General features: G+C 65.5%; 48 protein-coding genes and 1 pseudogene (1 of these 49 cut by a window edge). 34 read left to right on the forward strand and 15 right to left on the reverse strand.

Translation table 11 applies throughout. The features are described from left to right. The 4 genes from QT386_RS15275 to QT386_RS15290 all read left to right on the forward strand — a co-directional run. Positions 1–499, forward strand: the end of a protein-coding gene (locus QT386_RS15275) for an MFS transporter (RefSeq protein ID WP_289274619.1). The gene continues 1,070 nt to the left of window position 1, outside the view; only the last 499 of its 1,569 coding nucleotides appear in the window; its start codon lies beyond the left edge, outside the window; the stop codon is at positions 497–499. 8 nt (positions 500–507) lie between these two features. Then, the gene (locus QT386_RS15280; RefSeq protein ID WP_289274620.1) at positions 508–2,076 is read left to right on the forward strand and encodes an MFS transporter; all 1,569 of its coding nucleotides are present in this window, start codon (positions 508–510) and stop codon (positions 2,074–2,076) included. Positions 2,077–2,166: 90 nt separating this feature from the next. Continuing rightward, on the forward strand, positions 2,167–2,724 hold the full coding sequence (locus QT386_RS15285; protein ID WP_289274621.1) for a helix-turn-helix transcriptional regulator: 558 nt from the start codon (positions 2,167–2,169) through the stop codon (positions 2,722–2,724). 266 nt (positions 2,725–2,990) lie between these two features. Further along, a complete protein-coding gene (locus QT386_RS15290) occupies positions 2,991–3,611 on the forward strand; it encodes a hemerythrin domain-containing protein (protein ID WP_289274622.1) in 621 nt (206 codons plus the stop codon). 147 nt (positions 3,612–3,758) lie between these two features. Here the strand turns inward: QT386_RS15290 and QT386_RS15295 are convergent, their stop codons facing one another. Further along, positions 3,759–4,499 carry a queuosine precursor transporter gene (locus tag QT386_RS15295; protein ID WP_289274623.1) on the reverse strand — a complete coding sequence of 247 codons (741 nt, stop codon included), beginning with the start codon at positions 4,497–4,499 and terminating at the stop codon, positions 3,759–3,761. A 91-nt stretch (positions 4,500–4,590) separates the two neighbouring features. Here QT386_RS15295 and QT386_RS15300 point away from each other — a divergent pair, with 91 nt between their 5' ends. Next, entirely contained in the window at positions 4,591–5,625 is a 1,035-nt protein-coding gene (locus tag QT386_RS15300; protein ID WP_289274624.1) for a DUF5924 family protein, read from the forward strand. Positions 5,626–5,649: 24 nt separating this feature from the next. Here QT386_RS15300 and QT386_RS15305 read toward each other — a convergent pair whose 3' ends face one another. From QT386_RS15305 to QT386_RS15325, 5 genes are all read right to left on the reverse strand, one after another. Beyond that, on the reverse strand, positions 5,650–8,520 hold the full coding sequence (locus QT386_RS15305; protein ID WP_289274625.1) for an Ig-like domain-containing protein: 2,871 nt from the start codon (positions 8,518–8,520) through the stop codon (positions 5,650–5,652). Positions 8,521–8,651: 131 nt separating this feature from the next. Continuing rightward, positions 8,652–10,427 (reverse strand): ATP-binding protein, encoded by a 1,776-nt coding sequence (locus tag QT386_RS15310; protein ID WP_289274626.1) that lies wholly within the window; start codon positions 10,425–10,427, stop codon positions 8,652–8,654. A 3-nt stretch (positions 10,428–10,430) separates the two neighbouring features. After that, the gene (locus QT386_RS15315) at positions 10,431–11,105 is read right to left on the reverse strand and encodes a response regulator transcription factor (RefSeq protein WP_289274627.1); all 675 of its coding nucleotides are present in this window, start codon (positions 11,103–11,105) and stop codon (positions 10,431–10,433) included. Positions 11,106–11,135: 30 nt separating this feature from the next. Then, positions 11,136–11,477, reverse strand: a complete 342-nt coding sequence (locus QT386_RS15320) for a hypothetical protein (protein WP_289274628.1) — start codon at positions 11,475–11,477, stop codon at positions 11,136–11,138. A gap of 49 nt (positions 11,478–11,526) precedes the next feature. After that, positions 11,527–12,159, reverse strand: coding sequence for a TetR family transcriptional regulator (locus QT386_RS15325; RefSeq protein WP_289274629.1), 633 nt, complete (start codon positions 12,157–12,159; stop codon positions 11,527–11,529). A 160-nt stretch (positions 12,160–12,319) separates the two neighbouring features. On the opposite strand from QT386_RS15325, the gene QT386_RS15330 reads away from it, so the two are divergent. From QT386_RS15330 to vapC, 6 genes are all read left to right on the forward strand, one after another. Further along, entirely contained in the window at positions 12,320–13,492 is a 1,173-nt protein-coding gene (locus tag QT386_RS15330) for an efflux RND transporter periplasmic adaptor subunit (RefSeq protein ID WP_289274630.1), read from the forward strand. A gap of 3 nt (positions 13,493–13,495) precedes the next feature. Further along, positions 13,496–16,618 carry an efflux RND transporter permease subunit gene (locus QT386_RS15335; protein WP_289274631.1) on the forward strand — a complete coding sequence of 1,041 codons (3,123 nt, stop codon included), beginning with the start codon at positions 13,496–13,498 and terminating at the stop codon, positions 16,616–16,618. Next, entirely contained in the window at positions 16,611–18,023 is a 1,413-nt protein-coding gene (locus QT386_RS15340) for an efflux transporter outer membrane subunit (RefSeq protein ID WP_289274632.1), read from the forward strand. Before QT386_RS15335 ends, QT386_RS15340 begins: the two co-directional genes overlap by 8 nt. A 108-nt stretch (positions 18,024–18,131) precedes the next feature. Continuing rightward, the gene (locus QT386_RS15345; RefSeq protein WP_367401449.1) at positions 18,132–19,847 is read left to right on the forward strand and encodes a cation:proton antiporter; all 1,716 of its coding nucleotides are present in this window, start codon (positions 18,132–18,134) and stop codon (positions 19,845–19,847) included. 97 nt (positions 19,848–19,944) lie between these two features. Next, complete coding sequence (gene vapB / locus QT386_RS15355) at positions 19,945–20,175, forward strand: type II toxin-antitoxin system VapB family antitoxin (protein ID WP_289274633.1); 231 nt, start codon at positions 19,945–19,947, stop codon at positions 20,173–20,175. Then, positions 20,175–20,576, forward strand: coding sequence for a tRNA(fMet)-specific endonuclease VapC (gene vapC / locus QT386_RS15360; protein WP_289274634.1), 402 nt, complete (start codon positions 20,175–20,177; stop codon positions 20,574–20,576). Before vapB ends, vapC begins: the two co-directional genes overlap by 1 nt. Positions 20,577–20,642: 66 nt before the next feature. On the opposite strand, the gene QT386_RS15365 is transcribed toward vapC, so the two are convergent. The 6 genes from QT386_RS15365 to QT386_RS15390 form a co-directional block, all read right to left on the reverse strand. Further along, a complete protein-coding gene (locus tag QT386_RS15365; protein WP_289274635.1) occupies positions 20,643–22,079 on the reverse strand; it encodes an NAD(P)(+) transhydrogenase (Re/Si-specific) subunit beta in 1,437 nt (478 codons plus the stop codon). A 15-nt stretch (positions 22,080–22,094) separates the two neighbouring features. Further along, positions 22,095–22,412 (reverse strand): NAD(P) transhydrogenase subunit alpha, encoded by a 318-nt coding sequence (locus QT386_RS15370; protein ID WP_104229431.1) that lies wholly within the window; start codon positions 22,410–22,412, stop codon positions 22,095–22,097. Between the two features lie 11 nt (positions 22,413–22,423). Further along, the gene (locus tag QT386_RS15375) at positions 22,424–23,548 is read right to left on the reverse strand and encodes an NAD(P) transhydrogenase subunit alpha (RefSeq protein ID WP_289274636.1); all 1,125 of its coding nucleotides are present in this window, start codon (positions 23,546–23,548) and stop codon (positions 22,424–22,426) included. A 249-nt stretch (positions 23,549–23,797) separates the two neighbouring features. Further along, the gene (locus QT386_RS15380) at positions 23,798–24,109 is read right to left on the reverse strand and encodes a pyrimidine/purine nucleoside phosphorylase (protein ID WP_289274637.1); all 312 of its coding nucleotides are present in this window, start codon (positions 24,107–24,109) and stop codon (positions 23,798–23,800) included. Between the two features lie 23 nt (positions 24,110–24,132). Next, entirely contained in the window at positions 24,133–25,284 is a 1,152-nt protein-coding gene (locus QT386_RS15385; protein WP_289274638.1) for an FAD-dependent oxidoreductase, read from the reverse strand. Then, the gene (locus QT386_RS15390) at positions 25,281–25,445 is read right to left on the reverse strand and encodes a rubredoxin (RefSeq protein ID WP_289274639.1); all 165 of its coding nucleotides are present in this window, start codon (positions 25,443–25,445) and stop codon (positions 25,281–25,283) included. Before QT386_RS15390 ends, QT386_RS15385 begins: the two co-directional genes overlap by 4 nt. Before the next feature lie 164 nt (positions 25,446–25,609). Here QT386_RS15390 and QT386_RS15395 point away from each other — a divergent pair, with 164 nt between their 5' ends. Genes QT386_RS15395 through QT386_RS15405 form a run of 3 tightly spaced genes read left to right on the forward strand, consistent with a single transcriptional unit; the run spans position 25,610 to position 28,094 of the window. Continuing rightward, the gene (locus QT386_RS15395) at positions 25,610–26,425 is read left to right on the forward strand and encodes an SDR family oxidoreductase (RefSeq protein ID WP_289274640.1); all 816 of its coding nucleotides are present in this window, start codon (positions 25,610–25,612) and stop codon (positions 26,423–26,425) included. Beyond that, positions 26,425–27,321: an alpha/beta hydrolase gene (locus QT386_RS15400; protein WP_289274641.1), complete on the forward strand. Its 897-nt coding sequence runs from the start codon at positions 26,425–26,427 to the stop codon at positions 27,319–27,321. Before QT386_RS15395 ends, QT386_RS15400 begins: the two co-directional genes overlap by 1 nt. Further along, on the forward strand, positions 27,318–28,094 hold the full coding sequence (locus QT386_RS15405; protein WP_289274673.1) for an SDR family oxidoreductase: 777 nt from the start codon (positions 27,318–27,320) through the stop codon (positions 28,092–28,094). Before QT386_RS15400 ends, QT386_RS15405 begins: the two co-directional genes overlap by 4 nt. Positions 28,095–28,504: 410 nt before the next feature. On the opposite strand, the gene QT386_RS15410 is transcribed toward QT386_RS15405, so the two are convergent. Next, a complete protein-coding gene (locus tag QT386_RS15410) occupies positions 28,505–30,832 on the reverse strand; it encodes a DUF1631 family protein (protein WP_289274642.1) in 2,328 nt (775 codons plus the stop codon). Between the two features lie 243 nt (positions 30,833–31,075). Here QT386_RS15410 and metH point away from each other — a divergent pair, with 243 nt between their 5' ends. The 3 genes from metH to QT386_RS15425 all read left to right on the forward strand — a co-directional run bounded on the left by metH (position 31,076) and on the right by QT386_RS15425 (position 36,278). Next, positions 31,076–34,852 (forward strand): methionine synthase, encoded by a 3,777-nt coding sequence (gene metH, locus QT386_RS15415; RefSeq protein ID WP_289274643.1) that lies wholly within the window; start codon positions 31,076–31,078, stop codon positions 34,850–34,852. A gap of 12 nt (positions 34,853–34,864) precedes the next feature. Further along, positions 34,865–35,320 carry a DUF2721 domain-containing protein gene (locus tag QT386_RS15420; protein WP_289274644.1) on the forward strand — a complete coding sequence of 152 codons (456 nt, stop codon included), beginning with the start codon at positions 34,865–34,867 and terminating at the stop codon, positions 35,318–35,320. 88 nt (positions 35,321–35,408) lie between these two features. Then, a complete protein-coding gene (locus QT386_RS15425) occupies positions 35,409–36,278 on the forward strand; it encodes a hypothetical protein (protein WP_289274645.1) in 870 nt (289 codons plus the stop codon). Between the two features lie 53 nt (positions 36,279–36,331). Here the strand turns inward: QT386_RS15425 and QT386_RS15430 are convergent, their stop codons facing one another. Then, positions 36,332–36,814 carry a peptidylprolyl isomerase gene (locus QT386_RS15430; RefSeq protein ID WP_289274646.1) on the reverse strand — a complete coding sequence of 161 codons (483 nt, stop codon included), beginning with the start codon at positions 36,812–36,814 and terminating at the stop codon, positions 36,332–36,334. A 55-nt stretch (positions 36,815–36,869) separates the two neighbouring features. Here QT386_RS15430 and QT386_RS15435 point away from each other — a divergent pair, with 55 nt between their 5' ends. The 16 genes and pseudogenes from QT386_RS15435 to QT386_RS15510 all read left to right on the forward strand — a co-directional run bounded on the left by QT386_RS15435 (position 36,870) and on the right by QT386_RS15510 (position 56,084). Then, on the forward strand, positions 36,870–37,139 hold the full coding sequence (locus QT386_RS15435; RefSeq protein ID WP_289274647.1) for a DUF167 domain-containing protein: 270 nt from the start codon (positions 36,870–36,872) through the stop codon (positions 37,137–37,139). A gap of 72 nt (positions 37,140–37,211) precedes the next feature. Next, positions 37,212–37,373 (forward strand): annotated as a pseudogene (locus tag QT386_RS15440) (tRNA 2-thiocytidine(32) synthetase TtcA); the annotation flags it as partial. Between the two features lie 70 nt (positions 37,374–37,443). After that, on the forward strand, positions 37,444–38,727 hold the full coding sequence (locus tag QT386_RS15445; RefSeq protein WP_104229444.1) for a site-specific integrase: 1,284 nt from the start codon (positions 37,444–37,446) through the stop codon (positions 38,725–38,727). After that, a complete protein-coding gene (locus tag QT386_RS15450) occupies positions 38,724–40,577 on the forward strand; it encodes a hypothetical protein (RefSeq protein WP_289274649.1) in 1,854 nt (617 codons plus the stop codon). Before QT386_RS15445 ends, QT386_RS15450 begins: the two co-directional genes overlap by 4 nt. Further along, on the forward strand, positions 40,577–42,688 hold the full coding sequence (locus QT386_RS15455; protein WP_133164242.1) for a hypothetical protein: 2,112 nt from the start codon (positions 40,577–40,579) through the stop codon (positions 42,686–42,688). Before QT386_RS15450 ends, QT386_RS15455 begins: the two co-directional genes overlap by 1 nt. After that, positions 42,688–43,167 carry a hypothetical protein gene (locus QT386_RS15460; RefSeq protein WP_104229447.1) on the forward strand — a complete coding sequence of 160 codons (480 nt, stop codon included), beginning with the start codon at positions 42,688–42,690 and terminating at the stop codon, positions 43,165–43,167. The genes QT386_RS15455 and QT386_RS15460 overlap by 1 nt, the downstream gene beginning before the upstream one ends. 7 nt (positions 43,168–43,174) lie before the next feature. Continuing rightward, positions 43,175–44,032, forward strand: a complete 858-nt coding sequence (gene ttcA / locus QT386_RS15465) for a tRNA 2-thiocytidine(32) synthetase TtcA (RefSeq protein ID WP_104229448.1) — start codon at positions 43,175–43,177, stop codon at positions 44,030–44,032. Positions 44,033–44,521: 489 nt separating this feature from the next. Then, positions 44,522–45,520: a ferredoxin--NADP reductase gene (locus QT386_RS15470; protein ID WP_165797346.1), complete on the forward strand. Its 999-nt coding sequence runs from the start codon at positions 44,522–44,524 to the stop codon at positions 45,518–45,520. Then, positions 45,517–46,278 carry a MerR family transcriptional regulator gene (locus QT386_RS15475; protein ID WP_207765984.1) on the forward strand — a complete coding sequence of 254 codons (762 nt, stop codon included), beginning with the start codon at positions 45,517–45,519 and terminating at the stop codon, positions 46,276–46,278. The genes QT386_RS15470 and QT386_RS15475 overlap by 4 nt, the downstream gene beginning before the upstream one ends. Then, positions 46,275–47,522 (forward strand): ferritin-like domain-containing protein, encoded by a 1,248-nt coding sequence (locus QT386_RS15480; RefSeq protein WP_104229450.1) that lies wholly within the window; start codon positions 46,275–46,277, stop codon positions 47,520–47,522. Before QT386_RS15475 ends, QT386_RS15480 begins: the two co-directional genes overlap by 4 nt. 90 nt (positions 47,523–47,612) lie before the next feature. Next, positions 47,613–48,332, forward strand: a complete 720-nt coding sequence (locus tag QT386_RS15485; protein WP_104229451.1) for a transglutaminase family protein — start codon at positions 47,613–47,615, stop codon at positions 48,330–48,332. 23 nt (positions 48,333–48,355) lie between these two features. Next, on the forward strand, positions 48,356–49,303 hold the full coding sequence (locus QT386_RS15490) for a PaaI family thioesterase (protein ID WP_165797347.1): 948 nt from the start codon (positions 48,356–48,358) through the stop codon (positions 49,301–49,303). A 50-nt stretch (positions 49,304–49,353) separates the two neighbouring features. Further along, entirely contained in the window at positions 49,354–50,265 is a 912-nt protein-coding gene (locus QT386_RS15495; RefSeq protein WP_104229452.1) for an alpha/beta fold hydrolase, read from the forward strand. After that, on the forward strand, positions 50,262–51,413 hold the full coding sequence (locus QT386_RS15500; RefSeq protein WP_207765986.1) for an efflux RND transporter periplasmic adaptor subunit: 1,152 nt from the start codon (positions 50,262–50,264) through the stop codon (positions 51,411–51,413). The genes QT386_RS15495 and QT386_RS15500 overlap by 4 nt, the downstream gene beginning before the upstream one ends. Next, positions 51,410–54,484, forward strand: a complete 3,075-nt coding sequence (locus QT386_RS15505; RefSeq protein ID WP_104229454.1) for an efflux RND transporter permease subunit — start codon at positions 51,410–51,412, stop codon at positions 54,482–54,484. The genes QT386_RS15500 and QT386_RS15505 overlap by 4 nt, the downstream gene beginning before the upstream one ends. Before the next feature lie 649 nt (positions 54,485–55,133). Next, positions 55,134–56,084, forward strand: coding sequence for a metallophosphoesterase (locus QT386_RS15510; protein WP_165797348.1), 951 nt, complete (start codon positions 55,134–55,136; stop codon positions 56,082–56,084). 46 nt (positions 56,085–56,130) lie between these two features. On the opposite strand, the gene QT386_RS15515 is transcribed toward QT386_RS15510, so the two are convergent. Next, a complete protein-coding gene (locus tag QT386_RS15515; protein WP_104229456.1) occupies positions 56,131–56,484 on the reverse strand; it encodes a helix-turn-helix domain-containing protein in 354 nt (117 codons plus the stop codon). A 117-nt stretch (positions 56,485–56,601) separates the two neighbouring features. Here QT386_RS15515 and QT386_RS15520 point away from each other — a divergent pair, with 117 nt between their 5' ends. Beyond that, a complete protein-coding gene (locus QT386_RS15520) occupies positions 56,602–56,997 on the forward strand; it encodes a hypothetical protein (RefSeq protein ID WP_289274650.1) in 396 nt (131 codons plus the stop codon). Positions 56,998–57,231 lie beyond the last annotated feature (234 nt).

Below are 57,231 nucleotides of genomic sequence, written 5' to 3' on the forward strand. Positions count from 1 at the left end.
CAGCTACAAGCAGGCGCCGCTGCGCATCAAGAGCTTCATCATGGCGCTGTACCTGCTGTCGCTGAGCGTCGGCAACCTACTGACCGCCGGTGTCGCCAGCAACATGGTCGAGCCGCTGCAGGGTGTGGAGGTCCGAACCGGAGCGCAGACCGTGCTGACGCTGCCGGCCGGATCGAAGTTCGTGCCCGGCCAGAAGATCGACTTCCGTGGCGACAACGGCGTGACGGTGCAGCAAGCCGGCGGCAAGGCCGCGCCGCTGGGCGGCACCTACATCGTCGGCGAAATCCGGGAGGGGCAGGCGCTGCTGCTGGACGTGGTGAACCGCCAGCCCGTGGCGGCCAGCGGTGACTTCAAGGCCGGCTCCAGTGTGTCGACCTACAAGCTGGTAGGCCCGCAGTTCTTCATGTTCTTCTGCTACCTCATGCTAGGCACCGGCATTCTGTGGATCTTCGTGGCGACGCGCGTGAAGGAGCAGACGTTCGTGCGCCAGGACGCCTGAGGCCCCACATGAGTACTGCCACGGCCGCCGGTGGCGGCCGCATGCCGGCTGGTGTCCCCTACATCATCAGCAGCGAGTTCGGGGAGCGCTTCTGCAACAACGGGATCAACGCGATCCTGGCGGTGTACATGGTGCAGTTCCTGCAAGTGGGCGAGGCCCAGGCTACCACCTGGCAGGCACTGTTCAAGTCCGGCGCCTTCTTGCTCCCGCTGCTGGGTGCGGTGCTGTCCGACGTACTGTGGGGCAAGTTCCGCACCATCCTCGGGTTCTCGGTGGCCTACGTCGCGGGCTGTGCGGTGCTGGCGCTGTCGAGCGGCACGCAGGGCCTGGCCATCGGCCTGTTCCTGATCGCCTTCGGCACCGGCGGCATCAAGCCCTGCGTCTCCACCAACATGGGAGACCAGTTCGCCGACAGAAACCAGCATCTCATCGGGCGCGCATTCTCGTGGTTGTATCTCACCGCCAACGCAGGCGCGTTGCTCTCGATGCTGCTCTGCCCCTGGCTACTCGCACACAGCGGCCCGCGCTGGGCCTTCGGAATTCCCGCCATCGTCATGGCCGCGGCCACGCTGCGGCTGTGGCTGGGGCGTGCCCGCTTCGTCGTGTTGCCACCCGCGGGCCGGCAATGGCTGCGCGACGTGTTCAGCGCGGAAGGCGCGCGACTGGTCGGGCGCTTGGCGGTGGTCTATTGCTTCACCGCGATCTTCTGGTCGCTGCTGGACCAGTCCATCGGTGTTACCTGGGCGCTGCAGGCGCAGTCGGTGCTGATGGACAAGGAACTGGGCCTGGGCATCACGCTGCTGCCCGGCCAGATCTCCTTCGTCAACGCGCTGTTCATCCTGCTGCTGGTGCCACTGTTCACCTACGTGGTCTATCCGCGGCTGGGCCGGTACGTCGAGGTGACAGCCCCGCGCAAGATCGGCGTGGGCCTGCTGTTCGCCGCCGCCTCCTACATGGTCGTCGCCTGGATCGAGGGCCGTATCCAGCAGGGCATCGTCACCAGCGTGTGGTGGCAGATACTGGCTTACGCGATCCTCACCGCAGGCGAGGTGCTGGTATCGATCACGGCGCTGGAGTACAGCTACCGCCAGGCCCCGCTGCGCATGAAGAGTTTCGTCATGGCGCTCTACCTGCTGTCGATCAGCACCGGCAACCTGATCACCGCCGCGGTCTCGCACAGCATGGTGGAGCCGGTGCGGGGCGTGCAGGTTCGCGCAGGCCAGCAGACCACGCTGGTTCTGCCGGCAGATGGTGGCTTCGTGCCGGGCCAGAAGATCGACTTCAGCGGCGACACCGGCATCACGCAGCAACTGCCCACCGGCAAGAGCCGGCCCCTGGGTGGTACCTACATCGTCGGCGCCATCCACAACGGCCAAGCGCCGCTGCTCGACGTCGTCGCGCGCCAGCCGGTGACCGCGGCGGGTCAACTCAGACCCTTGGCGCGGGTCTCGACCTATCGGCTGGTCGGGCCGGAGTTCTTCCTGTTCTTCAGCTACCTGATGCTGGGGGCCGCGGTGTTGTGGGTGTTCGTAGCGATGCGGATCAGGGAACAGACTTTCGTGAGGCAGGATGCCTGAGATGCTTGCCAACCAGAGGAGCCGTTGCCGCGGGATGCGCGTTACCCGGCCCCAGGAGTGTGTCCGTTGCAACTAGGTAGCTCATCCGCAGTGGCCAATCTGCGGGGCCATGGACCCGCGGCGTTCGAGTGCAACATCAAGACGATCCTGCAGGGCTACCTGTGGAACTCGCCGGAGGCCCTGGTGTTCTTCGACCACCGTGGGGCGTTGCTCTACCAGAGCGCCCAGGGAGAGCTGCAGTTCAAGCGCTGGAATCGCACGCTGGCCCACGGACAGGAATCCATGAGCCTGCCGGCGGCGCTGTTTCCGGTCCTGAAGGATGGCAAGGGACCGACGCAACTACAGCATCCGGCGCTGTCCGGCCTGAGCGCAAACCTGGAACCCACGCCGGGAGGATTCGTGCTGCGCATCCTGAGCGATCAGCTGCAGGACGGGCCCGAGCCGCTGTCGGCTCAGGCCCTGGCCGCGCTGCAGAAGCTGTCCCGATCCGAGCAGCGTGTGGCGCGCCTGGTGGTCAAGGGCCTGCGCAACGACCAGATCGCCGAGCGGCTGTGCCGCTCCACGCGCACCGTGGAGTACCAGCTGAACAGCGCGTTCCGGAAGCTGGGCGTACGCAACCGCGTGCAGTTGTCGCTGCTGATCAGTTAAGAGGAGCGGGTTACGCGCCGCGCACCTCCTGCGAGCCCTATGCGTCCGACAACAAGGCACGCATCTTGCGGTCAACCTGTCCAGGCGCGGAGCCCAGCCTTGCAAGGGGTCGGCTCTCCCTGCAATGAAAGAGAAATGGCTCAAGCGTCATTGCAGAGTGCATGTGGACAGGGCCGGCAACGGCTATTCCGTCATCACGGCCTGGAGCTTCGGGCCTGCATCGCGGAGACGCGGTGTCCGTCAAGGAAGACTTAAGGAGCATACACATGACCGCGAAAACCAAGACCTCGTCCAAGCCACGCTCGACCCGCCGCGCCGCCTCATCCACCCGCCGCCCCGTTCGCGCCATATCCCACCGTCGCGCGCCCATGGACGCCATCCAGCTTCTGAAGAGCGACCATGCCAAGGTCGATGCCCTGTTCAAGCAGTATGAGAAGGCAAGAGCCCCCCAAAAGGAAAAGCTGGTTCAGACCATCTGCCAGGAGCTGAAGGTGCACACGCAGATCGAAGAGGAGATCTTCTATCCTGCGCTCCGCTCCGCTGCCACGCAGAGGGACGATGCCGGCGACCTGCTGGACGAGGCCTCGGTGGAGCACAACAGCGCCAAGCAGCTGATCTCCGAACTGGAGGCCGGCTCGCCGGGCGATGAACTGTTCGACGCCAAGGTGAAGGTACTGGGCGAGTACATCCGCCACCATGTGAAAGAGGAGCATCGCGACATCTTCCCGCTGGCGCGCAAGCGCCTGGACGTCAAGGCTCTGGGAGCGCAGTTGGCTCAGCGCAAGACCGAGCTCATGGAGACCATGGACAGCGGGGTCGCCATCGGCGGCAAGGGCCTGCTGAAGTCCCTGGGCGATCGCCTGTCGCCTAGCGCTCTACACCATTAACCGCGGGGGAGCGCTGGCTCCATCACCTCGCCGATGACGATGGACTCAAGGACCCGCGAAAGCGGGTCCCTTTTTGGATAGAGGGTAGCGTGCCTACCGGATCGCCATCCGCTGCGGTACCCGGAGAGGGTCAATCCCTGACGTCCTTCAGCGCTTGTTCACGCCCTCATCCCTGAGCGAGAACGGCGTGAAGTCTGTGTTGGTGTCGAAGGTATCCACGCCCTCGGCCTTCTTCAGCCGGTTGACGACGAAGTAGGTCAACGGCGTCATCGCCACCTCCACGCCGAGCTTGAACACGAAGTTGAAACCGATGACCGCCAGCAGGGCGTCGTTGGTCCAGACGCCGTAGAACGCCAGCGGGTAGAAGATCAGGGAGTCCACGCCCTGACCGCAGAAAGTGCTGCCGATGGTGCGCATCCACAGGTGGCGGCCGCCAGTCATGACCTTCATGCGTGCCATGACGTAGGAGTTGACGAAGTCACCGGCCCAGTAGGCCAGCATGCTCGCGCAGACGATGCGCCAGGTATTGCCGAAGACCACTTCCAGCGCCGGCTGCAAGGTGGCGTTCCAGGGCTCGTTAGGGCTCGGTGTCATGCCGACGACGATGGCGGCCATCAGCGTGGCGAACAGCATGGCACCGAAACCGGCCCAGATGGCGCGGCGCGCGCGGGCGTAGCCATAGACCTCGGTGAGCACGTCGCCGAAGATGTAGCCGATGGGGAAGAACAGGTTGCCGGCGCCAAAGGCGAACTCGCCGAAGTAGGGCAGCGTCACCGTGCAGACCTTGCCGGGGCCGATCAGGTTGGAGCACAGCAGCACCGCTACCATGCCGCCGAGCAGGAAGTCGTAGTACTTGAAGCCCTGTCCCGGCGCGGCCTGCGTGTTCATCGTCGTCCCTTGAGTCAGTCAGGGTTCAGCTTACACCGGGATGCTATGAGACCCCAGAAGGCGCGGCGCCGTTGCCCGCTACACTCCGCCGATGACCGACGCCTCCCCATCTGCCGCCCCGTTGCCGACCGCCCCCTGGCTGGAGCGCTGGCTGTGGCGCTGCCGGCGCTGGTGGGCTCCGGCGAACTTCGCCCTGGGTGTGGGCAGCTTCTTCCTGATCAACCGCCAGGAGGTCATGGGCCTGTGGCTGGCCGGCTTCCTGGTGGTGGGCTGGCTGATGATCCTGGCGGAGGGCACGCTGGGTCAGTGGCTGGGCCGGCTGCGGCCGCAATGGGCCAGTGCCTCGCCCTGGCTGCTGCGCTTCGTCACCCAGGGCATCCACCAGGAAACCTTCTTCTTCTCCCTGCCCTTCCTGCTGCACACCACCACCTGGGCTTCGGCGCAGGCGCTGTTCACGGTGGCGGTGGGCCTGGCGGCGCTGGCGTCCTGCTGGGACCCGGTCTACCACCGGCAGATGACCGGGCGCCCGGCGATGTTCCTGGCCTACCACGCGCTGTCGGTCTACGTAGCCACGCTGATCCTGCTGCCGACCTTCGTGCACCTGACCACCACCGAGACGCTGGCCTGGGCGGCGCTGGCGGTGGCGGTGCTGGCGGTCCCCAGCCTGGCCCAGCTCGCGCAGCAGCGTAAGCTGCGTCACTGGTTCGCATCCTTCGCCGGTGCGGCCGGACTGGGCGTGCTGGCCTGGCTCTACGGCCCATGGGTGCCGCCGGTGACCTTGTGGATCAACCAGGGCGTGATCAGCCAGCAGGTGGACGAGGCGGCGCGGACTCCCGGCACCAACCTGCGCGAGATTAGCTCGGCCGATCTCAGCGCGCGTGGTCTCTACGCCTACAGCGCCATCCGCGCACCACGCGGCCTGCGCGAGCAGGTGTTCCACCGCTGGACGCACGAGGGCAAGGAAGTGGACCGCATCCCGCTGCACATCGAGGGCGGGCGCGATCAGGGCTATCGCGCCTGGACGCGTAAGACCGGCTTCCCGGCGGACAGCCGCGGCGACTGGAAGGTGCAGGTCATCACCGACGGCGGCCAGCTGATCGGCGAGATGCGCTTCCGGGTGAAGTGACCGGAGGCGCATCCTGCCGACGGGTCAGGGGCTGAGCCGCAGCTCCACCTGTAGCGCATGGCTGAAACTGCCGCCGCCGGCGTAACCGCTGTCGGGGCCGTCGCGCCCGCTGCTGCCGCAGATCATCGACAGAACGTGTTTGCCTGGCCCGAGGCGGCCACTGCGGGGGCCGCGTTCCTCTCCCCCGAGGCTGGAACGCACGAATTCGAACAGGCTGCGTGCCGGGCCGCCGAACTGGATGCTGACGGTGGAGCCGGCCAGCACCGGCAGGCCGGGGGCCTCCGCGGTCACGCCGGACACGGCCAGCGTATAGGCCATGCCGGCCTCGCCCTCGATCGTGAAATCCACGCTGGCGGTGCTGCGGGCGCTGGCTTCGCCGACGTGCCGGGCCGTGTCTTCACGCCCCGCGCCGAAGCTCCCGCTGCCATTGCAGCGCAGCACCATCCCCTGTGCGGTACCGTCGGAGCGGTCCAGCAACACGCGCGCGCCGCCGCTGGCGCTGCCCTGGGCCTCGCCGGCGGACTGCTGCGCGCTGGCGTCGGTCTGCAGGTTGCTGTTGAAACCGGTGTCGCGCGAGTTCACCCGCTCGTCCTGTCGCGAGGAGCCCCGGAATATGCATTCGGGATCCGGCGTGGTGGCGCAGGCCGTGGCGCCAGCCGCGGTCCGGTTGCTGACCACATCCAGGCGAGCCACCGAGGCCGCGCGCGGCTGCACCTCCACCGTGACCGTCGCGCTGGCGCTGCCGCCCTTGCCATCCACCACCGTGTACTCGAAGCGATCCGTGCCGATGAAGCCTACGCGCGGGCGATAGCTCACCTGCCGCTCGTCCGCCGTAATGCGGGCCTGGCCGTTGGCCGGCTGGGTGACGGCGCTGACGCGCAGGGTGTCGCCGTCGGCATCGCTGTCGTTGGCCAGCACGGCGGCGTTGTCGCCGCTGCTGCCCTCGGGCACGCTGAGCTGGTCGTCCACCGCCACCGGCAGAGCATTGCTGGCGCGCGCGGTGTCCAGCTCCAGTGACAGCAGGTCGAACGGCAGCAGAGTCGTCACGACGAAGGCGGTGAACTCGTTGGTCTGGCCGGCGTTGGGCGAGACGAAGCTGAAGTCGAACGTGGTCTGCCCGCTGGACGCGGTGGCGCGTGCCACCTCGCGCTGCCCGCCGGAGTTGCGGATCAGCACGATCTCCTTGACGTTGTAGATGCTCAGGAACTCGGCGGTAGCGGCATCCAGCTTGAGCTGGAAGCGCGAGGTCTCGCCAGTGACGAAGCGGTCGCGGTCCACGGTCAGCACGCCAGTGGGCGAGGTGCCCAGGTCCGTGGTCAGTTCCAGCACCTCGCCGCCCACCTCGACGATGCCGAGGATGTTCAGCACCGCCTCGATGTCGTCGCCGAAACCGGCGGCGACGCCCAGTGACAGCTTGTAGCTGGACTTGAAGTCGGTGGCGGCGACCTGCGTGGCCACGGGGGCGAATTTGCCCTCCAACTTCGGCCCGGCCTTGAGCTCGAAGGCCTCGAAGCGCAGCGAGTTCAGGAAGGGGTTCCCGATCACGGCCTCGGCGTAGCCGAAGGCGGAGAACTCCGGCGCCACGCGGAAATCCTCGACGCCCGGCAGGCTCACCTTCGGCGTGTGCATGGAGCGGAAGTTGCTGGTCTCGGCGACGAACTCGCAATCGCCGTTGCAGCGCAGGCCGATCTCCAGGTTGTTGCTGACGGTGCTGTTCAGGCCGAGCTGGACGTCCGCCACCGTGATCTTGCCGGCAACCTCGAAGCCGACGCCCACCGGTACCAGGATACTGACCACCGCCGACAGCGCGCCGCCCACGGGCACGCGGAACAGCAGCAGCTCCGCCTTGCACTCCACCTTGCCCTCGAAGGCCAGCGTGGCGCGGACGGTAGCGTCGAAGCGGAAGGTGGGCTCGCCCGTAAGCAACAGGCGTTCCAGGCCGCGGGCCTCGGTATAGAGCAGGTCCAGTGCCGGCGACAGCGTGAAGCTCAGCACCGGCAGCGAGTTGAACACGAAGGGCGGCGCGGTGCCGTCGCCGAAGCCGGCACCGTTGAGGCTGGTCTCGCAGCCCTTGTCGAACAGCGCGCGGGTGCCGGCCGGCGGGCCCAGGGCCTTGGTGGCGGAGCGGGCGACCGAGCTGCGCGGCGTGAAGCGGTAGGTGTCGCCCTCGCGCTCCACCGTGTAGGACTCGGAGACACCGGCTGGGACGATGACCTCGGCTTTCGACAGGTCGAAACGCTGCTGGATTTCCAGGCCTGGGAACAGCTCGCGCAGCGGCGCCAGCCGCAGCGTCACCTCGGTGCCGCCTTCGACGGCGCGCGTGGAGACCACGCGCCCGGCGATTGGCTGCGAGCCGGTGCCGATCACTGCCGTGCCGGCGGCCGGCGGCTCGATGCCGGACAGCACCACGGAGTAGGTGTTGTCGAGGCTTGGTGCCGCCGCGGGATCGGTTTCGACCACGCCGCGTCGCACCTGTGAGTCATCCACCAGCACGGCGCCCGCGGCCACCGTGGTGACCACCGCCAGCAGCGGCAGCGAGCGGATGTCGCCTGCGGCGGCGACGATCTGGGTGGAGCCGCTGCGGCTCTCGGCGCGGGCCAGGCCGCTGCCGCCGACACTGATGTCGGAAGGATCGCTGGAACTCCAGGTCACCGGCGTATCCAGGCGGGTGCCGTCGGCGTCGAATACGCGGGCCTCGAGTTGGCGCGTCTGGCCACGCTCGCTGAACAGCAGGCCGGTCTGCACGATCTCCACCCGCGCCGGTGTTGCGGCGGCCGGCGCGGCAGTGCCGCCGCCCCCCGATCCGCAGGCGCCGAGCAGCACGGCGGCGGCCAGCACGACCAGGCAACGGAGCCCGGAGGCAGGGCGGGACGGGGACGGCGTAAGGAAGCTCATGGCGATCTCGCGGCATGCGGGGGTACCCGGCCGGGTCGCAGGAACGCTGCGTCACGGAGGGCTGGCGGTCGTTATAGCCAGCCCTCGCGAGGGCAGATATCACATGAACTGGTGACTGCGTGCGCCAGGTCTCAGGCCGCGCCGTCCAGTGCAAAACGCAGGAGCACGCGTGTGCCCGGCTGCAGCGGCTGCCACTCGATGTGGCCGCCGAGCTGTGCGGCGCGGCGGCGCAGGTTGGCCAGGCCGTAGTGGCCGGGGCGCTCCGCGTTCGCGGGCAGGCCGATGCCGTCGTCGTCTACCTGCGCTTCCAGCAGGCCGTCGGCCACCGCAAGGCTCAAGCTCAGCCGGCGCGCCTGCGCGTGGCGCACCGCGTTCATGCCGGCCTCCTGCAGGATGCGCAGCAACTGCAGCGTCTGGGCATGCGGCAACTCCAGCGAATCCGCCAGACCGCGCAGCTCGAAGCGCACCTCCAGGCCGGCATCCTCGCCGGCCGCGGTGAGCCGCTCGCGCAGTGGTGCCAGTGCCGCGCGCAGCGAGCGCTCCTCGGGATGCAGCGAGGTCAGTGCCAGCCGCAGGTCGTCCAGCGCGGACTGCACGCCGCGCGCCGCAGCGCTGTCGGCCGCGCCATCGTTGGACAGGCGCGAGAGCGTGGCCATCAGCGTACCGCCGAGTCCGTCGTGCAGGTCGCCGAACAGGCGCTCGCGTTCCGTGCTGACGGCGCGCTCGCGGTCTGCGCGCTGCAGGGCGCGATAGTCCTCGGCGATGCGGGCCTCGCGCGCGGCCACGCGCTGCTCCAGCTCGCGGTTCAGCGACTCCGACTCCGACAGCGCCTGCACGAAGTGTCGCAGCAGGATCGCGGTGAAGACGATCATCGGCGGCGGCGCGGCATAGGCCAACCAGAACCCGTCGCCGGGGCCGATCAGGCCCAGCAGCAGGGCGCCGTCGTGCAGCGAGGCCATGCAGATGCACATCACCGCGCCCAGCATCCAGGTGGATGTGGCGTCCCCGCGCGCGAGGTATTGGCGCCAGAACACGGTCAGCGTTGTGTAGGTGCCGAGCCCGATGATCGCCATGTAGACCAATGGCAGCGCCCGGCGGAAGCCCGAGGCACCCAGGACCAGCGCGGCGAGCAGGATCAGCGCGGAGCCGCCCCAGGATGCAATGCCGATGATGCGCCGGGTCCGGGGCTGGTCGCGCCCCGACAGGCACAGCCCCAACCAGGCGGCGGAGACCACGAACCACAGGTACAGCACCATCATCGCCGCATCGACGGCCTGCGATGGCAAGGCGAGCGTGGCCAGCGGTAGCGCGCTGTAGGCGGCGCCGGTGAAGCAGGCCGCCGCATCCCAGGCATAGATGCGCTCCTGCCGGCGGCGTAGCCACAGCGCGAGGCTGACGCAGGCCAGCACGAAGGCGCAGACGATCAGCGCGACCAATGCGGTGTGCTTGAGGAACTGGCGCTGCGCATGGCGCGGCGCCAGCTGCTGTTCCGGGCCCAGCCAGGCCTCGCCGACGAAGCCGCTATCCGCAGGCCGGCCGTGCAGGCGGATCTCGATGCGGTTATCGCCCGCCTTCAGCAGTCCTGCCGGCAGCGGCAACAGCAGCGGCTGCGCGCCACCGACTGCCGGAGCGGGGCTGGCGATGCGCCCGCTGCGCAGCGGGATGTCGTTGAACAGCACCAGCGCTTCGCCGCTGTAGCTTTCCAGGTACAGCGCCCAGGTTTCCGCCAGCGGCGGCAGGCGGACGTCGGCCTGGTAATGCTGGGCCTCGTCCTGCGGCAGGATTCGCCAATCGATTCGCTGGCCGTCATCCGCGTCCGGCCCCTGCGCATGCCAGAGGGCGATGGCCTTCATCACCAGGATGACGCCGGCGGTGAGTGCAAACAGCGAGAGCAGCCGGCGCTTCATGTCCTAGGGCCTGCCGGACAGATCACCGATCAGCCCGCGCTGGATCGCCTCGAACACGGCCTCGCCGCGCGAGCGCACGGCGAGCTTGCGGTAGATCTGTTTCACATGCGAGCCGACGGTGTTGACCGAGATATCCAGCGCCGCGCCGATCTCGGCGTAGGCATAGCCCTTGGCCACCAGGTTGAGCACGTCGCTCTCGCGGGCCGACAGCCGCGTGGCCGGGTCGGGCTCCTGTGCCTTCGGAGCGGCCGGAGCCTGCAGGCGCTGCAGCAGGTAGCGCGCCACGCCGGGGCTGATCGGCGAGCCGCCGGCCAGCATCTCGCGGATGGCACGCGCCACCTGCGGCGCGCTGGCGTCCTTCAGCAGGTAGGAGCTGGCACCGGCGGCAATGGCCTCGATCACATGGGCCTCGTCGCCGAACACGGTGATAACCATGAACAGCACACTGGAATCCTGACCCGACAGCTCACGGATCAGCGCGGCGCCGTGGCCGTCGGGCAGGCCGAGGTCGATCAACACCACCTGTGGTTGCTGTGCGGCAAAGGCCAGGCGCGCCTCGGCACAGCTACCGGCCTGCCCACAGAGCTCCAGGTCCGGATCAGCCGCGACCGCTCGCGACAGCCGCTCGCGCGTGTCGGCGTCGTCCTCTACCACCAGTACGCGGCGCTTGCCGCTCATGTCGTGCCGATGCGGGAGGGCGCGAGAGCTTTAGCGCACGTCCAGCTTGCCCAGCTTCATCAGCCGCGAGCGGACCGCCCCATTGGTGCGGTCGTGCGCGGCGGCGAGCTGCTTGGGGGTGCTGCCGGATTCGAAGGCGGCGACCAGGGCCTGGTCTTCCTCGGCCGTCCAGGGCTTGCCGGTGGCGGAGGGCAGCTTCTGGTTCTTGCGGGCGGCGTTGGCGGCCTGCTGCAGCGCATTCACGGCCAGCGCCAGCGCGCCGAGCACGTCCGGCTGCTGGTAGGGACTGTCGGGAGGGAAGACCTCGCCGGTGGCGGGGTCGGTGCCGGCGGCGAGCGCGCGGAGGAGTTCGAGGGCTTGGTTGGGTTCCATGGCGCGGATGCTGCCGCGAGCCGCGCCGCGCTGCAACGTTGCGCTGCTTTCAGTCCGGCTTCTGCAGGGCCTTGTTGTGGCGCAGGGTTTCGATCACCACGTCGACGCAGCGCTCCATGTGGGCGGCCAGGTCGAAGGACTGCGGGGCCAGCAGCCAGTTGCTGAGCAGGCCGGCGAGGGTGCCGTGGGCCATGACCGCGGCCAGCGGGATGTCGAGCCGCGGGGACAACTGGCCCTGGGCCACGGCCCGGGTCAGCAGGCCGGAGATCTGCTCGGCGGCCTCGGCGTGGCCCACCAGCAGGCGCTCGCGGATACGGCCGTTGTCCTCCACGATCTCGCAGCGGTGGAAGATGATGTCCAGAATCAGCTGCCAGTCGCCCACGGCGTTGTAGAGCACCACCAACCAGGTGATGCGCAGCTCGCCCAGGGGGTCGTCCTCGGAGATCATCTGGCGGCCTTCGCAGACCACCTCGGTGGGCAGCCGGACGCGCTCACAGAGGGCGTCGAACAGGTCGCTCTTGTTCTTGAAGTGGCCGTAGACCGCGCCGCGGGTCACGCCGGCCAGTTCGGCCACGTCGGACAGCGAGGGGCGGGACACCCCGCGGGCGTGAAAGACCTGGACCGCGGCATCCAGGATGCTTTCGCGGGTTTCCAGTGCATCTTCCTTACTGCGCTTGGCCATCGACCTCTGATCCTCACAAGCAATCCGCCACAGGGGCCTCACCCCCGGCTGGCAGGCGGCCCTGTTCCTGTTGCAACGCACAACGGGCAGGCACGATCATTTTACATTCATTCATGAATGAATATAATACCCCTGTCCCCGCCGACATCAAGTGCGCATCATGAAAGGTCCCCGTCTTCTCCGCAGCACCCCGTTTGCAGTAGTTCTGGTCGCCGCAGGCATCAGTGCCCTGGCTGGCTGCTCCGGGGCGGAGGCGCCGCCGGCCCCGGCCGCGCCCGAAGTGGGCGTGGTGACGGTGGCGGCCAGTGCCATCCCCCTGGTGGCCGAGTTGCCGGGCCGGGTCGAGGCCTCCCGCGTGGCGGAGGTCCGGGCCCGGGCGGCTGGCATCGTGCTGAAGCGCGAGTTCGAGGAAGGCAGCGAGGTGAAGGCCGGCGATCGCCTGTTCCAGATCGATCCGGCGCCGCTGCGCGCGGCCCAGGCCAGCGCCCGAGCCAGCCTGTCCCGCGCCCAGGCGGCGCTGAACGTGGCCCGGCTCAAGGCCGAGCGCTACAGCTCCCTGGTGGAGACCCGCGCCATCAGCCAGCAGGAATATGACGACGCCGTGGCCACCCGCGACCTGGCCCAGGCCGACGTGGACCTGGCCAAGGCCGCGCTGGAGACCGCCAGCCTGAACCTGGGCTACGCCACCGTCACCGCGCCGATCCGCGGCCGCATCGGCCGCGCCGCCGTCACCGAGGGCGCGCTGGTGGGCCAGAACGAGGCCACCCCGCTGGCCACGGTACAGCAGATCGACCCGGTCTACGTGAACCTGACCCAGTCCAGCAGCGACGCGCTGCGCCTGAAGCGCGCGCTGGAAAGCGGCAGCGCCGCCAACGGGACCGCGCAGGTGGTGATCCTGACTGAGGACGGTCGCGAGCATCCGCTGCCGGGCCGCCTGCTGTTCAGCGAGGTCAGCGTGGACGAGAGCACCGGCACCATCGCGTTGCGCGCCGAGGTGCCCAACCCCGACCGCAGCCTGCTGCCGGGCATGTACGTGCGTGCCCGCCTGCAGCAGGCGGTGGCGCGCGACGCCATCACCGTGCCGCAGCAGGCGGTGGTGCGCGCCGGCGACGCGGCCAGCGTCTGGGTGGTGAAGAACGGCAAGGCCGAGCGCCGCGAGGTGAAGGTGAGCTCGGCGCACGGCGACCAGTGGGTGATCGCCTCGGGCCTGTCCGCCGGTGAGCACGTCGTGGTGGACGGCCTGCAGCGCGTGCAGCCGGGCGCGGACGTGAAGCCGGTGGCCTGGCCGGGCTCGCAGGTCGCGACGACCGCGGAACAGACCCAGAAGAATTAAGCCATGGCACGTTTCTTCATCGATCGCCCGATCTTTGCCTGGGTGATCTCGCTGTTCATCCTGATCGCCGGCGCGCTGGCGATCACGCAGCTACCGATCTCGCAGTACCCCACCATCGCGCCGCCGGCGGTCGTCATCACGGCGACCTACCCCGGCGCCTCGGCCAAGATCCTGGACGAGAGCGTCACCAGCCTGATCGAGCAGGAGCTAAACGGTGCCGAAGGCCTGGAGTACGTCGAGTCCAAGAGCCAGAGCAACGGCCAGGCCACGATCACCGCGTCCTTCCGCGTCGGCACCGATCCCGAGATCGCCGCGGTGGACGTGCAGAACCGCCTGAAGCGCGTCGAGGCACGCTTGCCGCAGGCGGTGCGCCAGCAGGGCGTGCAGGTCAACAAGGCCACCAACAACTTCCTGCTGTTCATCACCCTGTCCTCCAGCGATCCGAAGATCGACCCGGTGGTGCTGGGCGACTACATCTCGCGCAACGTGATCGAGAGCATCCGCCGCCTGCCCGGCGTCGGCCAGGCGCTGCTGTTCGGCACCGAGCGCGCCATGCGCGTTTGGATCGACCCGGCCAAGCTGGTGGGCCTCAACCTGACGCCGGCCGACGTCGTCGCCGCCATCGAGAAGCAGAACGCCCAGGTCGCCGCCGGCATGGTCGGCGGGCAGCCCTCGCCGGACACGCAGCAGATCGCCCACAGCGTGGTCGTCACCGGACAGCTGACCACGCCGGAGGCCTTCGGCAACATCCTGCTGCGGGCCAACGCCGACGGCTCGGTGCTGCGCCTGCGCGACGTCGCGCGCGTCGAGCTCGGCGGCCAGGAATACGCCGCCACCGCGCGCCTCAACGGCCGCCCGCTGGCCGCCATCGGCGTGCAGCTCACGCCCACCGGCAACGCCCTGGCCACGGCCGATGCGGTGCGCGAGAAAATGGAAGAGCTGAAGACCTACTTCCCCGAGGGCTTCAGCTACGACATCCCCTACGACAGCTCCAGCTTCGTGCGCATCTCCATCAAGGAGGTGGTGAAGACCCTGCTCGAGGCGGTGCTGCTGGTGTTCCTGGTGATGTACCTGTTCCTGCAGAACTTCCGCGCCACGCTGATTCCCACCATCGTCGTGCCGGTGGCGCTGACCGGCGCCTTCGTCACCATGCTGGCGCTGGGCTTCTCGATCAACGTGCTGACCATGTTCGGCCTGGTGCTGGCCATCGGCATCCTGGTGGACGACGCCATCGTGGTGGTGGAGAACGTCGAGCGCATCATGCGCGAGGAAGGCCTGTCGCCGCGCGACGCCACGGTCAAGGCCATGGGCCAGATCACCGGCGCCATCGTCGGCATCACCCTGGTGCTCACCGCCGTATTCATCCCCATGGCCTTCTTCGGCGGCTCGGTGGGCGCGATCTACAAGCAGTTCTCGCTGTCCATGGCCTCGTCGATGCTGTTCTCCGCGCTGATGGCGCTGACGCTGACGCCGGCGCTCTGCGCCACCATGCTCAAGCCGATCCCGAAGGGACATCATGAAAGCCGCGGCGGATTCTTCGGCTGGTTCAACCGTCGCTTCGAGCGCACCACCGAGCAGTACCATGGCTCGGTGGCGCGCATCCTGCGCCGCACCGGCCGCTACATGATGGTCTACGCCGCGCTGCTGGTGGCGCTGGGCCTGCTGTTCGTGCGCCTGCCCAGCTCCTTCCTGCCGACCGAGGATCAGGGCTACACCCTGACCCTGGTGCAGCTGCCGCCGGGCGCCAGCATCCACCGCACCGAGCAGGTGGTGGAGCAGGTGGAGAAGTTCTTCGGCGAAGAATCCGCGGTGTCGCGCCTGGTCACGGTGGTGGGCTTCAGCTTCGCCGGCGCCGGCCAGAACGCCGCGCTGGGCTTTGCCAATCTCAAGGACTGGAGCGAGCGCAGCGACGAGGAATCGGCGATGGCGCTGTCCGGCAAGGCCAACGGCACGCTGTCGCACGTGCGCGATGCCGAGATCCTGACCATCGTGCCGCCGCCGATTCCGGAACTGGGCAGCGCCACCGGCTTTGCGCTGCGCCTGCAGGACCGCGGCAGCCTGGGCCGCGACAAGCTGATCGAGGCGCGCAACCAGCTGATGACCATGGCGCGGCAGAATCCGAAGCTGATGAACGTCATCGTCGAAGGCCTGGAGGATGCGCCGCAACTGCAGCTCGACGTGGATCGCGAGAAGGCCAGCGCCCTGGGAGTGTCCTTCGAGGATGTCAACGCGGTGTTGTCCACCGCATTGGGCTCGGCCTACGTCAACGACTTCCCCAGCCAGGGCCGCCAGCAGCGCGTGATCGTGCAGGCGGTAGCCGAGGCGCGCATGCAGCCGGAAGACCTAACGGCGCTATACGTTCGCAACGGCCGCGGCGAGATGGTGGCGCTGTCGTCCTTCGTGCAGTCGCGCTGGGTGCCGGGCTCGGTGCAGCTGATGCGCTACAACGGCTTCCCCACCATCGGCATCACCGGCGACGCCGCGCCCGGCTACAGCACCGGCGAGGCCATGACCGAGATGGAGAACATGGTCGCCCAGCTGCCCAAGGGTGTCGGCTACGAGTGGTCCGGCCAGTCGCGCGAGGAAAAGCTCTCCGGTGCGCAGGCTCCGGCGCTGTTCGTGCTGTCCTTCCTCGCCGTGTTCCTGTGCCTGGCGGCGCTCTACGAGAGCTGGTCGATCCCCTTCGCGGTGATGCTGGTGGTGCCGCTGGGCATCCTCGGCGCGGTGCTGGGCGTGCTGCTGCGCGACATGCCGGACGACGTCTACTTCAAGGTGGGCCTGATCGCGATCATCGGCCTGTCGGCCAAGAACGCGATCCTGATCATCGAGTTCGCCAAGGACCTGCATGAGCAGGGCAAGGGCCTGGTCGAGGCGACGCTGGAGGCGGTGAAGCTGCGCTTCCGTCCCATCGTGATGACCTCGCTGGCCTTCATCCTTGGTGTGCTGCCGCTGGTGATCGCCGACGGCGCAGGCTCCGCCAGCCAGCGCGCCATCGGCACCGCCGTGATGGGCGGCATGATCGCCGCCACCGTGCTCGCGGTGTTCCTGGTGCCGGTGTTCTTCGTCGTGGTGAAGCGCCTGGTGGCGCGGCGCCCGGCGTCCGCGCAGGAGATGGCCCATGAGTAAGACGATCTTCCGCCTCGGCGCCTGGCCCCTGGCCCTGGCGATGGCCGGCTGCACGCTGGTGCCGCGCTACGAGCGCCCGGCACTACCGGTGGACGCGCAGTATCCCGCCGGCGACAGCACCGCAGCCAAGGATGCGGTGGAACTGGGCTGGCGCGAGATGTTCACCGACGCGCGCCTGCAGGCATTGATCGCCACGGCCCTGGAAAACAACCGCGACCTGCGCACGGCGGTGCTCAATGCCGAGCGCGCACAGGCGCTGTACCGTGTGCAGCGCGCGGACCTGCTGCCGCAGATCGTCGCACAAGGCAGCCTCAGCCGCGGCCGCACGCCGGCGGCGCTGAGCCCGCCCGGTAGCGCCGTCACCGGCAGCGAATACCAGGTGGGCCTGGGCATCACCGCCTTCGAGCTGGACCTGTTCGGCCGCGTGCGTAGCCTGAAGGACGCCGCGCTGGCGCAATACCTGGCCACTGCCGAGGCACGCGATGCCGCGCGCATCGCGCTGATCGCCGAGGTGGCCAAGGCCTGGCTCGCCGACCTGGCGCTGCGTGAGCAGTTGGACCTGGCGCGCAAGACCCTGGAAGCCCGCAGCGTGGCGCTGACCCTTGCGCGGCAGCGCTACGAAGCCGGCGCCTCGTCGGCGCTGGACCTCAAGCAGGTGGAGACGCTGGTGGAATCCGCCCGCGTGGCCACCGTCACGCTGACGCGCCGCAGCGCCCAGGCAGGCAACGCCCTGCGCCTGGTGGTGGGCGCGCCGGTGGCGCCGGGCGCGGACACATCCCTGCTGTCGGACCAGCCCTTTGTCGCCAACCTGCCGGCCGGCCTGCCCTCGCAGCTGCTGGCGCAGCGCCCGGACCTGCGTGCCGCCGAGCAGCGCCTGCTGTCGGCCAACGCCAGCATCGGTGCCGCGCGCGCCGCCTTCTTCCCGCGCATCTCGCTGACCGCCGCCATCGGCAGCGCCTCGCCGGAGCTGTCGGACCTGTTCGAGGCCGGCAGCCGTAACTGGTCCTTCGTGCCGCAGGTCACGCTGCCGATCTTCGACGCCGGCCGCAACCGCGCCAACCTGCGCGTCTCGCAGGTGGACCGCGACCTGGCCGTGGCCGACTACGAGCGCAGCATCCAGGTCGCCTTCCGCGAGGTGGCGGATGCGCTGGTGGCGCGTGGCAGCTTCGAGGAGCAGGTGGAGGCGCAGGAGCGCCTGCGCCAGGGCCAGGCCGACCGACTGCAGCTCGCTGAGCAGCGCTACAAGGCCGGCATCGCCAGCTACCTCGACGTGCTGGACGCGCAGCGCGAGCTGTTCGATGCCGAACAGGACCTGGTGGAGGCGCGGCAGCAGCGCCTGCTGAACCTGGTGGACCTGTATCGCGCCCTGGGCGGTGGGCTGAGGGAGCAAAGCGGAGGCGCGTAGTGCGTCTCCGCGCGCCGGCCCGCGCGCGCGGCGCCATGCGCATGCGTTACCCTTGGGAGTGTCACGGGCCCTGGCCCCTGGCGTGCCACTTCCGCGGGAATCCCCTCCATGCCGCACGACGTCACGCTCATCGCCACCATCGCCGTCGGCTTCGTCCTGGCCTTTGTCCTCGGCCTGGTCGCCAATCGTCTGCGCCTGCCGCCCCTGGTTGGTTACCTGGTGGCCGGTGTCCTGGTAGGCCCCAACACTCCCGGCTTCGTCGCCGACGCCGCACTGGCGGCACAGCTCGCCGAAATCGGCGTGATCCTGCTGATGTTCGGCGTGGGCCTGCATTTCTCGCTGGCCGACCTGATGGCCGTGCGGCGCATCGCCATCCCCGGCGCCATCGGACAGATCGTGTTGGCCAGTGCCATCGGCGTGGGCATGGCGATGTTCTGGGGCTGGAGCTTCGGCAGTGGCCTGGTGCTGGGCCTGAGCCTGTCGGTGGCCAGTACCGTGGTGCTGCTCAAGGCACTGGAGGAGCGCAACGCGGTGGCCTCCACCAACGGTCGCATCGCCGTGGGCTGGCTGATCGTGGAAGACCTGGCGATGGTGCTGGCCCTGGTGCTGCTGCCGGCGCTGGCCGGCGTGCTCGGCGGCAAGCCCGACGAGGGCGCGGCGGCGGCCGGCCCGCTGTGGCAGCAACTGCTGATGACGCTGCTGAAGGTCTCCGCCTTCGGCGCCGTGGTATTGCTGGTGGGGCCGCGCGTGCTGCCCTGGCTGCTCAAGCAGGTAGCGCGCACCGGCTCGCGCGAGCTGTTCACGCTGGCGGTGCTGTCCATGGCCATCGGCATCGCCTTCGGCTCCGCCGCGCTGTTCGGCGTGTCCTTCGCGCTCGGCGCGTTCTTCGCCGGCATGGTGCTCAACGAGTCCGACCTCAGCCACAAGGCCGCCGCCAACTCGCTGCCGCTGCAGGACGCCTTCGCCGTGCTGTTCTTCGTCTCGGTGGGCATGCTGTTCGACCCCATGATCCTGGTCCGCGAGCCGCTGCTGGTCGCCTCGGTGCTGCTGCTGGTGGTGATCGGCAAGTCCCTGGTGGCCGCCGCCATCGTGCTGCTGCTGGGCTACCCGCTGTCCACCGCGCTGACCGTTTCCGCCGCGCTGGCGCAGATCGGCGAGTTCTCCTTCATCCTGGCCGGCATCGGCCTCAGCTACCAGCTGCTGCCGCCGGAGGGTTACAGCCTGGTGCTGGCCGCGGCGCTGTTGTCGATCACGCTGAATCCGCTGGCCTTCGCCGCCGCCAACTGGCTGGGCCGCCGCGCTCAGGCGAATCCGCGCCTGCGCCGCTCGCTGGAAACCTCGCGTGCCCCGCGCTTCGCCGCGCTGGAGGCTGAGCTGGACCAGGCCCGCGAACTCGCCGAGCAGCGCGCCGCCGCCCACCACAGCTTCTCACCGGAGGAACTGGTGGAGCGCTTCCCGCTGTTCGCCGAGCTGTCGCCGGAGCAGCGCGAGGTCGTGGCCCTGCACTTCCACGCGCAGGACGCCCAGCCAGGCGAGCGGGTGATCCGCATCGGCGATCCGCCGGACGCGGTGTACTTCATCTCCTCCGGCCTGGTTGAGGTAGCGGTGGGCGACAAGCGCGTGCGCCTGCAGTCCGGCGACTTCTTCGGCGAGATGGCCCTGCTGGGCGACCGCCCGCGCTCGGCCGACGTGACCGCGCTGGACTACTGCCGCTTCGTGACCCTCAACCGCCGTGACTTCCGCGAGGTGCTGCGCCGCTATCCGGCGATCCGCGGCCAGTTCGACGAGGCGGCGGCGCGGCGTGGGCAGATGAACCAGCAGTAGCAGGGTACGGCGGAGCGGCTGGAGCGAATGTATATCCTATTGACATATCCTTTGCTTGGCGTATCATCATTCGGTATATCCCAGGCGGACATGGCAAATGGAACAAGGTGCGGTCTTCAAGAGCAATCGCAGTCAGGCCATCCGCTTGCCCAAGGCCGCGGCCTTGCCGGAAGACGTGAAGCGGGTGGACGTAGTGGCCATCGGCCGCACCCGCGTTATCACCCCTGCCGGAGAAGCCTGGGACAGCTGGTTCGATAGCACGGGTGTCAGCGCCGACTTCATGGTCGAGCGGGAGCAACCCGCGGAGCAGGAGCGCGAGGCGTTCTGATGCTGCGCTACATGCTGGATACCAATCTCTGCATCGCCACCATCCGGGAAAAGCCGGTCGCGGTGCGGGCCGCCTTCAATCTCCATCACTCGCAGATGTGCATCAGTTCCGTCACTGTGATGGAGTTGCTGTACGGCGTGGAGTTGTCCGCGCAATCTCAGCGAAACCTTGCGCAGGTGGAGGGCTTCATCGCGCGCCTGGATGTGCTGGACTACGATCCTGCGGCGGCGGCCCATACCGCCCAGATACGAGCCGAACTGAAAAAGGCCGGCACGCAGATCGGGCCGTACGATCAGATGATCGCGGGTCATGCGCGCTCGCGCGGATTGGTGGTGGTCACCAACAACACCAAGGAATTCCAGCGCGTGGCCGGTCTTCGCTTCGAAGACTGGATCGCCTGATCGCTCTCGACATTGGAAGCGAAAAGGCCGCCCGAAGGCGGCCTTTTCGTTATGCAGTGATACCGCTTAGTGACCGCCGCCATCCAGCGACTTCACGGCCTGGATCATGGCGACCATGACCTTCTGCGCGTCGCCGTACACCAGGTTGGTGTTGTCGGCGAAGAACAGCTCGTTCTCCACGCCCGAGTAGCCCTTGCCCTGGCCGCGCTTGACCACGAAGACCTGCTTGGCCTGGTCGACGTTGAGGATCGGCATGCCGTAGATCGGCGAGGACTTGTTGGTGCGGGCGGCCGGGTTCACGGTGTCGTTGGCGCCGATGACGATGGCGAAATCGGCTTCCTTGAACTCGCCGTTGATGTCTTCCATGTCGTAGATGATGTCGTACGGCACGCCGGCTTCGGCGAGCAGCACGTTCATGTGGCCGGGCATGCGGCCCGCCACCGGGTGGATGGCGAACTTCACTTCCACGCCCGCCGCCTGCAGCAGCTTCACGAACTCGTAGAGCTTGTGCTGCGCCTGGGCCACGGCCAGGCCGTAGCCCGGGGCGATGATGACCTTGGAGGCGTAGCGCATCTGGATGCCGGCATCGCCCGCGTCCACCGGCTTCATGCTGCCCTTGATCTCGCCCTGCTGTTCGTCGCCGGAGGCGCCGAAGTTGGAGAAGATCACGTTGCTCACCGAGCGGTTCATGGCCTTGGCCATCAGCAGCGTCAGCAGCGTACCGGCGGAGCCCACCACCATACCGGCAATCATCAGCGCCGGGTTGTTGAGCACGTAGCCTTCCAGGCCCACGGCGAGGCCGGTGAAGGCGTTGTACAGGGAGATCACCACCGGCATGTCGGCGCCACCGATGGGCATGGTCATCATCACGCCGAAGATCAGGGCCAGCGCGAAGAAGGCCACCGTGACGCTGGCCGGGGCATGGCCGCCAGCGCCGAACACGATGTACAGGCCCAGGGCGATCGTGGCCAGCATGATCGTGCCGTTGATGGCCTGGATGCCGGTCATGCGTAGCGTCTTGTTGATGCGGCCGTCGAGCTTGGCCCAGGCGATCAGCGAGCCGGACAGCGACACCGCACCGATCAGGCCGCCGAACACGGTGACCAGGTAGTGCAGCGAGCCGTGGCTGGCGCCTTCGGTCGGGGTGGCCAGCAGCACCATCGCGGCGATGGCGGCAGCGGAACCGCCACCCATGCCGTTATAGAGCGCCACCATCTGCGGCATGGCGGTCATCTCGACCTTCTTGCCGCTCCACCAGGCCCAGCCCACGCCGATCAGCAGCGCGGAGATCGCGACGATGGCATTGGTGGTCAGGTGCGGCTTGGCTGCCTCGGCGACGCCGAAGGTGTAGAGGAAGCTAGCCAGCACCGCCACCAGCATGCCGTAGCCGGCAACGACGATGCCCGAACGCGCCGTGACCGGCGAGGACATGCGCTTGAGGCCGTAGATGAACAGGAAGGAGGCCGCCAGGGCGCTCACTTCGATCAGGAGTTGTGCATTCATTGGTCTGGCGTCCCTTTACTTGCCTGCGGGCTTCTTGTCGGAGGACTTGAACATCTCGAGCATGCGCTCGGTCACGACGTAGCCGCCGGCGGCGTTACCCGCGCCCAGCAGTACGCCGAAGAAGCCGATGGCCTGCTCCAGCACCGAGGTGGCGTTGAGCGTGGCGTAGATGGCGCCGACCACGACGATGCCGTGCACGAAGTTGGAGCCCGACATCAGCGGCGTGTGCAGGATCGACGGCACGCGGCCGATGATCTCGTAGCCGGTGAACGCGGCGAGCATGAAGATGTAGAGGGCGACGAAGCCCGTCAGTACGGTTCCTGCGTGTTCCATGTTTGTTCCCCTTAGCCTTCCACCGCTTTCTTGGCGGCTTCGTTCTTGATCTCACCGGCGTGCGTCAGCGCGGACTTGGCCAGCACCTCGTCGTTCCAGTCGATGGCGATCGCCTTGTCCTTCACGAACAGCTCCATCAGGTTGTACTGGTTCTTCGCGTAGAGCTCGGAGGCGTGCTCGGCCAGCAGCGAGGGCACGTTAATCGGCGCGTTGATGGTGACCTGGCCGACCTGGATGGACTCGCCCGGCTGCGTGTACTCGGTGTTGCCGCCGCCTTCCGCCGCGAGGTCGATGATCACGGAGCCGTTCTTCATGCCGTCGATCTGCGCCTTGCTGATCAGCTTCGGCGAGGGGCGGCCCGGGATGGCGGCGGTGGTGATGATGATGTCGGCCGCCTGGATGTGCTTGGTGACGACCGCGGCGATCTTGTCCTTCTCTTCCTGCGTCAGCTCGCGAGCATAGCCGCCGGTGCCGCGGGCATCCACGCCGGTGTCGATGAACTTGGCGCCCAGCGACTCGACCTGCTCCTTCACTTCCGGACGCACGTCGTAGCCTTCCACCTTGGCGCCGATGCGGCGGGCGGTGGCGATGGCCGAGAGGCCGGCCACGCCCACGCCCATCACCAGGATGGTGCCCGGACGGATCGAGCCGGTGGCGAAGGTGGTCATCGGCATCATGCGCGAGATGCTGGTGGCGCCGAGCAGGGCGCCGTAGTAGCCCGCCAGTGCGGCCTGCGAGGACAGGGCGTCCATCGACTGGGCACGCGTGATGCGCGGCACCAGCTCCATCGCGAAGCTGGTGATCTTCTTGTCGCGCAGCAGCTTGGTCAGCTCCGGCTCGCGGTGCGCGTAGACGAAGGACAGCAGGATGCTGCCTTCCTTCATCGCGTTGACGATGTCGGCCGTTGGCGGCTGCACGGACACCACGATGTCGGCGTCCGACACCAGACCCTGCGGGTTGGCGGCGAAGTTGACGTTCTTGAACGCCGTGTCGGGGATCTTGCTGGCCAGGCCTGCGCCCGACTGCATATGGATTTCGCAACCCAGCTTGGCCAGCTTGTCGGCCACGGCGGGCACCATCGCCACGCGCTTTTCGCGGGCGGCGGTCTCTTTCAGCACGGCAATTTTGACCGGCATGATCACTCCCAAGGTACGTTTTTTGAGCTACTGGACGATGCGCACGCCGAATCGTCGCCCGGCGTTTGCGACAGGGCGACGAGTTTAGCGGAAGCGCAACCCGTTTACAGCAAGAGGTTTTTCGGCCCGGATCAATGCCTTGGCCCGATCCGGGGGTGCTTCGTATCACGGCGGACTGGCGGAGACGCCACTCTTTCGGGTGAACCCCGCCGGGCCCCTGGGCCGCCATCCGTGGCGGCCCGCGGTGTATCAGCCGAAATGGCAGACGTAGTGCACCGGCTCCAGGGCCTCGATGTCGAAGCCGCTGTCGCCCGGCACCGAGAAGGACTGGCCGCCGGCGTAGTCCTTCCAGTCGGGCTCGCCCTTCAGGCGCACGCGGCAGCGGCCGTCGATCAGTTCCATGATCTCAGGGGCGGCGGTGCCGAAATGGAGCGTGGCCGGCAGGATCACGCCCACCGATTTGCGGGTGCCGTCGGCCAGCAGCACGGTGTGGCTGACGCACTTGCCGTCGAAATAGACGTTGGCCTTCTTGAGAACGCTGACTTGGTCGAACTGGGACATGGGGCAATCCTTGGTTTTTCTTGTCAGGCCGGCTCGTGGATGGCCGGCATCAGGGGGACGTACTGGCTGCGCTTGGACGTGGCCGCGCCGGTCAGGGCGAAGCCCAGCGGCTTGCCGCTCTCGTCCTTGTAGACCGCTTCCAGGTCCGGGGCGGTGCCGGTCACTTCCCAGCTGCCGGCGACCGGCGGCGGGGGATTGACCAGGGTCGGGCAGGCCGGGGTCTTTACGATCACCGGCATGGCCGGGAACCTGGCCTTGGTCGGCGTGCCGGCCAGGGTGGCCGCCAGGGCGCGCGAGGCATTGGCGATCGGCAGGATGTAGGGCAGCAGGCGGCCGTTGACCTCGATGCAGTCACCCAGGGCGTAGACGTCCACCGCCGAGGTCTGCAGGTGGTCGTCCACCACGATGCCGGCCTTGCAGGCGATGCCGGCGTCCGCGGCCAGGCGGGTGCGCGGCCGCAGGCCCACCGCCGACAGCACCACGTCCACCGTGGCGCGGCTGTCGTCGCTGAAACGCGCCTCGACCGAACCGCCGACGCGGTCCAGGCTGGCGACGCTGGCGCCGAGCTGCCAGGTCACGCCCAGCTTGCCGAGGCCCTCCTGCAGCGCGCGGCCCTGGGCCTCCGGCAGCAGGCGGCTGAGCGGCCAGGCGGCGATGTCGACCACGCGCACGGCATGGCCGCTGGCGGCGAGGTCGTTGGCGAACTCGCAGCCGATCAGGCCGGCGCCGATGATCAGCACGCGGGCGCCCGGCTTGAGCAGGGCGCGGAAACGGCCGTAGTCCTCGCGGTCGTTGACCGACAGCACCTCGGCCGCGGCGTCGCCGGCGATCGGCAGGCGCACCACGTCGGCGCCGGTGGCCAGCACCAGCTTGGAGTAGGGCAGCCACTCGCCGTCCACCTGCACGGCATGCGCCGCGGGGTCGATGGCGGTGACGTCCTTGCGCACCAGGACCTCCGCCTTGAGCTGCTCGACGAGCTGCTCCAGCGGATTCTTGATCAGGCCGTCCGCGTCCTTGCCGGCCGCGAAGGCCTTGGACAGGTCCGGCTTGTAGTAGTAGTGACCGTCCTCGCGCGTAATCAGCCGCAGGGGCAGGTCAGGAGCCAGTTTTCGAAGGTCGCGGGCCAGCGTGATGCCGGCGTGCCCGCTGCCGAGGATCGTGAGCGGAGCGCTCACGCCGGGACCATGTCGAAATCCGCCTTGGAGGCGCCGCAGTCCGGGCAGGTCCAGCTGTCCGGGATGTCTTCCCAGCGCGTGCCCGGGGCAATGCCCTCTTCCGGGAGACCCTTGGCCTCGTCGTATTCGAAATCACAAATCAGACAGCGCCACTTGCGCATTGCTGGTTCCAACCGTCGTTAATGGAAAAAAGGGCGGCGAATCTTAGCAGACCCGGCATCGGGGCAAGGTTTGCCGAGGTGACACCGGTCGACGGCGGCCGGCCCAGGCCCGGAAGCTGAAACCGTGCCAAGATCGGCGCCAAATTTCATGGAGCGGCAGAAAAATGAAACATTTGAAAGGAAAGGTCGCCGTCATCACCGGCGCGGGCAGCGGCATCGGCCGCGCCCTGGCGCTGGAATTGGGCCGCGCCGGCTGCCGCCTGGCCCTGTCCGACGTCAGCGAGACCGGCCTGCGCGGCAGCGTCGCGGCCTGCGAGGCGATCGGCGTGGAGGCGCGCGGCTACCTGCTGGACGTGTCGAAGCGCGAGGCGGTCTACGCCCACGCCGAGGAGGTGAAGCGCGACTTCGGCAACGCCAACCTGGTCATCAACAATGCCGGCGTCGCCGTGGCAGCCCTGGCCTCGGAGACCTCCTGGGCCGACTTCGAGTGGCTGATGGGCATCAACTTCTGGGGCGTCACCTACGGCTCCCAGGCCTTCCTGCCGCAGCTGATCGAGTCCGGCGAGGGCCACCTGGTGAACATTTCCAGCGTCTTCGGCCTGATCGCCGCGCCGGGCAACAGCGCCTACAACGCCGCCAAGTTCGGTGTGCGCGGCTACACCGAGTGCTTGCGCCTGGAGCTGATGATGCAGGGCCACCCAGTGCAGGTCAGCTGCGTGCACCCCGGTGGCATCCGCACCAACATCGCACGCACGGCCCGCAAGGGCGAGTCCAATCAGGATCGCGACCTCGGTCGCGAGTTCGAGAAGCTGGCCCGCACCACCCCGGAGCAGGCCGCCGCGATCATCGTCAAGGGAATCCGGGCCGACAACCCGCGCATCCTGGTGGGCGGCGACGCGGTGGTGATCGGCGGCCTGGCTCGCCTGCTCGGCATCGGCTACCAGCCGCTGATCGCGCGCTTCATGAAGGGCAAGGTCTGATGGGCCCGATGCAGCGGGTGCTGCCGCAGGTACTGCGCCGCGCCATCAAGCCGGCCTTCAACCCGCGCCTGCCGATCGGCCTGCGCAGGCGCTGGCTGGAACTGGCCTCCCAGGCCAATCTTGCGCCGCGCGACTGCCGCTACGAGTCCGCCACCCTGGGCGGCCGCCCGGCCGAGCGTGTGCGCGGCCCCGGCCCGCTGAGCCGCAACGTGCTGCTGTACCTGCACGGCGGCGGCTACTTCATGGGGTCGCCGCGCACGCACCGCGCCATCAGCGGGCGCCTGGCACGGCTCACCGGCGCCACGGTCTACCTGCCGGAGTATCGCCTGTCGCCGGAGCATCCCTACCCGGCCCAGCTGCAGGACGCGCTGGCCGCCTACCGCGCCCTACTGGACCACGGCGTGACGCCGCAGCGCATCGCCGTGGCGGGTGATTCCGCCGGCGGACACTTGACGCTGTCGCTGCTGCTGGCGCTGCGCGACAACGGCTTGCCGCTGCCGGCCGCGGCGGCGCTGCTGTCGCCCTGGACCGACACGCGCCTGGACAGCGACAGCATCGGCGGCGTGGGGACGAGCGACCCCATGCTGACGCCGGCCTGGGCGCGCCTCAGCGCGGCCGAGTTCCGGGGTGACGTCGTGGAGGATGATCCGCGGGTGCAGCTGCTGGCGGCGGACCTTTCGGGCCTGCCGCCGCTGCGCATCGAGGTCGGCAGCAACGAGATCCTGCGCTCGGACGCCGAGGGCCTGGCCGCCGCCGCCGAGGCGGCGGGTGTCGAGGTCGAGTTCCGCTGCTGGGACGGCATGTGGCACGTCTTCCAGGTCCACGGCGGCCTGCTGCGCGCGGCGGATGAGTCGCTGGCGGGTATCGCGGGCTGGTTGAGAGCGCGTTGGCAGTGAACCGGCCGGCCATCCTCGTCACCGGCGCCGCGGCCGGCATCGGGCGGGCCTGCGCCGAGCGCTTTGCCCGCGAGGGCTGGTTCGTCGGTGTCTGCGACATCGACGAGGCCGGCGCCCGGGCGCTGGCGGCGCGCTTCGGGGCGCAGGGCTGGGCGGCGAAACTCGACGTCACCGACCCGCAAGGCTGGCGCGACACGCTGGCGGCCTTCGCCGCCGCCAGCGACGGGCGGCTCGACGTGCTGCTGAACAACGCCGGCATCCTGTCCAGTGGCCCCTTCGGCGAAATTCCGCTGGAGAAGCAGCACGCCATGGTCGACGTGAACTTCAAGGGCGTGATCAACGGCGCCCATGCGGCGCTGCCGTACCTGAAGCAGACCCCCGGCGCCCGCCTGGTCAATATGGCCTCGGCCTCGGCGATCTACGGCGCGCCGTCGCTGGCGGTGTATTCCGCCACCAAGTTCGCGGTGCGCGGCTTCACCGAGGCGCTGCAGGTGGAGTGGAAGCCGCTGGGCATCGCGGTGATGGATATCTGGCCGCTGTTCGTGCGCACCGCGATGATCGACGCCGTGGGCGCCGGCAGTGCGCAGAGCCTGGATTCGATGGGCGTGCGGCTGACGCCGCAGGACGTGGCGAACACCGTCTGGCGGGCCGCGCGGCGGCCGGGGCGCACACACTGGGTCGTGGGCCTGCAGGCCAAGCTGATGGCGCTGGCGATCCAGCTGACGCCGGGGTCGATCACCCGGCGGGTGGTGGCGAAGCTCTCCGGGTATTGATTTTATATAAATCAAGACACCAGATTCATACAAATTAAAACATAAAGGCCAAAAAAAGCGGCCCGGTTTGCACCGAGCCGTTCAAGAACCCGGTGGTTGGGGATCCGGGTTGGGGGAGAGGTAGGCGGTCGAAGAGGCCGGGGCCGGGGGGCGCTTGCGGGGCTCTTCGTTTGCCGTGAGACAAAGCCTACGCCCTGGAATCGTGCAGAACGCCCGTGGCCGACAACGGGGCATCGGCGACGGACGAACGGACCAAACGGTCAATTCCCGCGAAATAAACGGTAGCGGGACCCGGATGAGCGGCGCGCTTCGCGCAGGGGTAGCCGCTCATCCGCGCCGGTCGAGGCCCGGCAGGCGGCCAGACCCGGTCCCGCAGCGGGATCAGGGTTCCAGGCCTGCCGAAGGGCCGGCTAGACGGCGGGGGTATCCAGGGAGGTGTCGGCGGCGGCCGGCGGCTGGTTCTGCTCGCGCAGGGTCTTGAGCAGGTTCAGCGTGGTCGGCGCGCTGTCGATGGGCTCGGAGCGGCCGGTGAGCAGATCCTCGAAGAGGTCCTTGGTGTGCAGGGTCAGGGCGTTCTTGCCGTCGAACTCAGCAAAGGACACGCGCTGTGTCTGCGGGTACCAAGAGGTGACCTTGAGCCAGCGGGTGTCGTGGTTACTGCGGTCGTAGACGCGGAACCAGCTGCCGATCTGCAGCAGCTGCTCCAGCAGGCGCTCACTCGAGGGTGCCGGCTCGGGCGCCGGTTCCGGTGCGGGCTCGGCCGCCTTGGCGGACGCCGTAATCTCCGCGCTCGCATCCGGATCCTTGGTCTTGCCCTTGGCTTTGGCCCTGGCCTTCTTCACCGCGGCCTCGGCGGCCTCGGCTTCCTCGCGGGCCTGGTTCTTGAGGGCTTCCTCGGCGTCGTGGTTGACGTCGTCGAGGGCCTGCTCAAGGCCATTGAGCAGCGGATCGATACGGTCCTCGGCCATGCCGACCTCGGCCAGGGCCACGCCGATGTCGCGGCGCAGCGCTTCGCGCTGGGCCGAGGTACGGGCATTCGGGGACTTGGGGTTCAGCGCGAACAGCACACGGTGCAGCAGCTCCATGCCGGCGCGCCACAGCTCGCTGTCGTGGCCGTGGCGCAGCAGGCGCATGGCCATCATCGGGCCCCAGCCGGAGCGCAGCAGCGGCTCCAGCGTCTCGGGTACCGGCTGGGTCAGGGTGTTCAGTTCCAGTTCCTGCGAGACGACCTTGCGGACCTTCTCGACGATGGCCTGGCGGCGCTCGCGACCCTGGGCGATCTGCTGGTCGAGGAAGCGCTCGATGTCGCTTTCCTCCAGCGGCGCGGCCTCGCGCGCCTTGGGGCGCACGGTCTCGGCATTCAGGTCGAACTGCTGCTTGACCTTGCGGGCCAGTTCCTCGAAGCGCTGCACCGCGGGGGCGCCGCCGGCGCGGGTCGATGCGGCCATGGAGGCCAGGTCGTTGATCAGCGAGCGCACCGGATGCTGCGGATCGGAGAAGAAGCTGACGTCGGACAGCGCGGTCTTGATCACCGGGAAACGCAGGTCTTCCATGGCGCCGGTAACGCCGCGCGGCAGGTTCGGGTCGGAGACGATCTCGTTGAACATGCGCCCGACCAGGCCGGCGCGCTGGGTCATGGCCCAGGCATGGCCGGCATCCAGGCCCTGCACGCTCTGGCCGCGCGCGGCAGACATCAGTTCGGAGGCCAGCATGGCGTCGGCGTAGGCATTGCCCAGCACCGCGCCAGCGTAGGACTGGCCGCCGCCGGCCACACCGTAACCGGCCGCGCTGCCGAAGCCGCCGGCTCCCGCCATGGGGGGGGCGGCCATCGCCGCGCCCATGGCTCCGCCCATGCCCGCGCCGGGGAGTCCGCCGCCCATGGTGCCGCCCAGCCCGGGGAACTGCGCGCCGAACTGCTGCAGCAGGCCCAGCGTCTGGTCGTCCAGCGAGGGCAGCGGGCCCGCCTGGGCAACCGGGGGCAGGCCTGGGGCAGAAGGCATCGCGCCGGCACCACCGACCCCGGCCATCGCCGGGTTCGGCTTGCGCGAAGCCGCCTTCTTCTCGGGGTGGATGCCGAAGCGGTCGAACAGCGCCAGGATCTCGCCATACAGGGGGCCGAGATCGCCGATGACCAGGCGCTCGTAGAGCTTGTAGAGCACCAGCTTGATGCTGAAGTCGATCTCCAGCACCTTCAGCGCCGCGCGGAAGGCGTCGCAGAAGCTGGTGGGGCCGATCGCCGTCAGCGGCAGTTGCAAGGGGCTGTGCTTGCCCAGCCACTCCAGGCGCTTTTCCAGTTCGAAGAGGGCATTCTGGTAGGCAGATTCGGCACGGCCCGACATGTTGGACAGGGTGATCGACTCTTCCAGGTCCTCGCTTTCCAGCAGGGCCAGGTTCTCGAAGTCGATCTCGCCGGGGTCGGCCTGCTCGCCGACGACCTGGGCGTGCAGGGTGTCGAAGGACTCGCGGATCCGGGTTTCGTAATGCTCGGCGATGCGCGCGCGGCCCAGGCGGATGGCGCGCATGGTGTCGAAGTAGACGCGTTGCTGGTCATTGTTGGCGGCGCGCTCGCTCATGTCGAAGAGCAGGTCGTCGGCACCGTTGAACATGCGACCCAGACGTTCGCCCAGGCCGCGCATCACCAGGCCGCGCAGTTCGCGCAGCAGCTCCGCGGAGGCCTCGGGCGTCAGGCTGTTGGTGCCCTGCTGCCCGGGGTACAGTGAATGGACCTGAGCACTCATGCCGCCTCGTACCCCGTCTGGGGAGCCCCGTTCCATCGTCTGGCGAAAACGCCCATGTTGCGATCGAAAAAACCGATTGAAAATCATACGCTACGTCGTCCGGGCGACGTCCCACGCCTATCGGCCGGACACATACGTTCGCCAACCTGAACTATGCATCACGTATGGAATCGTGAAAAGAGCGCAATCATCCGCTCATCCGCATTAACGGATATAATCTCCCTTTCAGTTCCAGCAACCGCCATGTCCCAGAACGCCCGCCAAGACCGCCTCGCAGACCTGCTCGGGCGCCGCATCCTGATCCTGGACGGCGCCATGGGCACCATGATCCAGCGGCACAAGCTGGAGGAGGCCCATTATCGGGGCGAACGATTCCGCGACTGGCATCGCGACGTCAAGGGTAATAACGACCTGCTGGTACTGACCCAGCCGGAGATCATCCTCGGCATCCACCGCCAGTACCTGGAGGCGGGCGCCGACATCATCGAGACGAACACCTTCAACTCCACCACGGTCGCGTTGCACGACTATGGCATGGAGGCGCTGGCCTACGAGCTGAACCTGGAGGCGGCCAGGCTGGCCCGCCGGGCTGCGGACGAGCTGTCCACTCCGGACAAGCCGCGCTTCGTCGCCGGCGCCATCGGGCCGACCAACCGCACCGCCAGCATCTCGCCGGACGTCAACGACCCGGCCTTCCGCAACGTCAGCTACGACGAGCTGGTGACCGCCTACCTGGAGCAGGCCAATGGCCTGGTCGACGGCGGCTCCGACATCCTGCTGATCGAGACCATCTTCGACACGCTGAACGCCAAGGCGGCGATCTTCGCCTGCGAGACGCTGTTCGAGCAGCGCGGCGAGCGCTGGCCGGTGATCCTGTCCGGCACCATCACCGACGCCTCGGGCCGCACCCTGTCGGGCCAGACCACCGAGGCCTTCTGGAACGCGATCCGCCACGCCAAGCCGCTGGCGGTGGGCCTGAACTGCGCGCTGGGCGGCAAGGACATGCGCCCCTACATCGCCGAACTGTCGCGCCTGGCCGACTGCCACGTGTCCTGCTACCCCAACGCCGGCCTGCCCAATGCCTTCGGCGAGTACGACGAGAAGCCGGAGGACACCGCCGGGATCGTCGCCGAGTTCGCCACGTCCGGCCTGGTCAATATCGTCGGCGGCTGCTGCGGCACTACGCCCGACCACATCGGCGCCATGGCCCGCGCGGTGGCCAGCGTCAAGCCGCGCGAGCTTGCGAAGCCGCCGGTGGAATGCCGCCTGTCGGGCCTGGAGCCCTTCAACATCGGTGCAAGCACGTTGTTCGTGAACGTCGGCGAGCGCACCAACGTCACCGGCTCGGCCAAGTTCCGCGACCTGATCAAGGCCGGCGACTACGGCACCGCCATCGCCATCGCGCGCCAGCAGGTGGAAGCCGGCGCGCAGGTGATCGACGTCAACATGGACGAGGGCATGCTCGACGGCAAGGCCGCCATGGTGCGCTTCCTCAACCTGATCGCCAGCGAGCCGGACATCGCGCGCGTGCCGATCATGATCGATTCCTCCAAGTGGGAGATCATCGAGGCCGGCCTGCAGTGCGTGCAGGGCAAGCCTATCGTCAACTCCATCTCGATGAAGGAAGGCGAGGAGAAGTTCATCGAGCAGGCCCGCCTGTGCCGCAAGTATGGCGCCGCCGCGGTGGTGATGGCCTTCGACGAGGAGGGCCAGGCCGACACGCTGGAGCGTCGCAAGACCATCTGCTCGCGTGCCTACCGGATCCTGGTGGATCAGGTAGGCTTCCCGCCCGAAGACATCATCTTCGATCCCAACATCTTCGCCGTGGCCACCGGCATCGAGGCGCATAACCTCTACGGCCTGGATTTCATCCAGGCGGTGACCTGGATCAAGCAGAACCTGCCGCACGCCAAGATCAGCGGTGGCGTGTCCAACGTGTCGTTCTCGTTCCGCGGCAACAACCACGTGCGCGAGGCGATCCACTCGGTGTTCCTTTACCACGCCATCCGCGAGGGCATGGACATGGGTATCGTCAACGCCGGCGCATTGATGGTCTACGACCAGCTCGAGCCGGAACTGCGCGAGCGCATCGAGGACGTGATCCTGTTCCGCCGCGAGGATGCCACCGAGCGCCTGCTGGAGATCGCCGGCCGCTTCAAGGGTGAGAAGCAGGAGGCCAAGGCGGAAGACCTGGCCTGGCGCGAGCAGTCACCGCGCGAGCGCATCAAGTACGCGCTGATCAAGGGCCTGGACCAGTATGTCGAGGCCGACACCGAGGAGCTGCGCGCTTCGCTGGTAGCGGAGGGCAAGCGCACCATCGAGGTTATCGAAGGCCCGCTGATGGACGGCATGAACGTGGTCGGCGACCTGTTCGGCGCCGGCAAGATGTTCCTGCCGCAGGTGGTGAAGTCTGCCCGCGTGATGAAGAAGGCGGTGGCCTACCTGATCCCCTTCATCGAGGCCGAGAAGAAGCCCGGCGAGGCATCACGCGCCAACGGCAAGATCATCATGGCCACGGTCAAGGGCGACGTCCACGACATCGGCAAGAACATCGTCGGTGTGGTGCTCCAGTGCAACAACTACGACGTCGTGGACCTCGGCGTGATGGTGCCGGCGCAGAAGATCCTCGACGCGGCCAAGGCCGAGAAGGCCGACATCATCGGCCTGTCGGGCCTGATCACGCCCTCGCTGGACGAGATGGTGAACCTGGCCAAGGAGATGGAGCGCCAGGGCCTCGACATCCCGCTGCTGATCGGCGGTGCCACCACCTCGCGTGCGCACACCTCGGTCAAGATCGACCCGGCCTACCATGGCCCGGTGGTATGGGTGAAGGACGCCTCGCGCTCGGTGCCGGTGGCGGCAGCCCTGCTGTCCGCCGAGCAGAAGCCCAGGCTGCTGGCCGAGCTGAAGAAGGAATACGACCAGATCCGCGAGCGCCACGCCGCCAAGGACCGGCAGGAGAAGTTCCTGTCGCTGGACCAGGCCCGCGCCAACCGCACGCCGATCGACTGGAGCGGCTACCGCCCGCCGCGTCCGCGCATGCTGCTGCAGCAGGCCAAGGACGTGTGCGAGGGACCGGCCTGCGACCATCACCACGAGCACGCCACGCAGTTCGTGAAGGTGTTCGGGGACTACCCGCTGGCCGAGCTGCGCGAGTACATTGACTGGCAGCCGTTCTTCATCGCCTGGGAGATGAAGGGCAAGTTCCCCGAGCTGCTCAACAACCCCGCCACCAGCGAGCCGGCGCGCAAGCTGTTCGCCGACGCGCAGGCCATGCTGGACCGCATCGTCGACGAGAAGTGGCTGCGCGCCGCGGGCGTGTTCGGCCTGTTCCCAGCAGCCCAGGTGGACCATGACGACGTCGAGGTCTATACCGACGAGACGCGCCAGGCCGTGGCTGCCCGCCTGTTCAACCTGCGCCAGCAGGGCGAGCACCGAGAGGGCGTGCCCAACCGCTGCCTGGCCGACTTCGTGGCGCCCCGAGAGACTGGGCTGCACGACTACGTCGGTGGCTTTGCCGTGACCACCGGCATCGGCTGCGCCGAACGCGTGGCCGAGTTCCGCAAGCAGCACGACGACTACAGCGCGATCATGCTGGAGGCCCTGGCCGACCGCCTGGCGGAGGCTTTCGCCGAGCGTCTGCACCAGCGCGTGCGCAAGGAGTTCTGGGGCTACGCGCCTGACGAGCATCTCGACAACGAGGCGTTGATCCAGGAGAAGTACGCCGGCATCCGCCCGGCCCCGGGCTATGCCGCCTGCCCCGAGCACACGGAGAAGGGCAAGATCTGGCAACTGCTGGATGTGGAGAAGAACTGCGGCATCGAGCTGACCGAAAGCTACGCCATGTGGCCGGGTGCGGCGGTGAGCGGCTGGTACTACTCCCACCCCGAGTCGCAGTACTTCGTGCTGGGCCGTGTCAACCGCGAGCAGGTTGCCGACTACGCCCGCCGCAAGGGCTGGACGCTGGCCGAGGCCGAGAAGTGGCTGGCGCCGAACCTGGGCTACGAGCCCGAGGACTGAGGAGGCCGCGGCATGGTGGATGAAGGCCAGGTCCTGTCGATCGCGCACACCATTCAATTGGCGGTGGCGCCGGTATTCCTGCTGGCCGGCATCGGCTCCATGCTGGGGGTGCTGACCAACCGGCTGGCGCGCGTGATCGACAAGGCGCGCAAGCTGGAAGAGCAGACCCCTGCCCCGGCCGACCCGGCCATGCCCGACATTGCCTACGAGGCCCAGTTGCGCGTGCTGGCACGCCGCGCGCGTTACCTGCAGGTGGCCATCGGCTCCTGTGTCAGCTGCGCCCTGCTGGTGGCCTTGGTGGTGGTCACCCTGTTCATCTCGGCGGTGCTGGACCTCAATGCCTTTGCCGTGGTGGCCTTCCTGTTCATCGCCGCCATGCTGGCTTTCATCACCGGCCTGCTGTTCTTCATGCGCGAGATCCACCTGGGCCTGATACACCTGCGTATCGGGCCGCGTCCGCGCGTATAGGCGGTTTCGCACAGGCCTGCCGGAGATTGGCGCGTCGTCAGGCACGCCAGTTGCCGCCTGCGGGCCGACAGGCTCTAATCGCGGGGCCATGGAAAAAACCCTCCGCAAGCCGCAGCAAAAGGACCGTTTCTCCCCGCCGGACTGGTGGCGCAAGTGGCGTCCCCTGCGCTGGCTGGCCGGCGGCGCGGTGCTGGTCTCGCTGGCGATGTGGGGTCGCAACCTGCTGGAGGGCGATGCCGGAAAGCCGGCCCCGGCTCCGGTCGAGGTTGCGGCGGATAGCGCGGCGCCCGAGGAGGCTCCCGCCCCGGTGACCGAGGTGGTGGTGGCCGAGCCCGAACCCGAGCCGGCACCCGCACCCGCGGCGGCTCCGCCCCCTGCCGCTCCTCCGGCGGCCAAGCCGGCCCCGGCCCCGGTCGAGGTGATCGAGGAGCTGCCGACCCACCAGGTTTCCGACTACAAGGCCTATACGCGCGTGGAGACCTCGGTGATCGACCTGATGGCCTTCCGCAGCTATGCCAGCGTGGACAGCGTCGCCGCTGCGCTGGAGAAGGCGGGCTACAGCCCGCAGTTGGCCTCCAACCACCGCAAGGTGCCGGAGGAGTACCCGCCCTACGACATCGACCGGATCACCCTGGAGGAGTACAGCCATCTCGGCCAGACCGGCGGGCTGACCCTGCAGTTCTTCAACGACCGGTTGTTCGAGGTCGAATTCCGCCCGGTGAATGCGCAGGCCTACCTGAAGGCCTTCCGCGGGCAGTACGGGCCGCCTCCGCGCAGCAAGACCGGGCGCACGGAGTGGAACAACGGGCAGTTGCGCATGGCCAGCAGCCTGGACCTGGCGGTGAGCGACGTCGGCAAGGCCCTGCGCACCAAGGCCTACGTCATGTGGCAGGACCGCCGCCTGGTGGGCCAGCGCGACAACTGGGACGCCCGATACGCGCCGGAACTGGCACGCTGAACGAAAAAGGGGGCGCCGCCGGCGCCCCCTTCTTTACTTACGGGGCCTCTGCCTCAGTGGTGGTGGCCGCCGGGGCCGTGCACGTGGCCGTGCGCAATCTCTTCCAGCGTTGCGGCGCGCACTTCGGTGATCTCCACGTCGAAGTTCAGCGTCTCGCCGGCCAGCGGGTGATTGCCGTCGACGGTGACCATGTCACCCTGCACCGCCGTCACCGTGACCCGCATCGGGCCCTGGCTGCTCTGGGCGTGGAAGGTCATCCCAGGCTCGATGTTGGGCACGCCCTGGAAGGCGCGCTTCGGCACCTGCTGCACCAGGGCCGGGTCGTGCACGCCGTAGCCCTCGGCGGGCTCCACCGTGACCTGCAGCTTGTCGCCGATCTGCTTGCCGGTCAGGGCCTTCTCCAGGCCCGGGATGATGTTGCCGGAGCCATGCAGGTAGGTCAGCGGATCGCCGCCCTGGGAGCTGTCCAGCACCTCGCCCTTGTTGTTGGTGAGCGTGTAATGCATGGAAACGACGGAGTTTTCTGCGGCTTGCATGGTGCGGCCCTGGCGCGTAAATAAGGGCGGCCATGCTAACAGAAGCCCGCTGAACGTGGCCCGACTCCAGGTCCAGGTCGGCCCCAAGGCCTCCCGGGACGCCGTGACCGGCTGGATGGGGGACACCCTCAAGCTCAGCGTCACCGCCGTCCCCGAGCGGGGGAAGGCCAACGAAGCCGTCATCGAGCTGCTGGCCGGGACGCTGGGTGTTCCGAAGTCCCGCGTCCGGGTCCTGCGGGGCGAGACCCAGCCCAACAAGCTGCTGGAGATCGATGGCCTGGACGAGGCCGGGCTGCGGCGGCGCCTGGGCCGGCCCGAGGCCTGACGGGCCGGCCAAGGCCTTGCCCGGGGCAACATGCCACAATAAGGCCGTTATCCCTCGAACAAGGCTGTACCGATGTCCGCCGTCGCCCGCGAGGTCCAGCAGGACGCCCGCACGCTCCAGCTGGAGCAGAACAAGCTCAACAAGCGCCTGCGCCGCCAGGTGGGACAGGCGATCATGGACTACAACATGATCGTCGACGGCGACCGCGTGATGGTCTGCCTCTCCGGCGGCAAGTTCTACGCGATCTAAATTGTTCACCAGTTGTGCTAGCCTTCACCCCTGAGCAGTCTCAGGGCGTGGGGTAATGGTGTTGCCAGAGAACCAGGAAACCGAGGTAGTAAAGGCGGTCAGGCTCTCCAAAGGGACAACTGAGCGCATCGGGGACGGCCTGACCCTGCCCCCCGGGTTTCCCATCCTAGTGTTCCGTCAGTCGCGCATACCTGTGGAACCGGTGCTGCGTTATGTACACGACAAGTATCGGAAGCGGCCTGCCAGCGCGCTGAGCGTCGCAAATGATCTCAAGGATTGGTGGACCTACCTGCGAGCCCACGAAACGCCATGGGATGCCATCGATGAAACTGACATTCGATACTACGCAGACATCATGGAGCAGACTGTATCGCCGCTCACGCATGAGCGATACAAGAGAAAGACGATCAGGAAGCGCATCGGCTCAGTTCGCAACTTCTACGCGTGGGCAAGTGCCAAAGGCATCCTTGACTGCTCCGTGGACCTCTCCACTACAGACTACTCAAGTAATTCTGAGCAGCCTGGTGTGCGTGCGAAAGTAAGGGACGCTGGCACTCTGATGCCTGGCGCAACGTCAGGCGAAGACGATCACGTCTTAGCCCTTTCACATCAAGATGTCTTTGCTGTCTTTGCAGAGCTTGGACCGTTGCCAAGTGAGAAGACGTGGTCAAGCGATAGTTCCCGAGACCGGCTAATTGCGGAGCTCGCGTTAAACACCGGAATGCGTAGGGATGAGATTTCTCATCTCACCCTACTTCAGATACTGAACCTCCACCCAGATCACGCAATCGAGCATGGAGCCTGCCTGCTGCCAATCTCCAAGACCAAAGGCCTCCGCGCACGGAAGGTCGAGGTGCCGAATTGGCTGATCAGAGAACTTAGGACATACGTTGATACGGAAAGAGTGGAAGCCATAGCCCGGCTTGCGGATGCAGGTGTTAACGATGCCAAGCGACTGTTCGTGAACGGCGTGTCGGCAAAGCACAATGCTGGCCGATCCATTAGCAACGACACGATTGACAGGGCGTTCAGGCTGGCAGTGCTTCGGTCTGGCAGAGTGATCGAAGCCCCGCGCTTTGATCCCGAAACCGGCACGGCCTATTCTGCGCAAGCGCCTCAGTTCACCTTCCATGCTCTGCGGCACACTTTCGCAATCTGGCGTTACTACGCCGAGTATGCCGCTGGAATTCATGAGCCCTGGAAAATCGTTCAAGTGCTATTAGGGCATAAGAGCCTAGCCACGACTCTGGCCATTTATCTGCGCCCCTGCGCAGTCTTCGAGGGCCAGGTGTCGGATGCCGTAGTTCGGCACTTCAATGCGATCCGATCTGCTGCATGAAGCCGACCCGCTACGACCAAGTACGAGCTAAAGAGCCGACACTGGCGTCCGCCTACAAGGATAAATTCCCAGAGCTGGCGATGCATCCGAGTGGACTCGTGCTGACGGCCACTTTTCCCACGCCGTTGGAATCCAAAGGTGAACAGCGGATCGATCTAAGTTTTCTAGCGGCTGTTCCTCAATTGCAGGAGGCTCTTTCGCAGGGGTTTGTGCTGATAGGGCGTCGAAGTGAAGTAAAGACGAGGTCAGTCCTCGGGACTTCGCTGCGCACCGGTTTCATCGAGTTCTTGAAGCACACCTCTAGAGAATCGATATCCGTGGAAGGGATCACGACCGAACTCCTTCAGGAGTTTCTCGCGTGGTGCGGCCGTGAAGAAAACGGAAAGCCAGTTTGGGAGAAGGGCACCCAGAAAGGTAAGTACCGCGCCCTCACGGGGATTATCCGTACGATGCGCAGACATGAGCTGTGGAAAGGCTCATTCCCACCGGGCCTTCGAATTCCGGTGATGGCGGATCCCAAGAAGTTCTACGAGCCCACGAGAGTTCTGGATAACGAATTCTGGGAAAAGGTATACATCGCCGCAGTGGAGGAAGTGGTGTCACGGCGGATGGCGTTCGCCGAATTCGAACGCATGAGCGCTGACGCGGTTCGAGAATATGCACTCTTCAAGGTGTCCGCGAAAGCGGAAACGCCGGCCGTCTTCTCCGAAAGCATGACGCTAGCACTCGGGGCTTTGCTGACAGCTTACGGCACCGGTGCCATCTGCACCCGGGAGGAGCTGTCGCTTCGAAACAAGGCTTTGTACGACTACCTGTTTGGCGGAGCAGCAAACGCGTCTGTGGTGAAACAGTTTGCTGAGAGCCTCTATCCTTCGCGAACTCGCCAGCTCGTGCCCTACCTGCTGTTGTACGCGATGTACTTTTCGTACAACCCTTCTACCGCGATAAACGCAAAGGTGAGCAACTTCAGGACGGTGTCGGTGCTCGGCAGTGAACGATTCTGGGCCAATCCCTACAAGACCAAATCCAGGCGGTCCCAAATCCGAACATGCGGCATCTCGGAAGATGCTGCGAATCCGCATGCGATGTACGGTCAGCTGATCAGGTGGACGGCGCGACTACGTATGAGCGCCAAGCCTTGGTGTAAGGACCGACTGTTTCTGTTCAGCGACAAGCTCCTTGACGGACAAGAGGCCGGAGTCCGTGCTGTCACAGGTTTTTCTGTAGGGGCCGCCATCCGGGAGTTCTGCGACGACCATGGACTTGACCAGTTCGTCTTCAAGCAACTGAGGCCCAGCTCGCTGGAACAGGTACGCGTCCTCTTTGATGGAGACATTCGTGCCTCGCAGGTGGCCGCTAATCACCGAAGCCGAGACACGACCGATCGATCCTACACCTCCGACGCGGAGCGACAGCGACAATGGGAGCGCCTCGGGGCCGGCATTGCGCTGCGCAGCCGGTGGGTTGAATCCGACGGCCTTATCGACGCTCGATCGAGTCAAGATGATGCACACGACGTAGGCGCTGCAACGCCTGGCTGGGGGTGTCTCTATCCATTCCACTCCCCGATGGTGGGGCAGGTGGCCGGCAAGCTATGCACGGAATATGGCGGATGCCCCGTATGCCCCCACGCTCAACTCGACATTGATTCCCCTGCATCCGCTAAGAGGGTTACCCAGCTCCGCGAGCTCATTCTCAATGCTCAGACAAAAATTCCAGCTCAACGATGGCTGAGTACTTGGGCGCCGAGATTGAAGCGGATTGATCAATTCTGGCTGCCCCAGTTTCGTCCGGAAACCCTCGCAAAGAGCGAAATTCTCATTCTTACACCGTTGCCGCCGATCGACTAATGAACAGCACTGCCGCAAGAGACACGCTTCAGCAGCGGAATGAAGCTGATGCCAGACACAGTCGTAGGGTCTCAAGACGGTCGGAATGGGCAGACAAGGTCTGGTTTCTGGACTCCGAGCTGAAGAACCTGCACGCCAGCTTCTGCAGCGTAAAGTGGGACTTCGATATGCCTGATGGGTCTGCATTTGTCGACAGCCGATGGGAGCTGTTGCGCGAGGAACTACGATGCTTTGTGTGGAGCCTTCTCAAGGCTCCACAGGAGGGACTTCCGAAGAAGGCGCAAACGCTTCATCGACATAGCTTCATCTGGCGGCCGTTAGTTCGATGGATGGCGGAGCACGACTTCACCGATCTCTGTCAGCTTACCAACTCAGCGTCATGGAACTTCCTTTCGGACTATGTAATCGAGATTGAGAAGGACGGGCGCGAGTTATCAGTTTCTGCCGTCAGGACTGCAGTATCGGTTCTACAACTACTCTGGACCCAGAAGCCCTACATGGAGAAGGAAGGCTATGGCTCACTTCCAGAGGCCCCTCTCGATGGCTTATCCGGCAGCGAGTTGGCTCGACGGCTCAATGCGAAGATCGATGAACGCGTCCAGCCGGTCCCCGAGGAGGTCGCCCTTTCCATTCTCAATGCGGCACATCGCTGGATCGGACCGATGGCAAATGACGTGATTCGGCTGGCCGAGGATCATTTCTCCTGGAGATACTCGGACCGATCAAGGAACGCCCAGAGTCGAATACGATCCACCCGATTGTCGATGTTGAAATGGAAGTCGTCCATCTTGATCGGCGACACCAAGCCTTGGCTAACCATAAAAGAACGGCAGGAAGAGCTTTCATGGGACGGCAACCTCTTCAAACCGCGAGTTCGGAATCTCAATGTCGGGAGAAAGGTATCAGCTACCATCGATGATCTGCGAGATGCCTGCATACACGTCATTCAAAGCGAATCCGGGGTCCGGATCAGTGAGATGGGAAGCTTCCAGTCCGGGATTGGTGAAGCATCCCAGCTTCCCTCCTGCATAAGCATCAGAACGTCCCAGACGGGACTGAACGATCTGTTCTTTCTGCGGGGTACGACCTACAAGCTTCGCCCGATGCCTGAAGAGACAGAGTGGCTGATCGGCATGCGGCCCAGGGGCTCTGATTACATCCCGCCGCCTGTGCGCGCCGTCCAGATTCTTGAGAGGCTCTACAGGCCTTGGCGGCAGTGCGAAGGGGCGCCGGAGGAGGTTCGCACATCCTTGCTGCTGTCGTTCGTTCAACTGGGGTTCCGCCCATTCGATGAGCCGGCCTCGGCAGTCGCGCCGATGCAGCTTCACTCGATTCGGGATGCCCAGCGTGAGTTCATCGTACGCAATGTTGATCTGGCATCGTTACCGGCGACTAGCGCTCGTGGCGAGGATTTGAGTGCGTACAAGGACACCATGGGAGGATGTGTCGCTCCTCGCCAATGGCGTAAGAACTTTGCTCAGTACCTGTGGCGCGTAGATAGTCGCATGGCGCCTGCGATCGCACAGCAGTTCAAGCATTTGTCCCTGGCAATGACCGAGGAAGCGTACATCGGAAACGACATTGTTCTTCTGAAAGACATCAACTCCGCCCGGACTCAAAAAACCGTCGAACTCTTCAGGGCTTGGTCGAAGAACGATCAGGCCTCGGCGGGCTTCTTCTCGGGTCGGCTAAGGGAGCATCGACGCCAGATTGCCGTGCTAGTTGAAGGAAAGTCTGAGGAGGAAGCAACCAGCGCCATTCGAGACTACGTGGTCACGAACGATCTGCGCATCTGGTTCTCCGACCACGGGCACTGCTTCATTGGCTTGAACCCTGACGGCGCAAAATGTCATGAGAAGGCCGGTACGTCGTCTTGGAGCAATCAAGCTCCGAACGTGGCCACCCGGGAGCCGTCGGTCTGCGCCGGGTGCAGTCACTACTATGTTGATCATGACCATCGTGACTACTGGCAGCGACGGCTCGATGCGCATGAAGTGCTTGCGCTGGCATCGAAACGTGTCGGTGAAAAGCCACCGCGCGTCGTGCAGCTACGGCTCGCCCAAGCGAGATCAGTACTGAGACGGATTTCCATTCAGATGGAGCACACCTGATGGGGCGCACTAAGCGGGAGGAATGCGACCCTGCGATTGAAAGGGAGTTCCTGGAAGCCCTGCTGCGCTTGGAGGCTGGCAGCCCGACGCATCCGGACCTCATCGCCAGGGCCAAGGCACATCGATTGAAGATTAATTTCTCTACGGTGGCGAAAGAAGCAGGCCGAGCGCGTGGTCTCATCGCCGTTGAGGATTCGCAGTATGTAAATGCCCGCAAGCAGGTTCTTGCTAAAATGCGGCCGGCAACGCCCGAGACCTCGTCGGTGAACGTCATCGCCGATCTGCGTAAGCGCGTGGCCGATCTCGAGAGGCAACTCGCAGAGGCGGATTCCGTCAATGCAACCCTAATGCTCCGGGTCCACGAAGGAGCAGCAGAGTTGCAGAGAGCCAAGGAGCATGTCGCTCGATTGAGGGCCGCCCGCGACCAGCTTCAGGCCCGAAAGGACCAGAAGCTCATTCAATTCCCAGGTAGTACGTGAGTAGAAAATGAACAATGTAACCACCGAAGCTCCCGTTCTCGACCTTAGGTCGCTCGTGCCTACAACGTCGAAGACTTTTGAGCGGCTCCGGGAGTCGCTGATTCGAGACATGGGTCGCGCAATTGTTGACTACAACATGATTGTCGAGGGTGACGTTGTAATGTGTGCCATCAGTGGCGGCATTGACTCAATGTCAATGCTTTCATTGCTGATGGATCTTCAAAAGCGCGCGCCAATTGATTTTCAGATCATCGCCGTCAACCTGGATCAAAAGCAGCCGGGCTTTCCGGAGGAGGTTCTTCCTCGGCACTTCGAGTCGCTTGGTGTGCCCTACAAGATCATTGAGCAGGACACATACTCCATCGTCAAAGAAAAAGTCCCGGAAGGGAAAACGATGTGTGGTCTGTGCAGCCGGTTGAGGCGAGGCATTCTCTATCGCGTAGCCAAAGAAATTGGTGCAACGAAGATCGCGCTTGGCCACCACATGGATGACATGATCGAAACGCTGTTTTTGAACATGTTCTTCGGCGGGCAGCTTAAGGCGATGCCTCCGAAGTTGAAAAGTGATGATGGGGGGAACGTAGTAATACGTCCCATGGCGTACTGCGAAAAGCGAAACCTTAAGAGATTCGCTGACGGCATGAAGTTTCCAATCATCCCTTGCACCCTTTGCGGTTCCCAGGAGAATCTGCAAAGACTCCAAATGCGAAAGATGATTGACGAGTGGGACAAAGTAGATTCGCGGCGCAAGCACAACATCTTCCGCTCGATGCAGCACATTCGTCCCTCGCAGTTGGCAGACAGGGAATTGTTTGACTTCTTTTCGCTTTCGAGGGAAGAGATGGGGGCAGACGAAAGCGTCTAGTGAGACAGGTGCGCGTGTATGAGGAGAGAGCCTGACGTTTGACGGCGGACATTTGCGGCTCAGCCAATCGTCAGGCCTTCCTGCTCGTTCGAGCCAAGAAGCCGCCGTACAAGGCCGAGGCGGTGCCTAGGTAACGGGCAAGCGCACTAGCGCACTACCTGCTGATGTAAGTGCAGAAGCGGCGAAACACGATCCACTTCCTCCTACCGAGAGCTGGCTCGGCGGACGCGCTTCAAGATCATGATTTGCTGATTCTGGCCCGGGACGAGATGAAGGCCCAAGCGCGAGCTCCCTCCCGAAGTACTGAACTTGCTTGCGCATGAAGTATAGTGTATAGTGCATCTATACACTACACACTAGGATTCAGCTTCGCCGATGATTGCCCAGGCTCCAACCCAGCACGCTGTCTTGATTTCCTCGGGCCCTCGCCCGAGCGCCAAGCGCTGGGCTCGTTTCGTCCGTCCTGACCAGCTTCACCATCGGGCGCAAGTGCGTCGCATCGTCAAGGAATCCAATGGTGCAGCGTCCGTCGTGCTTGCTCCAGACAACGGCATCCCCGAGGGCGTGCGGGCCGGCCAGTTCCTGACCCTGGTCGCACAGATCGATGGCAAGCCGGTGAAGCGGGCGTATTCCCTCAGCGAGCTTCCGAAAGACGGCACGCTGACTATCACCAGCAAGCGCGTCGAGGGCGGCGTGATGTCGGCGTACCTGAACGCGCGGCTGCGCGAGGGTGACTGGCTTCAGTTCGCAGGCCCCAGTGGCGACTTCGTTCTGCCAGCGCAAGCGCCGGGTCACTACGTCTTTGCTGCAGCGGGTTCGGGCATCACCCCGATGATGGCGATGCTCGACCAGCTGCTGGGGCAGGAACACCGCACCACGCCGATCACCCTGTTCTATGGCAACCGGCGCGAGCAGGACATTCTGTTCCGCGAGCGCCTGGATGCTCTGGCCCGCCGGAACAAGAACCTCGACGTCCGCTACGTCCTTAGCAAACCCGAAAAGGGCTGGGACGGCCATCGCGGGCGCATTGGCGGCGACGCATTGCGGGATGCCGCGCCGGGTGCTGCGGTGCACTACTTCCTCTGCGGTCCGGATAATTTCAACGACTCGCTGCGCCGCCAACTCGTCGCGCTCGGGGTTCCGCCACAGGCCATCGCCAGCGAGCGTTTCACGACCTTCGCGCGTGAATCGCGCCCGCATCCCAAGGACCCGCATCCGGTGCTGTTCCGGGTGGGGGGGGCAGAGAAAGAGGTAACGGTGCGGCCCGGCGAAACCCTGCTGGAGGCGGGTCTGCGCGCGGGCGTCGCGCTGCCTTTCAGTTGCACGATGGGCGGCTGCGGACATTGCAAGGTGAAGGTGCTCGATGGCGACGTCGCCACCGACGCGCCGAACTGCCTAACCGAACCCGAGCGCCAGGCCGGCTACGCACTGGCCTGCTGCGCCTACCCGCATCGTCAGGCGACTATCACCGTCGTGGAGACAGCATGATGAGTGCTGCCGCGGAGTCCACCTACCGGATGGCCGAAGTGGTTCGGCGCTCGGGCGTGACCCGGGAGACCATCCACTTCTACCTACGTGAAGGGCTGCTCCCACCGGCCCGCAAGACCGCGCACAACGCCGCCCTCTACGGCGACGAACACCTGCACCGTCTGCGATTGATCCGCTCCTTGCGTGAGGAGCATCTGCTGCCCTTGAAGGCGATCAAGAGCCTTCTCGACGACCAGCCGGAACTTCAGTTCAGTGCCGACCAGTTCGCCACGCTGCAAGCCCTGCGTCGTTTGAGACTCAACGACCTTCGTCAGCAGAGGCCCGGCGGCGACTGCAAGACCGCAGGCGATCTTGCCGGTGAGCTGGGCCTTACCCCCGGCGAGCTGCAAGAGCTGCGCGACATCAAGCTGCTCACCTCTGCCGATAACGAGGCGCTCGACGCCGACGAGGCCGAGTGCCTGCGGCTCTGGACCGTGGTGCGCGATGCCGGCATCAACGCCGAAAAGGGTTTCAGCCCTCGCGACATCGGCTACATCGATCAGGCCGCCAAGCTGCTGTTCGAGCGCGAAGTCGCTTTGTTCAAGGACCGCGTTCAGCAGTTGCGCCCGGCTGAGATCGATTCGCTGTTGCACACCGTTATCCCGGCCATCCACCGGCTGCTGGTGATCCGCCATGAACGCATGATTTCGGCGCTGCTGGAGGTGTATGGGGCCTCCGCAGCGCAGACGACCCCGTCCCAGGAGGAGAGAACCGTATGAGTACCGCCACCCCCGCTGCCCTGAAACTTGGCCGCATGTTGAACGGCCTGCCGCTCAAGATGCAGAACAAGGTCACGCAGACGATGGAGAACATCTCACTCGTCGCGGAGATTCGCGACCCCAAGGTCGGGGCGAGCATGTTGCCCTCAGCTTACCGCGGCCTCTGGCAGCGCAAGGGCAAGGGCGACGATTGCGTGCCGATGAAATCCGGCCATGCCGTGCATTTCGACCTGAACTACGGCACCGACTTCCCCGAGATGTATGACCTTTACCGCCGGGCAGTCGCCAACCAGTGGGACGGCGAATGGCAGCTCGACTGGAGCACGCAGGTCGATCCGATGAATCCAGAAACGCCCATCCTCGGCCACACGCCGTTTGCGCCGTTCGATGGGCTGGAGGCTGCGGGTGTGAAGCTCGACGCTACCGAAAAGCAGAAGCTCAACTACCACTTCGCGGCCTGGATGCTGTCGCAGTTCATGCACGGCGAGCAAGGCGCGCTCTACGCCTCTGCGCAATGCACGGAAGCCGTCAGTTGGGTCGATGGCAAGCTCTATGGCGCCACCCAGGTGATGGATGAGGCGCGCCATCTGGAGGTGTTTCTGCGTTACCTGGAGACCAAAATAGAGCGTGTATACAAGGTCAACGACAACCTCTTCGTCATCATCGATGACCTGCTCACCGACTCGCGCTGGGACGTGAAATTCCTCGGCATGCAGATCATGGTCGAAGGGCTCGCGCTGGGTGCCTTTTCCACGATGTACAACCAGACCGGCGAGCCGCTGCTGAAGAACCTGCTCCGCTACGTGATCCAGGACGAAGCCCGCCATGTCCACTATGGCGTCTTGGCGCTTCGTGAGCACTTCACCAAGAACCTCTCTGCCTCGGAGCGTCGCGAGCGTGAGGATTGGGCTTTCGAGGTGGCGATGCTGATGCGCAACCGCTTCTTCGCCCACGAAATCCACGACGAGTGGTTTGCGCACCGCGTTCCGCGCGCGACCTGGAACCGCTTGATGGCCGAGTCGCCAGCCATGACCAAGTTCCGCAGCATCATGTTCCAGCGCCTGGTGCCGAATCTCCAATACATCGGCCTGCTCTCGCCCCGCATGGAGAGCTACTACGAGAAGGCTGGCCTGATGGCCTACGCCGGCGGCAAGAACGCCAGCCAGCTCTCTGAGCAGGACCTGCTGCGCGACAATGACGCGCTCGCCCAACAGGCCATCGAGAAGCTCCGCGAGGCAGCTTGAATAGGCTATACCCCATCGCCGACGGCTCTGCCGCCAGCGATGGGGTATGCAGCGCCGCATCCACGCGCCCGTCTTCCCATTCCGATTCCCATGACCACGGCTTCCCTTCGACCCAGCGATTGCCAGGACGCTGCCGCGACGCAAACCATCTCCGGGGCGCTATGTCCCACCGCCATCATCAATTCCGACCACGCTGCGGTCATACGGTTCGCGCAAGCGCATGAAAGAGCAGGCCAGCCCATGCGTGAAAAGGCCGTGGCGCTTTACTACGCCGTTCGTGACGGCTTCCGCTACGACCCCTATCAGCTGGATCTGACCCCCTACGGCATGAAGGCCAGTCGCGTGCTAGACACCGGACACGGCTGGTGCGTAACCAAGGCCGTGCTGCTGGCCGCCGCCTGCCGGGCTTTGAGCATCCCCGCCAGAGTCGGGTTTGCCGATGTGCGCAATCACCTGTCCACGGCGCGTCTGCGGGAGACGATGAAGACCGATATCTTTTACTGGCATGGCTACACCTCGATCCGGCTTGATGGCGGATGGGTCAAGGCGACGCCGGCGTTCAACATCGAGCTGTGCGAACGCTTCGGCTTGCTGCCGTTGGAGTTCGACGGCCGCGAGGACTCGATCTATCACCCCCTCGACCGTGCCGGAAACCGCCACATGGAATACCTGTCGATGCGCGGCGAGTTCGACGACGTTCCGCTCGCCAGCATGGTGACGACCTTCCGCCAGCACTACAGCCAGATGAGCCGTCTCGAAGAGTCAAACTTCGACGATGACGTGCGTAGCGAAGTCGCATCCGATCGATGAGGCCTGACATTCCTGAGGACAGCATGGCGGCCACCGACGCCCGATTCAACTCTCTGGGCGATCCGGTCGCACTTGCTCGCTTCTTCTGTGAGCGCGTCCCGCACAGCCGCGACCTCGGCATGGCGATCCTGCCAACAGAAGGGCCGCAGGCCTGTATGCGTCTGGTGCCGCAAGCTCATTTTCTGGATGAACCCGGCGAATCGATATGCAGCAGCGTGCTTTATTCGCTCGCCGACTCCGCAGCCGGCCTGGCCGTATTCGCCGCCACGCGGACGCTGACGCCAATCGCCACGCTGGACCTGCGGATGAACTACCTGCGGCCCGCGCCGTGCGACCATGCTCTGGTCGTCGATGCGAGATGCGAGGCCGTTACCGACGATGTGGCTTTCGTGCGTTGCCTGGTGCATGCCGAAGGCAGCCGGGAGCAGTTGGCCACGGGCGATGCCACCTTCATGCGTAGCACCCGGGGCCGGCGTTTTGACGCCGCGCCGCCACTCGACACACGGCCTGCGAGCTTGCTGCAGACGGCCACTCCGGCGCCGAACCTCAGTAAACCGGCCCGCTCCTACGCGCAGTATCTAGGCGTTGAAGTGCTTGGTGGGAGTGATGGCCTGCGGCTGCATCTACCTTTCCGTGAAGCGCTGATCGGCAATATCCAGATTCCTGCCCTGCATGGTGGCGTGCTGGGTGGTCTGATCGAGGAGGCCGCGCGCGTGGCCGTCGGAGCTGGCCAGGGCGAGAACAGCGCGCTGCGGATCCTCAACTGCGACATCGACTATCTGCGTTCGGCGCGGACGGTGGACTCCTACGCCACGGCGGAGATCGTTCGCCGCACCCGACGCACCGTGCTGGCCAGGGTCGTCTGCTGGCAGTCGGAGGATCGCGTGCCGGTGGCAACCGGCCGCGTGCAGATTCTTCTCAATTCGTCCACCGCCAGTGCGGAACCCTCTGCGGCGGAGGCATCCGCGTGACCGCGACTGCCGAAGCAATGACTTTGGGTAGCGATGCGCATGCCGGTCGCATGGGCGTTGAACCCGTTGCCATCGTCGCACCGGATGGCCAGGAGATCACCGTCTGGCGCTGGCCGCACCAGCGCGGTCGCCCGACGCTGCACTGGGCACACGCCACCGGCTTCCACGGTCGCACCTATCACCCCTTGCTCGATACGCTGGCCGAAGACTTCAACGTGCTGGCCTGGGACATGCGCGGCCACGGTGCCAGCGCGGCAGCGGGCGCACTAAGCAGCTTCCGTGGCTGGCGGACTTACTACGATGACCTCTGCGCGCTGGTCGAGAGTCAGGAAGAGCCAGTCTGGCTGGCCGGCCATTCGATTGGCGCCACCGCCAGTATCATGGCGGCTGCCCGTCTGCCAGCGCGTGTGCAGGGCCTGGTGCTGGCCGAGCCGGTGATCCTCGACCGCGTGCAGGGTTTGCAGCTGCGCACCGCCAAGCTGCTGCGGCAATCGCACCGCTTCGGTTTAGCTGCGGGGGCGGCGCGCCGCCGCGCGCATTTTGCATCCCGCGCCGAGGCCGTCGAGAAATATCGCGGGAGAGGCGGCTTCCGCAGTTGGCCAGCGCCGTGGCTGGATGCTTACGTCGAGCACGGCTTCGTGGATGACGACATGGGTGTTCGCCTGGCCTGCGCACCGGCTTGGGAGAGCGCGACCTTCACGCATACCGAGCACAACGCCTGGCCAGACATCCGCCGATTGCGCTGTCCCGTCATCGCACTGAGCGCGTCGCATGCTTCGACCTTTGCGCCGGCCGCGCGTCAGCGCTTGAGGACTGTCTTGCCGGCTGCCGAGGTCACTACCGTGACGAACACGACGCACTTTTTGCCAATGGAGCATCCGCAGGCGGTCGCGGACGCCATCAGGCGCCTGCTGGCGCAGCAAGCCGGGACGCGCGCACAGACAGACGGCCAAACGCAATGAGAACGCAAGCCATCCGCCTCTCGCCGAATCCGCTGGTCTCCTCATCTCCCAACGATGCAGCATCTCCTGCGCGCCATCTTTTCGCGATGTCGCTGGCTCTCCTATGTGGTGCGCTCATGAGCTGTAAGCGCAGCGATGAACCCGTCACCGAGCCCGCTCCATGGGTTTTGAGCGTGGCGCTAGAGCCTGTTTCAGGCACAGCAGTGGTCGTGTCCGGCACAGTGCGCGCACGCTTCGAGACGCTACTGTCCTTTGAGGTCGGTGGGCGCATCGCGGCGCGTCTCGCCGAAGCCGGGGACAAGGTAGTGGCTGGTCAGCCGCTTTTTCGGTTGGATCCGAAGGACTTCGAGCAGTCCATGCGTGCTGCTGAAGCGGACCTTGCCTCCGCGCAGGCCGCAAGAAGCCTGCGTGGTGCCGACCTGGCTCGCGCAGAAACCTTGTCAGCGCAAGGCACGATCAGTCGCCAGGCGCTGCAACGCGAGCAGGTGGCGGACGAGCAAGCGCGCGCGCAGGAGCAGGCCGCAAAAGCCCGGCTTCAGCAGGCGCGCAATGTTCTCGGCTATTCGCGTATCTCCGCTCGGCAAGACGGTGTGCTGATCGAGGTCACCGGCGAGCCAGGCCAAGTGGTCGCCGCCGGCGAACCCGTTGGTCGTCTAGCCAGCGGGGCCCTACACGAGGTCGAAGTCTTTCTGCCCGAACGGCTGCGCCCGCCTGCGAGCGGCCTGCTGCAGCTGGATGACAGCTCGACACTCAAGCTGACCCTGCGCGAGGCAGCAGGTGCTGCGGATGCCATCAGCCGCACCTGGCGTGCGCGCTATCAGCTGCCGCAAGAAGCCGCGCAATTGCCGCTGGGCACCGTAGTGCGTGCACGCTTCGACGTTCCGCAACCAGAGCCAGGACAGAAAGTGGACCAAGCAGCCACAGCAGAGGTCTATCGCGTGCCCCTCTCCGCCGTTGACGAGCGCGGCGAAGGTCCTCGAATCTGGCGTATGACCAACGCCGGTGTGGAGCCCGTTCCGGTGCGGGTGCTTACGCTTGAAGGAGACACCGCACGTGTGCAGACTTCACTGCCGCCGGAGGCGCGCATCGTCGCTGTCGGCGGGAATTTGCTGCGACCTGGCATGGCGGTGCGCGAGCGGCGGCAATGAGGCTTCCCAACCTATCCGCACTTTCTGTGCGCGAGGGCGCGGTCACTCTTTTCTTCCTGCTGCTGTCGCTCGCCGTCGGGGCCTACACCTTCTTCAGCATGGGGCGCGCCGAGGACCCCAGCTTCACGCTCAAGGTGATGGTGGTATCGGCGCTGTGGCCTGGGGCCGACGCCGCAACGCTGCGCGATCAGGTCGCGCAACGTTTGGAAAAGCGTATCCAAGAGGTTGACGAAGTCCATCACGTCGACACCACTATCCGCCCCGGCCGGGTGGACCTCATGGTCGAGTTTCAGGACTACATCAGTAGCGAGCGTGCCCGCCAGTTGCGTTACGAGGTGCGGCGCCGGATGGAGGAGGAAGCGCGAACACTACCGCCTGGAGCCATCGGTCCCATCGTCAATGAAGACTTCAGCGATGTCTATTTTTGCCTGTTGTCGCTGACCGCACCCGGCCTGCCGCAGCGGCTGGTTCTGCGTCAGGCTGAAGCCATCCGCGACCGGCTGCAGGCCGTTCCCGGAGTCCACAAGGCCTTGCTGCTGGGGGAGCGCCCCGAACGCTATTACGTGGATATCGACAACGACAGATTGCTCAATCTGGGCATACCGCCGGAGCAGATTTTCGCTGCTCTCGAAGACCATAACCACCTGTTGCCGGCTGGCCTGATCGAGTCCCGCGGACCGCGCATCTATTTCCGCGTGGACGCCGACCTTTCGGACATCAAGCATCTGCTGGCGCTTCCGATCCGCATCGGCGAGCGCATCCTGCGTCTGGATGAGATTGCCGCCATCCATCGCGGCTACGAAGAACCTCCGAGTTACCTCGTTCGCGCGGTCGGTGAGGACGCGGTGCTGATCGGAGTGGTCATGAAATCCGGCTTCAATGGTCTGACACTCGGCAAGTCGCTGGACAAATTCCTGACCACAGAACACGCCCAACTGCCACTGGGCATCAATCTAACCCGGCTTACCAACCAAGCCGAGTCAATCGACCGATCAGTCAGCCTCTTCCAGCTGAAGTTCTTCATTGCCGTCGGCGTGGTGCTGCTGGTGAGCGCGGTGGCAATCGGCCTGCGCGCTGCCCTGGTGGTGGGCATCGCTGTGCCAGTGACCTTGGGATTGACGTTCTTCCTGATGCACCTCGCCGGACACGATCTCAACCTTGTGACACTGGGTGCGCTGATCCTTGCGCTCGGCCTGCTGGTGGATGACGCCATCATCTCCATCGAGATGATGCTGGTAAAAATGGAGGAGGGCCTTGATCGTCTGCATGCGGCCGCTTTCGCCTGGACGAGCACGGCCGCGCCGATGCTGTTCGGGACACTGGTCACCATCGCCGGCTTCGTGCCCATCGGCTTTGCAGCGTCGAGCACCGGCGAGTATGCCGGAGGCATTTTCTGGGTTCTGGCCTTTGCCCTGCTGCTGTCTTGGATCGTGGCCGTCACCTTCACCCCCTATCTCGGCGCGCGCCTGCTGCCGCCGCCAGCAGCTACCGTTGCACAGCACGGTGGGGCCGGCTTGTATGACACCTCCGGATATCGCCGTCTGAGAGGGGTTATCGAATGGTGCGTGCACCGTCGCCGCACCGTCGTCGGTGGCACTGTGGTGCTGCTGGTGCTGTCGGTGCTGGGCATGATCCTATTGGTGGAAAAGCAGTTCTTTCCACCCTCGGATCGGCCAGAGGTGCTGATCGACATATACCTGCCGCAAGGCAGTTCGATTGCCGCCACCGATGCTGTGGCGCGGGCGGTCGAGACGCAGCTCGTCAAGATGCCGGGCGTCCGAAGCCACTCCACCTACGTCGGTGCCGGAGCACCACGATTTTTCATTTCGGCGTCTCCGCAGTTGCCCAATCCAGCCTTCGCCCGTGTGCTGGTGATTAGCGAAGACGTTGCCGCGCGCGAGACCATCATCAGCCGGCTACAGGCCCAGATCGACGGCGGAGCTTTCCCTGGCGTGATGGTGCGCGTTTCCCGGCTGCGTTACGGGCCGCCGGTTGACTGGCCGGTGACGATGCGCGTGCTTGGCGATGATCCTGTCGAGCTGCGCCGCATCGCGGAGAAGGTGCGAGCCGCAATGGCTGCACACCCCAACACGCGGATGACCCATCTGGAGTGGGACGAGCGGGTGCCCACCATCAGGCTACGTGCCGATGCCGAACGCCTGCGCCTGATCGGCCTGACACCACGCGACGTGGCCGAGCAAATGCAGGGGGAGTTGCACGGGAGCACCGCGACGATCATTCGTGAAGACGTACGCAGCGTCGAGCTGCGCGTGCGTGGCTCTGAGGCCTATCGTCGAGACGGCGGTTCGCTGGAACTGAAGACGCGCGAAGGGCGCAAGATTCCAATTGCGCAGCTCGGCGACTTCGTGGTGGACTTCGAGGACCCGGTGCTGCGGCGGTACAACCGGCGTCTCTACATTCCTGTACATGCCGATATCGAAGGGGCGCAAGTCAATGACGTGACCGCAGAAGTATGGCGATCGCTGGAGCCACTTAGATCGGAATTGCCGGACGGATACAGCATCGAGATCGGCGGCTCGGTCGAACGCTCGAAAACAGCCAATGCTGCCATCCAGAAGCTGCAACCCTTGGTTGTAGTGTTGATGATGAGTTTCATCATGCTTCAGATGCGCAGCTTCTCAGGCATGTTCATGGTGCTGGCTACTGCACCGCTCGGTCTGATGGGAGCGGTCGCGGCACTGCTGCTTTCAGGCATGCCCTTCGGCTTCGTGGCCACGCTGGGCATCATCGGCCTGGCGGGCATCCTCATGCGCAACACGCTGATTCTCACCCAGCAGGTGTCCGACAACCTCACCGACGGGATGAGCACTTACGCGGCGGTCGTCGAGGCCGCCGTTCGACGCGCACGGCCGGTGGTTCTGACCGCCGCCGCTGCTGCCTTCGCATTCATTCCCCTGGCCTTCAACGGCTTCTGGGGACCGCTGGCAGTGGTGCTGATTGGCGGCGTTATCGTCGGGACGGCGATCACGCTGCTTTTTGTGCCCGCGCTCTACGCGCTCTGGTATCGGCTCCCCACCCGAGATACGCCCGCCTATGCAAAAGGAGCTTGAAGATGTCTGCATGAGACTCGGCCACATCGGCAACATTTACGGATAGAGCTTCGCTGATGATGCCTGAACGGAGACCTCCGCAGCTTTTATTCCAATTTCTCGTTACGGTCAGCAGCGAACGACCGACACCCAATCTTGCGAAGACTCTCCATGCGCAATGCCGTAGCAGCCCTGCTCAGCTTCCGAAACTAGGCAGGCATGCACCACACCCCGGCGTGGGGCTTCAAGCGGGCCCGCGTTGGGGCTTAGAACCTGTCGCGGACCATCAGGGGGAGTTCTTCTTCGCACTTCCTGCGCAGCTTCACGGAAGCCGTCATTCAGCTCCCATGGAGCCACTGCGCAGTTTCGCTGAAAGCAGCTGCGCAACAAGCTGGCGGACTGTAGAAAAAAGGGAGGCCAGAATCGCGATCCTTCCTTGGATTCTGCATCGCCACCGTGCCTACTGGGGGAACGCAGGATTGTTCAATCCTGATCCACCGCCGGTGACCGCGGACCGCCATTAAGGTCGACTCAGCAGTTCTGCGACGAGCGCACTGCCGCCGCAGGGCGGCAGTCCCTAGCTCAGTTGCGCCTCGGTCGGGGCTGTGTAAGGGGGGAACTGCCGGTACAATATGAACCCTATAGTATTCATTGGTAAATGGCACCCCATATGCTGTTCGAAAAGCCTTTCATCACTTTGCCGCCCAACTCAATGGGAAGAGATTTCTGCATTGGGGACCTCCACGGCTGCTTGGAGATGCTGAACCGGTTGCTCTTCGAGGTCCGCTTCAACCCCCGACAGGATCGCTTGTTTTCCGTCGGAGACCTGGTGCACCGCGGGCCTTCGTCAGTTGAGTGCCTACGGCTGGCGGAAAAGCCTTGGTTTTATGCTGTCATGGGCAATCACGAAGCCATGCAGATGGGGGCCTATCGTGGCGCCATTTCATCGGAACGAGGCCTGGTCTATTCGATGTGCGAGTACTTCGGTCCGAATGATCCCTTGCGGCCTGGCAATAACGATCAGGCACGCATGGAGAAGATACTAAGCCGTCTGCCGCTGGCCTTTGAAATTCTCCTGGCGGATGGGCGCAAGGTCGGCATTGTCCATGCCGGCCTACCCAACGAATGGACCTGGGCAGATGTTAGCGACATGCACGAGCATGGATCAGACCTGTACGAGAGATACGGCCGTCTTCAGAGACGAATTCTCTGGGATCGAAGCACGACGATCGCCGCTGGCATTGCTTCCATCCCTGACATCGAAAAGGACATCCACCGCCTGTATCCGCCAGCGACTCGCTTCGAGCACGAATTGGCGACGTGCCCCGTCTTGGGGCTTGACCTGCTGGTCTCCGGGCATACAACCCTGGCCTCCAGGCAGCCGCTTTTAGCGCGAAATCGTCTGCATTTGGACACCGGCGCCGGTATGGAGGATGGTCGACTGACCTTGGTCGAGTTGCTCTCGGGGTACTACTGGCAGGTGCCCGATCCTCGACGCGAGCCGGATATGCCCGTGACCGAGTACGCGAGTATCCCGACCACGCTCCCTAACCTATCGTGGCTGAGCGATTCGGAGCGAGCGGTACTGCAAGTGGCCAACGAAAAATCAAGAGATCATTGATCTCGCAGCCTCGATGCAGACGTCTGAGTGTCCTGCTCGGTCCGCTTTATCCACCTCGTGGGTTCCCCCCGGCTACATTGATACGCCCACGAGAGGGCCTAATCCTATCAGCGTTCGGTGCCTTGCCCTGCAGTTGCGATACCTCGTCGCTCACCTGTCTGAGCAATGCGGCGGGCGTGGTCCGCGTGAATATGGCGTAGGTCAGCACGTAGAGGGAAAGCGGGCTGACACGCATCTTTCCGGCGAGGGCATCCACCTTCTCGAGCGTCGGGCTTTTCATCCCCCGTTCCAGGCTGCTGATATAGGTTCGACTCGAGACATCGCTGAAGTCCTCCTGGCTGAGGTCCGCATACAGGCGAACCTTGCGAAGGGACTCGGCAAACGCGCCTGCAAGCTTCATGGTGGCTCCCGAAGAGGAGCCACCTATTTAGTTTCTTGCACACTATAGAGCTACAATCTATAGTGTTCATTAATTGCAATATCCCAAGGCCCGCGCTTTCCGCGCCGCAGCGACACCATGCATCTGTGTCTCCATCCGGATAGCGGCGAACTAGAGCTTAGGGCTGTGCTGCCTGAGCATGTCGCCGAGGCGCTTGCGATCCAGCTGGAGCGCATTGCGGATAAAGTAAGCCGCGACGCGCTATTCCGTCGGGTGTCGACAGTTGTGGCCGACGCTGTTGCCCATACGTTGGACTTCGACCTGCAGCCGCCGACGGATCGACAGGTGCGCTTTGCCGGCACCATAGCTCGCCACCTGGGCGTAGACATTCCCGCCGATGTTTTCCGCTTTCGCGGCCCCATGACGCGCTTCCTGGATCAGCATGCGCCCACCTTCCATGCCCGGGTAAGCCGGCGAAGCGGCTCGGCGACGCCTGATGACGCCGCCGATATCATCGGGCGGCGCTGGTCCTGATGCTGGGCTGTGCCATCGCCCAGAGGGCACGACATTCCCGCATGGGATGGCTTTGCAACCACAATCAAAGAGCTGCTTGGCTGCCGTGCCCCGGGATATTACAGAACGCCATCTCGTTGCGCACAAAACGCCAGCCAACTCGCGCGGCGACACCAGCAGACTTGCGCACTACCTTCTGACGGCGAAGCAGCGAAAAGTGTTCTCGATCCATCTGAATTGACAACGATATCTACT

The organism is Solimonas sp. SE-A11, assembly GCF_030345715.1.
Classification (GTDB): Bacteria; Pseudomonadota; Gammaproteobacteria; order Nevskiales; family Nevskiaceae; genus Solimonas_A.

Excerpts from the sequence above, each read along its gene's own strand:
- QT386_RS15280 (WP_289274620.1), top strand. The coding sequence starts at position 508 with ATGAGTACTGCCACGGCCGCCGGTGGCGGCCGCATGCCGGCTGGTGTC.
- QT386_RS15290 (WP_289274622.1), top strand. The coding sequence starts at position 2,991 with ATGACCGCGAAAACCAAGACCTCGTCCAAGCCACGCTCGACCCGCCGC.
- QT386_RS15295 (WP_289274623.1), bottom strand. The coding sequence starts at position 4,499 with ATGAACACGCAGGCCGCGCCGGGACAGGGCTTCAAGTACTACGACTTC.
- QT386_RS15300 (WP_289274624.1), top strand. The coding sequence starts at position 4,591 with ATGACCGACGCCTCCCCATCTGCCGCCCCGTTGCCGACCGCCCCCTGG.
- QT386_RS15305 (WP_289274625.1), bottom strand. The coding sequence starts at position 8,520 with ATGAGCTTCCTTACGCCGTCCCCGTCCCGCCCTGCCTCCGGGCTCCGT.
- QT386_RS15310 (WP_289274626.1), bottom strand. The coding sequence starts at position 10,427 with ATGAAGCGCCGGCTGCTCTCGCTGTTTGCACTCACCGCCGGCGTCATC.
- QT386_RS15315 (WP_289274627.1), bottom strand. The coding sequence starts at position 11,105 with ATGAGCGGCAAGCGCCGCGTACTGGTGGTAGAGGACGACGCCGACACG.
- QT386_RS15320 (WP_289274628.1), bottom strand. The coding sequence starts at position 11,477 with ATGGAACCCAACCAAGCCCTCGAACTCCTCCGCGCGCTCGCCGCCGGC.
- QT386_RS15325 (WP_289274629.1), bottom strand. The coding sequence starts at position 12,159 with ATGGCCAAGCGCAGTAAGGAAGATGCACTGGAAACCCGCGAAAGCATC.
- QT386_RS15330 (WP_289274630.1), top strand. The coding sequence starts at position 12,320 with ATGAAAGGTCCCCGTCTTCTCCGCAGCACCCCGTTTGCAGTAGTTCTG.
- QT386_RS15335 (WP_289274631.1), top strand. The coding sequence starts at position 13,496 with ATGGCACGTTTCTTCATCGATCGCCCGATCTTTGCCTGGGTGATCTCG.
- QT386_RS15340 (WP_289274632.1), top strand. The coding sequence starts at position 16,611 with ATGAGTAAGACGATCTTCCGCCTCGGCGCCTGGCCCCTGGCCCTGGCG.
- QT386_RS15345 (WP_367401449.1), top strand. The coding sequence starts at position 18,132 with ATGCCGCACGACGTCACGCTCATCGCCACCATCGCCGTCGGCTTCGTC.
- vapB (WP_289274633.1), top strand. The coding sequence starts at position 19,945 with ATGGAACAAGGTGCGGTCTTCAAGAGCAATCGCAGTCAGGCCATCCGC.
- vapC (WP_289274634.1), top strand. The coding sequence starts at position 20,175 with ATGCTGCGCTACATGCTGGATACCAATCTCTGCATCGCCACCATCCGG.
- QT386_RS15365 (WP_289274635.1), bottom strand. The coding sequence starts at position 22,079 with ATGAATGCACAACTCCTGATCGAAGTGAGCGCCCTGGCGGCCTCCTTC.
- QT386_RS15370 (WP_104229431.1), bottom strand. The coding sequence starts at position 22,412 with ATGGAACACGCAGGAACCGTACTGACGGGCTTCGTCGCCCTCTACATC.
- QT386_RS15375 (WP_289274636.1), bottom strand. The coding sequence starts at position 23,548 with ATGCCGGTCAAAATTGCCGTGCTGAAAGAGACCGCCGCCCGCGAAAAG.
- QT386_RS15380 (WP_289274637.1), bottom strand. The coding sequence starts at position 24,109 with ATGTCCCAGTTCGACCAAGTCAGCGTTCTCAAGAAGGCCAACGTCTAT.
- QT386_RS15390 (WP_289274639.1), bottom strand. The coding sequence starts at position 25,445 with ATGCGCAAGTGGCGCTGTCTGATTTGTGATTTCGAATACGACGAGGCC.
- QT386_RS15395 (WP_289274640.1), top strand. The coding sequence starts at position 25,610 with ATGAAACATTTGAAAGGAAAGGTCGCCGTCATCACCGGCGCGGGCAGC.
- QT386_RS15400 (WP_289274641.1), top strand. The coding sequence starts at position 26,425 with ATGGGCCCGATGCAGCGGGTGCTGCCGCAGGTACTGCGCCGCGCCATC.
- QT386_RS15410 (WP_289274642.1), bottom strand. The coding sequence starts at position 30,832 with ATGAGTGCTCAGGTCCATTCACTGTACCCCGGGCAGCAGGGCACCAAC.
- metH (WP_289274643.1), top strand. The coding sequence starts at position 31,076 with ATGTCCCAGAACGCCCGCCAAGACCGCCTCGCAGACCTGCTCGGGCGC.
- QT386_RS15420 (WP_289274644.1), top strand. The coding sequence starts at position 34,865 with ATGGTGGATGAAGGCCAGGTCCTGTCGATCGCGCACACCATTCAATTG.
- QT386_RS15425 (WP_289274645.1), top strand. The coding sequence starts at position 35,409 with ATGGAAAAAACCCTCCGCAAGCCGCAGCAAAAGGACCGTTTCTCCCCG.
- QT386_RS15430 (WP_289274646.1), bottom strand. The coding sequence starts at position 36,814 with ATGCAAGCCGCAGAAAACTCCGTCGTTTCCATGCATTACACGCTCACC.
- QT386_RS15445 (WP_104229444.1), top strand. The coding sequence starts at position 37,444 with ATGGTGTTGCCAGAGAACCAGGAAACCGAGGTAGTAAAGGCGGTCAGG.
- QT386_RS15450 (WP_289274649.1), top strand. The coding sequence starts at position 38,724 with ATGAAGCCGACCCGCTACGACCAAGTACGAGCTAAAGAGCCGACACTG.
- QT386_RS15455 (WP_133164242.1), top strand. The coding sequence starts at position 40,577 with ATGAACAGCACTGCCGCAAGAGACACGCTTCAGCAGCGGAATGAAGCT.
- QT386_RS15460 (WP_104229447.1), top strand. The coding sequence starts at position 42,688 with ATGGGGCGCACTAAGCGGGAGGAATGCGACCCTGCGATTGAAAGGGAG.
- ttcA (WP_104229448.1), top strand. The coding sequence starts at position 43,175 with ATGAACAATGTAACCACCGAAGCTCCCGTTCTCGACCTTAGGTCGCTC.
- QT386_RS15475 (WP_207765984.1), top strand. The coding sequence starts at position 45,517 with ATGATGAGTGCTGCCGCGGAGTCCACCTACCGGATGGCCGAAGTGGTT.
- QT386_RS15480 (WP_104229450.1), top strand. The coding sequence starts at position 46,275 with ATGAGTACCGCCACCCCCGCTGCCCTGAAACTTGGCCGCATGTTGAAC.
- QT386_RS15485 (WP_104229451.1), top strand. The coding sequence starts at position 47,613 with ATGACCACGGCTTCCCTTCGACCCAGCGATTGCCAGGACGCTGCCGCG.
- QT386_RS15490 (WP_165797347.1), top strand. The coding sequence starts at position 48,356 with ATGGCGGCCACCGACGCCCGATTCAACTCTCTGGGCGATCCGGTCGCA.
- QT386_RS15495 (WP_104229452.1), top strand. The coding sequence starts at position 49,354 with ATGGGCGTTGAACCCGTTGCCATCGTCGCACCGGATGGCCAGGAGATC.
- QT386_RS15500 (WP_207765986.1), top strand. The coding sequence starts at position 50,262 with ATGAGAACGCAAGCCATCCGCCTCTCGCCGAATCCGCTGGTCTCCTCA.
- QT386_RS15505 (WP_104229454.1), top strand. The coding sequence starts at position 51,410 with ATGAGGCTTCCCAACCTATCCGCACTTTCTGTGCGCGAGGGCGCGGTC.
- QT386_RS15510 (WP_165797348.1), top strand. The coding sequence starts at position 55,134 with ATGCTGTTCGAAAAGCCTTTCATCACTTTGCCGCCCAACTCAATGGGA.
- QT386_RS15515 (WP_104229456.1), bottom strand. The coding sequence starts at position 56,484 with ATGAAGCTTGCAGGCGCGTTTGCCGAGTCCCTTCGCAAGGTTCGCCTG.
- QT386_RS15520 (WP_289274650.1), top strand. The coding sequence starts at position 56,602 with ATGCATCTGTGTCTCCATCCGGATAGCGGCGAACTAGAGCTTAGGGCT.